General features: G+C 71.6%; 44 protein-coding genes, 1 pseudogene and 2 riboswitches. Of the genes and pseudogenes, 25 read left to right on the top strand and 20 right to left on the bottom strand.

From position 1 onward, the window contains the following. The 7 genes from Cco03nite_RS32830 to Cco03nite_RS32800 form a co-directional block, all read left to right on the top strand. Nucleotides 1-2079: ATP-binding cassette domain-containing protein (locus Cco03nite_RS32830; protein ID WP_203697420.1), on the top strand; the 2079-nt coding region annotated here is incomplete at its 5' end. Nucleotides 2080-2202: 123 nt separating this feature from the next. Further along, the gene (locus Cco03nite_RS32825; protein ID WP_203697412.1) at nt 2203-3096 is read left to right on the top strand and encodes an ABC transporter permease; all 894 of its coding nucleotides are present in this window, start codon (nt 2203-2205) and stop codon (nt 3094-3096) included. A 202-nt stretch (nt 3097-3298) separates the two neighbouring features. Beyond that, nucleotides 3299-3580: a hypothetical protein gene (locus Cco03nite_RS32820; protein ID WP_203697404.1), complete on the top strand. Its 282-nt coding sequence runs from the start codon at nt 3299-3301 to the stop codon at nt 3578-3580. Continuing rightward, nucleotides 3570-4319, top strand: a complete 750-nt coding sequence (locus Cco03nite_RS32815) for a hypothetical protein (protein ID WP_203697402.1) — start codon at nt 3570-3572, stop codon at nt 4317-4319. The genes Cco03nite_RS32820 and Cco03nite_RS32815 overlap by 11 nt, the downstream gene beginning before the upstream one ends. A 264-nt stretch (nt 4320-4583) precedes the next feature. Then, a riboswitch (SAM riboswitch) is annotated at nt 4584-4697 on the top strand. Between the two features lie 10 nt (nt 4698-4707). Further along, nucleotides 4708-5988, top strand: a complete 1281-nt coding sequence (gene thrC / locus Cco03nite_RS32810) for a threonine synthase (protein WP_203697399.1) — start codon at nt 4708-4710, stop codon at nt 5986-5988. Between the two features lie 260 nt (nt 5989-6248). Next, nucleotides 6249-7292 (top strand): GNAT family N-acetyltransferase, encoded by a 1044-nt coding sequence (locus Cco03nite_RS32805; protein WP_203697397.1) that lies wholly within the window; start codon nt 6249-6251, stop codon nt 7290-7292. A gap of 74 nt (nt 7293-7366) precedes the next feature. After that, nucleotides 7367-8158 carry a DUF8814 domain-containing protein gene (locus tag Cco03nite_RS32800; protein WP_203697395.1) on the top strand — a complete coding sequence of 264 codons (792 nt, stop codon included), beginning with the start codon at nt 7367-7369 and terminating at the stop codon, nt 8156-8158. Between the two features lie 4 nt (nt 8159-8162). Here the strand turns inward: Cco03nite_RS32800 and Cco03nite_RS32795 are convergent, their stop codons facing one another. Beyond that, complete coding sequence (locus Cco03nite_RS32795; RefSeq protein ID WP_239167850.1) at nt 8163-8891, bottom strand: TetR/AcrR family transcriptional regulator; 729 nt, start codon at nt 8889-8891, stop codon at nt 8163-8165. A 21-nt stretch (nt 8892-8912) separates the two neighbouring features. Next, nucleotides 8913-9362, bottom strand: coding sequence for a hypothetical protein (locus Cco03nite_RS32790; RefSeq protein WP_203697393.1), 450 nt, complete (start codon nt 9360-9362; stop codon nt 8913-8915). Between the two features lie 110 nt (nt 9363-9472). Between Cco03nite_RS32790 and paaN the strand changes: the two genes are divergently transcribed. Continuing rightward, on the top strand, nt 9473-11125 hold the full coding sequence (paaN, locus tag Cco03nite_RS32785) for a phenylacetic acid degradation protein PaaN (protein ID WP_373314381.1): 1653 nt from the start codon (nt 9473-9475) through the stop codon (nt 11123-11125). Nucleotides 11126-11214: 89 nt separating this feature from the next. Here the strand turns inward: paaN and Cco03nite_RS32780 are convergent, their stop codons facing one another. Next, nucleotides 11215-12042, bottom strand: coding sequence for a serine hydrolase (locus tag Cco03nite_RS32780; RefSeq protein ID WP_203697390.1), 828 nt, complete (start codon nt 12040-12042; stop codon nt 11215-11217). A 265-nt stretch (nt 12043-12307) separates the two neighbouring features. On the opposite strand from Cco03nite_RS32780, the gene Cco03nite_RS32775 reads away from it, so the two are divergent. The 4 genes from Cco03nite_RS32775 to groL all read left to right on the top strand — a co-directional run bounded on the left by Cco03nite_RS32775 (nt 12308) and on the right by groL (nt 16332). Continuing rightward, nucleotides 12308-12511 (top strand): cold-shock protein, encoded by a 204-nt coding sequence (locus Cco03nite_RS32775; RefSeq protein ID WP_033342363.1) that lies wholly within the window; start codon nt 12308-12310, stop codon nt 12509-12511. Nucleotides 12512-12671: 160 nt separating this feature from the next. Then, entirely contained in the window at nt 12672-13661 is a 990-nt protein-coding gene (locus tag Cco03nite_RS32770; RefSeq protein WP_203697388.1) for a hypothetical protein, read from the top strand. Then, on the top strand, nt 13658-14521 hold the full coding sequence (locus Cco03nite_RS32765; protein WP_203697386.1) for a hypothetical protein: 864 nt from the start codon (nt 13658-13660) through the stop codon (nt 14519-14521). Before Cco03nite_RS32770 ends, Cco03nite_RS32765 begins: the two co-directional genes overlap by 4 nt. Before the next feature lie 188 nt (nt 14522-14709). After that, on the top strand, nt 14710-16332 hold the full coding sequence (gene groL, locus Cco03nite_RS32760) for a chaperonin GroEL (protein WP_203697384.1): 1623 nt from the start codon (nt 14710-14712) through the stop codon (nt 16330-16332). Nucleotides 16333-16523: 191 nt separating this feature from the next. Here the strand turns inward: groL and Cco03nite_RS32755 are convergent, their stop codons facing one another. The 3 genes from Cco03nite_RS32755 to Cco03nite_RS32745 are packed head-to-tail and all read right to left on the bottom strand — an operon-like array spanning nt 16524 to nt 21526. Then, a complete protein-coding gene (locus Cco03nite_RS32755; RefSeq protein ID WP_239167849.1) occupies nt 16524-17945 on the bottom strand; it encodes a sugar porter family MFS transporter in 1422 nt (473 codons plus the stop codon). 57 nt (nt 17946-18002) lie between these two features. Then, nucleotides 18003-18896, bottom strand: a complete 894-nt coding sequence (locus tag Cco03nite_RS32750; protein ID WP_203697382.1) for a GNAT family N-acetyltransferase — start codon at nt 18894-18896, stop codon at nt 18003-18005. 11 nt (nt 18897-18907) lie between these two features. Then, nucleotides 18908-21526: a S8 family serine peptidase gene (locus Cco03nite_RS32745; RefSeq protein ID WP_239167848.1), complete on the bottom strand. Its 2619-nt coding sequence runs from the start codon at nt 21524-21526 to the stop codon at nt 18908-18910. Between the two features lie 70 nt (nt 21527-21596). Between Cco03nite_RS32745 and Cco03nite_RS32740 the strand changes: the two genes are divergently transcribed. Then, nucleotides 21597-23336: a glycerol-3-phosphate dehydrogenase/oxidase gene (locus Cco03nite_RS32740; RefSeq protein ID WP_203697380.1), complete on the top strand. Its 1740-nt coding sequence runs from the start codon at nt 21597-21599 to the stop codon at nt 23334-23336. Between the two features lie 97 nt (nt 23337-23433). On the opposite strand, the gene Cco03nite_RS32735 is transcribed toward Cco03nite_RS32740, so the two are convergent. Beyond that, on the bottom strand, nt 23434-24822 hold the full coding sequence (locus Cco03nite_RS32735; protein ID WP_203697379.1) for an FAD-binding oxidoreductase: 1389 nt from the start codon (nt 24820-24822) through the stop codon (nt 23434-23436). Nucleotides 24823-24844: 22 nt separating this feature from the next. Between Cco03nite_RS32735 and Cco03nite_RS32730 the strand changes: the two genes are divergently transcribed. After that, nucleotides 24845-25147 carry a DUF4031 domain-containing protein gene (locus tag Cco03nite_RS32730; RefSeq protein WP_203697377.1) on the top strand — a complete coding sequence of 101 codons (303 nt, stop codon included), beginning with the start codon at nt 24845-24847 and terminating at the stop codon, nt 25145-25147. Here Cco03nite_RS32730 and Cco03nite_RS32725 read toward each other — a convergent pair. Then, the gene (locus Cco03nite_RS32725; RefSeq protein WP_203697375.1) at nt 25116-25736 is read right to left on the bottom strand and encodes an HD domain-containing protein; all 621 of its coding nucleotides are present in this window, start codon (nt 25734-25736) and stop codon (nt 25116-25118) included. The two genes, Cco03nite_RS32730 and Cco03nite_RS32725, sit on opposite strands and share 32 nt — an antisense overlap. A gap of 57 nt (nt 25737-25793) precedes the next feature. On the opposite strand from Cco03nite_RS32725, the gene Cco03nite_RS32720 reads away from it, so the two are divergent. Beyond that, nucleotides 25794-26951, top strand: coding sequence for an FUSC family protein (locus tag Cco03nite_RS32720; RefSeq protein ID WP_203697373.1), 1158 nt, complete (start codon nt 25794-25796; stop codon nt 26949-26951). A gap of 44 nt (nt 26952-26995) precedes the next feature. After that, nucleotides 26996-28588, top strand: coding sequence for an LPXTG cell wall anchor domain-containing protein (locus tag Cco03nite_RS32715; RefSeq protein ID WP_203697371.1), 1593 nt, complete (start codon nt 26996-26998; stop codon nt 28586-28588). Nucleotides 28589-28670: 82 nt separating this feature from the next. On the opposite strand, the gene Cco03nite_RS32710 is transcribed toward Cco03nite_RS32715, so the two are convergent. After that, nucleotides 28671-29945 (bottom strand): aminotransferase class V-fold PLP-dependent enzyme, encoded by a 1275-nt coding sequence (locus Cco03nite_RS32710; protein WP_203697369.1) that lies wholly within the window; start codon nt 29943-29945, stop codon nt 28671-28673. Nucleotides 29946-29983: 38 nt separating this feature from the next. Then, nucleotides 29984-30100: riboswitch (SAM riboswitch) on the bottom strand. An 83-nt stretch (nt 30101-30183) separates the two neighbouring features. On the opposite strand from Cco03nite_RS32710, the gene Cco03nite_RS32705 reads away from it, so the two are divergent. Beyond that, a complete protein-coding gene (locus Cco03nite_RS32705; RefSeq protein ID WP_203697367.1) occupies nt 30184-31632 on the top strand; it encodes a PrsW family intramembrane metalloprotease in 1449 nt (482 codons plus the stop codon). A 64-nt stretch (nt 31633-31696) separates the two neighbouring features. On the opposite strand, the gene Cco03nite_RS32700 is transcribed toward Cco03nite_RS32705, so the two are convergent. After that, entirely contained in the window at nt 31697-32956 is a 1260-nt protein-coding gene (locus Cco03nite_RS32700; protein WP_239167847.1) for an AI-2E family transporter, read from the bottom strand. An 87-nt stretch (nt 32957-33043) separates the two neighbouring features. Here Cco03nite_RS32700 and Cco03nite_RS32695 point away from each other — a divergent pair, with 87 nt between their 5' ends. Next, the gene (locus Cco03nite_RS32695) at nt 33044-33379 is read left to right on the top strand and encodes a GroES family chaperonin (protein WP_203697428.1); all 336 of its coding nucleotides are present in this window, start codon (nt 33044-33046) and stop codon (nt 33377-33379) included. 75 nt (nt 33380-33454) lie between these two features. Continuing rightward, on the top strand, nt 33455-34636 hold the full coding sequence (locus tag Cco03nite_RS32690) for a DUF5685 family protein (protein WP_203697363.1): 1182 nt from the start codon (nt 33455-33457) through the stop codon (nt 34634-34636). Between the two features lie 131 nt (nt 34637-34767). Here the strand turns inward: Cco03nite_RS32690 and Cco03nite_RS32685 are convergent, their stop codons facing one another. After that, nucleotides 34768-36681: an ATP-dependent DNA helicase gene (locus Cco03nite_RS32685; protein ID WP_239167852.1), complete on the bottom strand. Its 1914-nt coding sequence runs from the start codon at nt 36679-36681 to the stop codon at nt 34768-34770. A 253-nt stretch (nt 36682-36934) separates the two neighbouring features. On the opposite strand from Cco03nite_RS32685, the gene Cco03nite_RS32680 reads away from it, so the two are divergent. The 4 genes from Cco03nite_RS32680 to Cco03nite_RS32665 all read left to right on the top strand — a co-directional run bounded on the left by Cco03nite_RS32680 (nt 36935) and on the right by Cco03nite_RS32665 (nt 40412). Next, complete coding sequence (locus Cco03nite_RS32680; RefSeq protein ID WP_203697361.1) at nt 36935-37426, top strand: DUF402 domain-containing protein; 492 nt, start codon at nt 36935-36937, stop codon at nt 37424-37426. Between the two features lie 186 nt (nt 37427-37612). Beyond that, nucleotides 37613-38581 (top strand): PPK2 family polyphosphate kinase, encoded by a 969-nt coding sequence (locus Cco03nite_RS32675; protein ID WP_203697359.1) that lies wholly within the window; start codon nt 37613-37615, stop codon nt 38579-38581. 118 nt (nt 38582-38699) lie between these two features. Continuing rightward, complete coding sequence (locus Cco03nite_RS32670; protein WP_203697357.1) at nt 38700-39326, top strand: DUF47 domain-containing protein; 627 nt, start codon at nt 38700-38702, stop codon at nt 39324-39326. A gap of 33 nt (nt 39327-39359) precedes the next feature. Continuing rightward, nucleotides 39360-40412, top strand: a complete 1053-nt coding sequence (locus Cco03nite_RS32665; protein WP_203697355.1) for an inorganic phosphate transporter — start codon at nt 39360-39362, stop codon at nt 40410-40412. 112 nt (nt 40413-40524) lie between these two features. Here the strand turns inward: Cco03nite_RS32665 and Cco03nite_RS32660 are convergent, their stop codons facing one another. From Cco03nite_RS32660 to mtfM, 3 genes are all read right to left on the bottom strand, one after another. Further along, nucleotides 40525-41490, bottom strand: a complete 966-nt coding sequence (locus tag Cco03nite_RS32660) for a Gfo/Idh/MocA family protein (RefSeq protein WP_239167846.1) — start codon at nt 41488-41490, stop codon at nt 40525-40527. 143 nt (nt 41491-41633) lie between these two features. Next, nucleotides 41634-42227, bottom strand: coding sequence for a heme-binding beta-barrel domain-containing protein (locus Cco03nite_RS32655; protein WP_203697353.1), 594 nt, complete (start codon nt 42225-42227; stop codon nt 41634-41636). Between the two features lie 73 nt (nt 42228-42300). Further along, complete coding sequence (gene mtfM / locus Cco03nite_RS42990) at nt 42301-42405, bottom strand: small membrane protein MtfM (protein ID WP_269059029.1); 105 nt, start codon at nt 42403-42405, stop codon at nt 42301-42303. Between the two features lie 40 nt (nt 42406-42445). Between mtfM and Cco03nite_RS32650 the strand changes: the two genes are divergently transcribed. Beyond that, nucleotides 42446-42817: a DsrE family protein gene (locus Cco03nite_RS32650; protein WP_239167851.1), complete on the top strand. Its 372-nt coding sequence runs from the start codon at nt 42446-42448 to the stop codon at nt 42815-42817. Nucleotides 42818-42909: 92 nt separating this feature from the next. Here the strand turns inward: Cco03nite_RS32650 and Cco03nite_RS32645 are convergent, their stop codons facing one another. From Cco03nite_RS32645 to Cco03nite_RS32625, 6 genes are all read right to left on the bottom strand, one after another. Further along, nucleotides 42910-43428 (bottom strand): hypothetical protein, encoded by a 519-nt coding sequence (locus Cco03nite_RS32645; protein WP_203697349.1) that lies wholly within the window; start codon nt 43426-43428, stop codon nt 42910-42912. A gap of 197 nt (nt 43429-43625) precedes the next feature. Then, a complete protein-coding gene (locus tag Cco03nite_RS32640; protein WP_203697347.1) occupies nt 43626-43958 on the bottom strand; it encodes a DUF1416 domain-containing protein in 333 nt (110 codons plus the stop codon). 5 nt (nt 43959-43963) lie between these two features. Beyond that, on the bottom strand, nt 43964-44812 hold the full coding sequence (locus tag Cco03nite_RS32635; RefSeq protein ID WP_203697345.1) for a sulfurtransferase: 849 nt from the start codon (nt 44810-44812) through the stop codon (nt 43964-43966). 248 nt (nt 44813-45060) lie between these two features. Next, nucleotides 45061-45138 carry an Ms5788A family Cys-rich leader peptide gene (locus tag Cco03nite_RS43200; RefSeq protein WP_330164811.1) on the bottom strand — a complete coding sequence of 26 codons (78 nt, stop codon included), beginning with the start codon at nt 45136-45138 and terminating at the stop codon, nt 45061-45063. Between the two features lie 104 nt (nt 45139-45242). Then, nucleotides 45243-45950 carry an LmeA family phospholipid-binding protein gene (locus tag Cco03nite_RS32630; RefSeq protein WP_203697343.1) on the bottom strand — a complete coding sequence of 236 codons (708 nt, stop codon included), beginning with the start codon at nt 45948-45950 and terminating at the stop codon, nt 45243-45245. After that, nucleotides 45947-46924: a hypothetical protein gene (locus Cco03nite_RS32625; protein ID WP_239167845.1), complete on the bottom strand. Its 978-nt coding sequence runs from the start codon at nt 46922-46924 to the stop codon at nt 45947-45949. The genes Cco03nite_RS32630 and Cco03nite_RS32625 overlap by 4 nt, the downstream gene beginning before the upstream one ends. Nucleotides 46925-47320: 396 nt before the next feature. On the opposite strand from Cco03nite_RS32625, the pseudogene Cco03nite_RS32620 reads away from it, so the two are divergent. Then, nucleotides 47321-47528: pseudogene (locus tag Cco03nite_RS32620) on the top strand (DNA-binding response regulator); the annotation flags it as partial.

Here is a 47528-nt window from a genome sequence, read left to right as displayed (position 1 = left end):
GGGCCGGCGAGCCGCAACCCGCAGTGCGGCCGCTGGGCCGCCGACATCTGCGCGACCTACCTGCGGGTGGCGGCCGCCGGGCGGCTCGACGCCGACTCGCGCGCCCAGCTCGCCCAGCGCAGCCCGGCTTCCGTGCTCAACCAGATCAAGGCCCCGACACTGCTGATCCAGGGCCTGGCCGACTCGCTGTTCCCGCTGAGCGAGGCCGACGCCAACGCGCGCGGCATCGCCGCGAACGGCACGCCGGTGCGGGTCGCCTGGTTCACCGGCGGCCACGACGGAGGCGACGGCCCGCAGTCCGACTCCGACCGGCTCAAGTACCTGACGGCCCAGTGGTTCGACCACTACCTCAAGGGCAACGGCGCGGCCCCCGCGGGCAGCTTCACGTACTCGCGGATCACCGGGCTCGACGCCGTGGACCGCGGCACCATGGCCACCGGGTACCAGGTCACGGACTACCCGGGACTGGCCGGTCAGGGCACCGTGCAGGTGCCGGTGAGCGGCGGGCCGCGTACCGTCGCGAACCCGCCCAACGGCACCCCGGCCGCCCTGTCCTCGCTGCCCGGCACAGGTTCGGGCGCGCTGTCCAGCTTCGTCAACGGCGCGGTCAGCGACCTACCCGGCCAGCACGCGCGCTTCGACTCCGCGCCGCTGGAGCAGGCGGTCAGCGTCGTCGGCACGCCGACCGTCACCATCCGGGCGGCGTCGCCGACGGGCGAGGCGGTGCTGTTCGTCAAGCTGTACGACGTCGACCCGAACGGGTCCGCCGCGCTGAGCATGGGCCTGATCGCACCGGTGCGGCTGACCGGGCTGCCCAAGAACATCGACCAGGCGCAGCCGGTGCGGGTGACCCTGCCGGGCATCGTCCGCGAGTTCGAGGCCGGGCACCGGGTGCGCGTCACCATCGCCACCGCCGACCAGTCCTACCTGGGCCTGGCCGCGCCGATGGACTACACCGTGGCCGTCGGCCCGGCGTCCGGCGGCGGCGCGGTCACCCTGCCCACGGTCCCCGGCACCCCGATCGCCACCGCCGACGCGCTCTGGCTGTACGTGCTGCTGGGCCTGCTCGCGCTGCTGGCCGTCGGGCTGACGATCGTGATCCTGGCGGCCCGGCGGCGGCACCGGCGGGTGGACCACTCGGTCTCCGCCGAGCACGCCGACACCCCGCTCTGGGTGCGCGGGCTGCGCAAGACGTACGGCGACTTCGTGGCCGTGGACAGCATCGACTTCACCGTCGAGCGCGGGCAGGTGGTCGGCCTGCTCGGCCCGAACGGCGCCGGCAAGACCACCAGCCTGCGCGTGCTGATGGGGCTCACCCAGGCCACCGCCGGCGAGGTGCTCATCTTCGGGCACCGGCTGGCCCCGGGCGCGCCGGTGCTGTCCCGGATCGGTGCGCTCGTCGAAGGTCCCGGCTTCCTGCCGCACCTGTCCGGCGAGCAGAACCTCACCGCGTACTGGCGGGCCACCGGGCGGCCGTGGGAGGAGGCCCGGTTCGACGAGGCGCTCGCCATCGCGGGCCTCGGCGACGCGGTCAAACGCAAGGTCAAGAACTACAGCCACGGTATGAAGCAGCGCCTCGCCGTCGCCCAGGCCATGCTCGGCCTGCCGGAGCTGCTGGTGCTCGACGAGCCGACGGACGGGCTCGACCCGCCGCAGATCGCCGAGATGCGCCGGGTGCTGCAGCGGTACGCCTCCGACGGCCGGGCCGTGCTGGTCTCCAGCCACCTGCTGGCCGAGGTGGAGCAGACCTGCACGCACGCGGTCGTGGTGCACAAGGGACGGGTCGTGGCCTCCGGCCGGGTCGACGAGATCGTCGGGGACAGCCCGACGACGCTGCTCGACGTGACCGACATCGACCTGGCCAGCAAGACCCTCGACCGCATCGACGGCGTCACCGGGTACGCCGTCGACGGCGAGCGCACGCTCGTCGTCGACCTCGGCGACGTCAGCCGCACCGAGGCGGTGTCCGCGCTGGTGCGGGCCGGCGTCGGCATCGACCGGGTCACGCCCCGGCGACGCCTGGAAGACGCGTTCCTGGCCCTGGTGGGCGACTCGACGGCGGGAAGTGGGGACCGGTGAGCGTGCGAACGACGAGGCTCGGTGATGCCGCCGACGAGCGCAGCGAGGAGAAGGTATGAGCGAGCTGTGCGAGCGAATCAGCAGGCTCGGTGATGCCGCCGACGAGCGCAGCGAGGAGAAGGCATGAACGGGCAAGTTTTGGAGCGGGGCGCGGCGCAGGCGGACGGGGCCGCGGCGGGATACCGCGCGGGTCGCACGCTGACCTATGCCACCGAGTTCGCGCGGCAGTGGCGGCGCAAGCGCACGCAGCTCGCGCTGGGTTTCATGGTGGTGCTGCCGATCATCCTGCTGCTCGCGTTCGAGCTGGGCGGCTCGGACGACGACGGCCGTTCGGGCCGGGGGCAGTTCTCCCAGCTGTCCGACGCGGCGATCTCCGGCGGCCTGAACTTCGCCATGTTCGCGCTGTTCGTCTCGGCCAGCTTCCTGCTGGTCGTGGTCGTGGCGCTGTTCCACGGCGACACCGTCGCGTCGGAGGCGAGCTGGGGCAGCCTGCGCTACCTGCTGGCAGTGCCCGTGCCGCGGGCCCGCCTGCTCGGGATCAAGCTGGCGGTCGCGCTGAGCTACTCGGCGCTGGCGATCCTGACCCTGCTCGGCACGGCGCTGCTGCTGGGCACGCTGCGCTACGGCTGGCACCCGCTCCAGTCGGGCATCGCCGCGGAGATCCCGCCCGGCGAGGGCATGCTGCGCCTGCTCGCCACCGCCGGCTTCCTCGGCATCAACATGCTGGTCGTGGCCGGCCTGGCGTTCCTGCTGTCGGTGCTCACCGACGCGCCCCTCGGCGCGGTCGGCGGCGCGGTCCTGCTCTACATCGTGTCGTCGATCCTCGACCAGATCACCGCGCTCGGCGAACTCCGCAACTTCCTGCCCACCCACTTCGCCCAGGCCTACCTGGGCCTGCTCACCACACCGATGCAGTTCGACGACATCATCAAGGGCACCATCTCCGCGGTCTGCTACTTCGCCGCCTTCTGCGCCCTCGCCTTCTACCGCTTCTCCCGCAAGGACGTCGTCTCCTGACATCCGCCGGTCCCGGCCCCGGTTTTTCATAGACGTTGGCCTATCTCATCGAAAATCCGTGCGCCGGATTCGATGTGATAGGCCAACGTCTATCAGTGGGTGGCCCGCGGGCAGGCTGCCGGAGCGTCGAGCGGGCCGATCCTGACGTGGCGCTTACACGGCGGGCGCGTCGGTCTGACGTGGCGTGGGCAGAGTGGCCCGCATGAGACGTGCCATCGCCATGACGGCCCTCGCGGTCGCCCTCGGGGTCGCGCTGACCGGGTGCCGTGGGGGCGGTAACCGTGACGCGCTGCCGCCGGGAGGCTCCGACACCGGGAGCCTCGCCGCCACCACCCCCGCGCCCGCGCCGAAGACCGCCGCCCCGGTGGACGCGGCCGCCGCGGTGAACCAGGCCGACAAGGACCTGGCGGAACTCGACAAGCTGCTGGCGGAACTGGACGGGCAGCTGAAGAAGGCAGAGGAGAGCCCGAACGATGAGGACTGACATGCTGATCCGCCGCGGCCTGCTGTTCGCCGCCACCACCCTGACCGCCGCCGCGCTCGCCGCCGCCGCCGGGGTGCCCGCGCAGGGCGCGCCTGCCGTCACCGGGGTCGCCGTGCAGGCGGCGGACCAGGCCGCGAACCTGGCCAACGCGAAGAAGCTGACCACCGTACGCATCGACGGCCGGCTCGCCATGCTGCGCGCCTCCGGGCTCGCGATCCGCAACGCCGCTCGCCTGACCGACGCCCACCAGGCGGCGCTGCAGAAGATCATCGACGCGGACGTCGCCGGCCTCACCGAGCTGCGCGCCAAGGTCGCCGCCGAGACGACGACCGAGGCCGTCCGCGCCGACGCGCGCAGCATGGTCGAGGACTACCGGGTGTACCTGCTGGTCCGCCCCCAGGTCCACCTGACCGTCGCGGCCGACGTGGAGTCCGCGGCGCTGACCCGCCTGCGCACCCTGCACGGCAAGCTCGCTCAGGCCGTCGCGACGGCCAAGTCCGCGGGCAAGGACGTCGGCGACGCCGAGGCGAAGCTGGCGCACCTGAAGGCCGAGCTCGACGCGATGGAGTCCGCCCTGTCCGGCCTCGCCGACGACCTGCTCGCCGTCCGGCCCGGCCCCGACGGAGCCGCCATCAAGGCCAAGACCGCCGCCGCCCGCGCCGACGTCCGTACGGCTCGTACCCACCTCCGCGCCGCCGCCACCGACGCCAAAGCCATCCGCGACCTCCTCAAGCCCTGACGCGCAGCACCGCCCCCGCAGCGCGAAAGCACCCCTGCCCAGGACGAAGGAAGGGCACCTTCCCATCGCTATGGGTAGAGGAAGGGCACCTTCTTAACATCACAAGCCGGTGACCTCGACATCCGCAGGCCCGTGACGGTCTCCCCGCCGTCACGGGCCTGCGGAACCTCGGGCGCGGTACGGGGAGTGAGGCGTGTATCTCATCCGCTGGGAACGCTGGAAACGGCGATCGCGGTTCTGATTAACTGCAAAGCACAACTGAATACCTCATCCAGAGGAGCTGAGGGACACGGCCCGACGACGCTCCGGCAACCACCATCGATGGCAGGTGCCAACTCCGTCCGGCGGGCCAGATCGGTGACGCCGGGAAGATGAGAGGAAACATCTCATGACGTCTGCCGTCATCGCGCCCCTCGGTGTCGATTCCCCCGCTCGCGGCCTGGAATGCCGCGGCTGTGGCGCCCGCTTCCCCCTCGCGGCACAGCACGCCTGTTACGAGTGTTTCGGCCCGCTCGAGGTCTGGTACGACGCGGACTCGCTGGCCAAGGTCACCCGCGCCCAGATCGAGGCGGGCCCGCAGAACATCTGGCGGTACGCCGGGCTGCTGCCCGTCGGCCAGCAGGCCGCCGACCGGGTGAGCCTGAACCCGGGCCTGACCCCGCTGGTACGCGCCGACGCGCTCGCCGCCGAGATCGGCCTGCGCGCGCCGCTGTGGATCAAGGACGACTCGGCCAACCCGACGCACTCGTTCAAGGACCGGGTGGTGTCGGTGGCGCTGACCGCCGCGAAGGCGCTCGGCTTCACCCGCTACGCCTGCGCCTCCACCGGCAACCTGGCCAACTCGGTCGCCGCGCACGCGGCCCGCGCGGGCGTGCCGTCGATCGTGTTCATCCCGCACGATCTGGAGCCGGGAAAGATCATCACCACTGCGGTGTACGGCGGCGACCTGGTCGCCATCGAGGGCTCCTATGACGACGTCAACCGGCTGTGCTCGGAACTCGTGGAGACCGACGAGTTCGAGGACACCGCGTTCGTCAACGTGAACGTGCGCCCGTTCTACGCCGAGGGCTCCAAGACGCTGGGGTACGAGGTCGCCGAGCAGCTCGGCTGGCGCATCCCGGCGCAGGTGGTCATCCCGATGGCCTCTGGCGAGCTGCTCACCAAGATTGACAAGGCGTTCGAGGAGCTGGTGTCGTCAGGCCTGGCCGTCGCCCCGGAGGGCGGCTGGAAGGTGTTCGGCGCGCAGTCGCTGGGGTGCAACCCGATCGCCACCGCGCTGCACGCGGGCACCGACGTGATCACCCCGGTGAAGCCGACCGGCATCGCGAAGTCGCTGAACATCGGCGACCCGGCCGCCGGCCTGTACGCGCTGGAGGCGGTGCGCCGCACCGGCGGCTGGATGGACTACGCCTCCGACGATGAGATCCGCGACGCGATCCGGCTGCTGGCGCGTACCACCGGCGTCTTCGCCGAGACCGCGGGCGGCGTGACCACCGCGGTGACCGCGAAGCTGGTCGCCTCCGGCAAGCTCGATCCCGACCTGGAGACGGTCGTCTTCAACACCGGTGAGGGCCTGAAGACGCTGGACGCGGTCGCCGAACTGGTCGGCCCGACGTACCGGGTGAAGCCGTCGCTGAAGGCCGCCCGCGAGGCCGGCCTGCTGGGCTGATCTCCCCGACTCACCGACAAGGCGCTCCGGCCGCTCACGCGGCTGGGGCGCCTTGTTCGTGTCGCCGGTCGGCGACCGTGCCGTGGTGCCGGAACGCGTCCGGGCTCGCGGCCGCGCGCTGTACGTGCCCACATCTTCGCAGCTCGCAGTGGGTGTCGCGTTAAGAAGGTGCCCTTCCTCTACCGATAACGATGTGAAGGTGCCCTTCCTTCGGAAAAAAGGGGGTGCGGTGGGGGGTGGGGGCGGGGGACGCTGGCGGGATGAGTCTGCGTATCGCGCCCGTCAGTGTTGACGATCCTGCTTCGGTCGAGGCGTGGGTGCAGGTGTTGGACGAGGTGCGGGTGCACGAGTTCCCGCATTTTCCGCGGGTCACGCGGCGGGCGGGGGAGGCGATGCTGCGGCATCTGTTCCCGGCGCGGGGGATCGAGCATCACGTGGCGTGGCTGGACGGGGAGCCGGTCGGGCGGCTGGAGACGTCGTGGATGACGGAGGAGAACCTCAGGGTGCTCTTCTTCACGCTGGAGGTCGTGCCGCGTTCTCGCAGGCGGGGTGTGGGGCGGGCGCTGTACGGCAGGGTGCTGGAGTGTGCGGGGGAGCAGGGGCGCACGGTGCTGCTGACCGGGAGCTCGCTGTCGATGGAGGGGCTGCCCGCGCCCGACGAGGCGCCGGTGGGGTTCGCGGCGGCGCTCGGGTTCGCGAGCACGTTGCCGGAGGTGCAGCGGCGGCTGGTGGTCGCGGACATCGATGAGAACGTGCTGGCGGGCATGGCGGCGGCGGCGCGGGACAGGTCGGCCGGATACCGGGTGGTGCAGTGGCGGGACGGGGCTCCGGCGGAGCTGGCGGAGCGGGTCGCCTATCTCGACTCGCGGCTGATCTCCGACGCGCCGATGGGTGACATGCAGGTCGAGCCGGAGAAGCCCGACGTGGCGCGGATGCGCCAGACCGAGGCGGTGCTCGCGGGGCGCGGGCGGCGGCTGTACCACACCGGGGCGGTGCACGAGGACACCGGCGACCTGGTCGCGTGGACCACCATCTCCACGGGGGCCGAGACGCCGGGGCACGCCTGGCAGCAGATCACCATCGTGGATCCGAAGCACCGGGGGCACCGGCTGGGCGCGCTGGTGAAGGTGGCGAACCTGCACTTCTTCCGGGCCGCGGAGCCCGAGGTGACCGTCATCGACACGTTCAACGCGGCGGAGAACAGTTTCATGATCTCCATCAACGAGCAGATGGGCTTCCGCAGGATCGCCGCCTTCCAGAACTGGCAGCGCGAGCTGGGAGACTCCACCGAACCGGCAGCATAAAACGGTCTATTTGCCTAAAACGGACTGACCGTATGCCCGGCACCCCGCGGGTGTCGTGATCGTTGATCAGGGACATGAGGCCCCGATTGCTCGTGTCCCTGATCGCAGCCCTCACCATCGTGCCGGCGGCCCTGGTCGCCACCCCCGCCGTGGCGCTCGCTCCGCCAGGCGGCGGCACCCTCACCGCGAAGGTCTTCGCGACCCGGGAGGGCCTGGTCGGCTGGAAGACCGCCAACGGCCACAAGATCACCAAGCGGGACTGGTTCGCGGCGCTGCCCTCGTGGCGCGGGCTGTCCGACCGCGGCGAGGGTGACAAGAGCGTACGGGTCTGCCACGACGGCAACGACCGGTGCGTGTTCCTGCCGGTGTGGGACGTCGGCCCGTGGAACACCAAGGACGACTACTGGGCCGACGACCGGCACATGTGGGAGAAGCTGCCGCGCGGCAAGCCCCAGGCGCAGGCCGCGTACCAGGACGATCACAACGACGGCGAGGACGAGTTCGGCCGGGAGGTGCTCAACCCGGCCGGCATCGACATCGCCGACGGCGCGTTCTGGGACGGCCTCGACCTCGACGACAACGACTGGGTGCACGTCACCTTCCTGTGGACGGGCGAGGGCGACCGGGGCGTCGTCGACACCGACGGCGGCGAGTGGCTGCGGGTGCGCTCGGCGCCGAAGACCAAGGCCGCCCTGCGCGGCGGCGCGGGCGAGTACGCCCAGGTGCCGATCCGGTGCCAGGTCAAGGGCGACAAGGTCAAGGGGACGGTACGCACCACCGACCTGTGGAACCGGGTCGGCGACGGCATTTACGTGTCCCACGCGTACGTCCGGCTGCTCGACGGGGCCAAGCCGCGCAAGTGCTGAAACCTCAGCGGGCGGCGTGCGGCCAGAGGGTCTCCAGCAGGGCCAGGCCGCGGGTGGTCAGCGGTTTGAAGATCTTCATGCGGGACGCGCCGACCAGGTACTCCAGGTAGGGCACGGCCAGGTCGACCACGGCCCGGGTGCGGCGCTGGCCCGGGGTGGTGTCGTGCACCCAGTACACGACCAGCCCGAGCTGGGCCAGCCAGAGCAGCTGCGGCAGCCGCGCCCGCAGCTGCGGGTCCATCTTGGTCTCGGTGCTGTCGACCAGCCGGTGGAAGATGCTGGTGGCCAGCTCGCGGGCCTGCGTCGACTCGGTGCTGAACGGGCTCACCGGTGAGCCGGGCACCGCCGCGATGCCGATGAACCGGCCGGCGAACGCGTGGTGCGGGGCCCAGACCTCGATGCCCTCGCGCAGGATGGCGGCCAGCCGATCGCCGAACGAGGTGCCGCTGCTCAGGATCGGTTCCACCCGAGCCAGGTGCTCGCGCTGGAGCTCCAGGTAGAACTCGGAGACCAGGGCCTCCTTGGCGGGAAAGTAGTAGTAGGCGTTGCCGACCGAGACCCCGGCGTCGGCGGCGATCGCCCGCATGGTCGTCTTCTCGTACCCGGCCTCGCCGAACAGGCGGATCGCGCTGGTCACGATGGCCTGGCGGGTCTGCTCGCCCCGGGACGTGTCAGCGGCCCGTCCCCGGGCCGCCGGAGCGGCGGGGGACGAGCCGTTGTCGGTGTGCGTCACGCTGCCCACGCTAGCGGCGGCTCAGGCGGCGGGGGTCAGGTGGCGCGGGTCGGCCTGCCGGTCCGCCGGGGTGTCGGCGGGCTGCCGGGTGAGCGCGGCAGCTGGTACGGCGTACACCCTGGTCGGTTGCCCCTGCATCTGCCGGCGCAGCCGGCCGAGCAGCAGCACGGTGCCGAGGTGCACCAGCACCAGGGCGAGGGTGATGATGCCGATCTTGGTGGCGAGCGTCTCGACCGCGTCGACGGGGCCGGTCACCTCGTCGTAGGTCTTCATGGCGATCGCCATGTAGCCGAGGTTGAGCAGGTAGAAGCCGACGACGAGGAACTTCGTGACGGCGGCGGCGAGCTCCCCGGTGGGCAGCACGTCGCGCAGGAACGCCTGCCCGTGCCGCTGCAGGGTGTGGCCGACCCAGAGGGTCAGCGCGAGGGTGACGACCGCGTAGGCCAGGTATACGGCCAGCTTCGGGTCCATGTTCCAGCTCCGATTTGAACGTGTTCAACTTTCGGACTTCTTCATGCTGACACAAGACTTGAACGTGTTCAACTGTGGCTCCGCTCACCTCGTCGGGCATGATGAGGGGCATGACTGTCACCACCACGGACCTCTTCGCCACCCATGAGGAGCTGCTGAACAGCGCGCTGCGGGCGATCACCGAGCGCGGCTACTGGTCGGCGTACCCGGAGTCGCCGAGCCCGAAGGTGTACGGCGAGACCGCCGCCGCCGACGGCAAGGCCGCGTTCACCGCCCTGCTGGGCAAGGACTTCCCGCTGGACCAGCCCGCCGACGAGTGGGTCAGCCCGGAGCGCTCGCCGTTCGGCATCCCGCTCGGCGTGCGATACCCCCGCACCAGCCCGGACGCCCTCATCGCCGCCGCCAAGGCCGCGCTGCCCTCGTGGCGCGACGCGGGGCCGCAGCAGCGTGCCGGGGTGTGCCTGGAGATTTTGTCGCGCCTGCACAGGCGGGTGTTCGAGCTGGCCAACGCGGTGCACGCGACCACCGGCCAGGCGTTCGTGATGGCCTTCCAGGCCGGCGGCCCGCACGCGCTCGACCGCGCGCTGGAGGCGGTGGCCTACGGCTACGCCGAGCAGACCCGGCAGGTCGGCTCCGTGGTGTGGACCAAGAAGGCCGACACCCTCGCCAAGACGTACCACCTGGTGCCGCGCGGCATCGGCCTGGTCATCGGCTGCAACACCTTCCCGACCTGGAACTCCTGGCCGGGCCTGTTCGCCTCGCTGATCACCGGCAACCCGGTGCTGGTCAAGCCGCACCCGGGCGCGGTGCTGCCGCTGGCCATCACCGTGCAGGTCGCCCGCGAGGTGCTCGCCGAGGCCGGGCTCGACCCGAACACGGTGCAGCTCGCCGTCGACACCCGCGAGGCGCCGGTCGCCAAGGACCTGGCGCTGCGGCCGGAAATCCGGCTCATCGACTTCACCGGCTCCACCGCCTTCGGCGACTGGCTGGAGGACAGCGCGCGGCAGGCGCAGGTGTACACCGAGAAGGCCGGCGTGAACACCGTCGTCGTCGACTCGACCGACGACTTCGCCGGCATGTGCCGCAACCTGGGCTTCTCGCTCACCCTGTACAGCGGCCAGATGTGCACCACCCCGCAGAACCTGCTCATCCCGGCCGGCGGCATCGAGACCGAGGCCGGGCACAAGAGCTTCGACGAGGTCGTCGACGGCATCGCCGGCGCGGTCCGGGCGATCACCGCCGACCCGGCCAAGGCCGTCGAGTTCACCGGCGCGATCGTCAACGACGACGTGGTGGAGCGCATCGCGGCCGCCCGCAAGATGGGCGACGTGGTGCTCGACTCGGCCGAGCTGGCCCACCCGGCGTACGCCGACGCGGTGGTCCGCACCCCGATGATCGTGAAGGTGACCGACGGCTACGGCAGCGAGTGCTTCGGCCCGGTGACCTTCGCGGTGCCGACGGAGTCGACCGCGCAGAGCATCGACATCTTCCGGGAGACGGTCGGCGAGAAGGGCGCGATCACCGCGGCGGTGTACAGCACCGACGAGGCCGTGCTCGACGCGGTCGAGCAGGCGGCGATGGAGGTGGGCGTGCACCTGTCGGCGAACCTGACCGGCGGCATCTTCGTCAACCAGTCGGCGGCCTTCTCCGACTTCCACGCCTCGGGTGCGAACCCGGCCGCCAATGCGGCGCTGACCGACGGCGCGTTCGTGGCGAGCCGCTTCCGCATCGTGCAGTCGCGCCGCCCGGCCGCCGCGGCCTAGCGCGACGGGCGCGCAGCTCAGCGCCCTGGAAAGTCAGGAAGGGCACCTTCTACAACGCATGGCGTTGTGAAGGTGCCCTTCCTTTCGTTTCAGGGGAGGGCGGGTTTGAGTTGTTCGGCGACGGAGGCGCAGAGGTCGCGGCCGTGGTCGAAGCCGTAGCGGGCCGGGTAGCGCAGCAGCACGCTCATGCTCCAGTGGTCGGTGACCGCCAGGCAGGCCATGTGCCACAGCTTGTCCTCGGTGCGCAGCAGCCAGCCGTTCTTGATGGCGATGGTGGCCGCGACCTCCGGCGGGAACGCGGCCCGCGGCCCGAAGTCGCCGACCCCGCGCACCAGGCGCATCTGGGTGAGCAGCCAGTCCGTCCAGTGCGGTCCCGCCGCCCTGCCGTCGGCCAGGCAGACCCCGAGCCGGGCCACGTCGCGCGCCGACACCTCGGTGTTCGACCAGTAGCCGTCGATCCGGTACGGCTTCGACTCGGTCAGGCCGCAGATCTGCACCATGCGCTCGATGCCCGCGCGGCCGCCGTTGCGCTCGTAGAACTCGTAGGCGGCCTTGTTGTCCGAGTCGCGGATCATGATGATCAACCGGTTCAGGCTGCGCTCGTCCGGGTAGTCGGTGCGGCGCAGGAAGTCGGCGGCCAGCCACACCTTCACCAGGGACATGGTGTCGCTCGGGGCGTCCAGGTTGGAGGAGCCGACGATCTGCCCGGTGCGCCGGTCCAGCATCGCCCAGCTGGCGAAGCCCTCGGTGTCCAGCCGTACGGGGGGAAGTTCCAGCCTGGCGGGTGACGCCGCCTCGTTGTCGCGGGACGCCCCCGGCCGCGGTGCCGCGTTCGATCGGTGGTGCAGCGCCCACTGCATGACCGCACCGGTGACCAGTAAGGCGACGGCGCACACCGAGGTCGCGATGACGGGCATGAAGGCGGCCGGAATGCGGCCCGAACGGAGGCGGCGGCGGTTGTCCACGTTCCACCCAACCCCCGGTCGGGCCAACCGGTCACGCCATAGAGCGCGCTCTGGGTCAGATTGCCGACTGTCGAACTGTAATGGGAGCATTACAGGTCCGTTTTGGGGCTGTGCGAGGGTACCGGTGCTCGTGTAGCGTGCGAGGACGGCTGACAACACCAGCCGGGGGTGGCCCGCTACAGGACCGCCCAGCTTTACAGAAGTGAGGAAGTGCACCGTGGCACAGGGCACCGTCAAGTGGTTCAACAGCGAGAAGGGCTACGGCTTCATCGCGGTCGACGGAGGGCAGGACGTATTCGTCCACTTCTCCGCGATCGAGATGGACGGCTACAAGGCGCTCGACGACGGTCAGCGCGTTGAGTTCGAAATCGCCCAGGGCCAGAAGGGCCCCCAGGCTGAGAAGGTCCGGGTCATCGCCTGACCGCTTGGCCATCAAAGCTTGAGTAATACGGAAAGGGCTCTGATCCCACAGGATCGGGGCCCTTCCGCCTGTCCCGGGACGGCCTCGGATCGCGGGGGACAGCGGCGTGGGCGAGGGCGTGCCAGACTGGGCGGCCCCTTCCTCCGACCAGGAGCAGCACATGTCCGAGCCGATCCCCAACCCCTACGACGCGGGTGAGCCGCTGCCGTCCGAGCAGGGTTTCCGGCCGCCCGACGAGGCATACCGCGCGGCCATGCCGGACTTCGGCCCGGAGCACGACCCGCTGGTCAATCCGGAGGCGCAGGGGTTCGGCGGCTGGTCCTACCGGGTGGGCGGCGTGCTGCGGCGCTCGTGGCGGCAGTTGCTCGTCATCTTCGCGCTCACCCACCTGCTGCCGACCGTCGTGTTCGGCGTGCTGCTGGTCGCCGGCGTGGTCGCGGGCACCAGCTTCGACCTGACCAGCCTCAGCCGCTCGGACATGGTCGACGAGCTGATCGCCACGCTGCTGGCCACCGTGCTCGTGTACGTGGTGGTCGTGCTGCTGCTCCAGATGCTCGGCTACGCCGCGGCCACGCACCTGGCCACCCGGCAGGCGGCCGGACTGCCGGTGACCGTCGGCGAGGCGATGCGCTACGGGCTGCGCCGCATGCTCGGCCTCGCCGCCTGGCACGTGCTGGCCTACCTGCTCGTGGCCATCGGCGTCATCGCCGTCGCCGCGTGCTGCGTGCAGATCGCCTCCCTGCTCGGGCTCATCCCGATGATCATCGTCGCGGTGTACCTGACCCTGGTGATCGCGCTGCTCGGCCCGGCGTTCCTGTTCGAACGCGGCGGCCCGCTGCGCCGCTCCGGCACGCTGCTGCACGCCGCGTTCTGGCCGACCACCGGACGGCTGCTGCTGCTCGGCCTCACCCTGATCGCCGGCTCCGTCATCGAGCAGATGCTCGGCGCGCTCGGCGCCGCGGCCGTCCCCCCGGGTGACACCGCCCTGGCCGTCGCGGTCACCGGCGGCACCACCCTGCTCGGCGCCGTCATCGAGATTCCGCTGACGATGGTGCTGTTCAGCGGCATCCTCATCACGTACGCCGAGCGCCGCGGCGCCGAGGACGCCGTCTCCACCCGCCGGCTCGTCGACGAGCTGGCCGCGCGGTGACCGAGCCGATCCCGACCAGGCCGTCCTGGCTCGGCGAGACCCTGACCCTGCTACGGACCTGCTGGTGGCGGGTGCTCGCGATCAGCGTCGGCACCGGGGCGGTCGATCTGCTCGCCGTCGGCGGGCTGCTGCTGTTCGCCACGTCGACACCCAGCCCGGGGCTCGGTGTGGACGAACCCGTCTTCATCGCCGCCGTCTACGTGCTGCCCACCGTGCTGTCCGGTGCGTGCACCGCCTGGGCCTGGGCTGCGGCGGTCGAGGTGCTGCGCGGTGCCGGCGAGGGCCGCCGGGTTCGGGTCGGCGCGGCGCTGGGACTGGGGGTACGGCGAGCGGGCCCGCTGACCCTGTGGCTGGTCGGGATCGGCCTGGTCCATGTCGCGGGCAGCGTCTACGTGCTCTACCGGTCGATGGACTACCCGTACTCGATCTCGTCGTTCCAGACCCTCTCCACCGTGGTGACCGTCGGCGGCTGGTACCTCACCTTCGCCACCGCCCTACTGCCGCTGGTGGTGCTGTTCGAGCGGCGTGGACCGGGGCGGGCGTGGCTGCTGGCGCACAGCCGCGCGGCGACGATCGGGCAGATCGTCGCGATGCTGGCGTTCGGCTTCGCCGTCGACCGGCTGGCCACCTTGGTGCTGGCCCAGGCGTTCCAGGCCGAGGTGTCGCACGCGCTGCCGTGGAGCCTGCAGCTGACGATGAATTCGATCATCGGTGTGCTGGTGTCGGCCGTGACGATGACCGCGCTCACGGCCGCCTACCTGCACCGGGTGGCCCTGTCGGCGACGCCCGGCGCGCCCTCCGCCGATCCCGTGCCGGGCGGCTCCGAACCGGCGGTCATCGAACTCGGCCGCACCTGGTGAACCACCTGTGATCATCCCGTGTTCGCTTGCACTCGGGGGGCGAGAGTGCTAAACAGGTGATTGGCACTCTCCTCGTGTGAGTGCCAATACGAGACCAGAAGTCGGAGTTGCGGGGCTGCCGAATGGTGGCAGCCGGTCGTCGCGGGCCAGCTCTCCGACCTCGGATTGTCCAGGAGGACAACGCCGTTATGGCCAAGATTATCGCGTTCGACGAGGAGGCTCGCCGCGGCCTCGAGCGGGGAATGAACGTCCTCGCTGACGCCGTAAAGGTGACGCTCGGCCCCAAGGGCCGCAACGTTGTGCTCGAGAAGAAGTGGGGCGCCCCCACCATCACCAACGATGGTGTGAGCATCGCCAAGGAGATCGAGCTCGAGGACCCGTACGAGAAGATCGGCGCTGAGCTGGTCAAGGAGGTCGCCAAGAAGACCGACGACGTCGCCGGTGACGGCACGACGACGGCGACCGTCCTGGCCCAGGCGCTGGTCCGCGAGGGCCTGCGCAACGTTGCCGCCGGTGCGAACCCGATGGCTCTGAAGCGGGGCATCGAGGCCGCCGTCGCGTCGGTGGCCGAGGAGCTGTCGAAGCTCGCCAAGGACGTCGAGACCAAGGAGCAGATCGCCTCCACCGCCTCGATCTCCGCGGCTGACCCGACCGTCGGCGAGATCATCGCCGAGGCGATGGACAAGGTCGGCAAGGAAGGCGTCATCACCGTCGAGGAGAGCAACACCTTCGGGCTGGAGCTGGAGCTCACCGAGGGTATGCGCTTCGACAAGGGCTTCAACTCGGCCTACTTCATCACCGACCCTGAGCGCATGGAGGCGGTTCTGGAGGACCCCTACCTGCTCATCGTCAACGGCAAGATCAGCAACGTCAAGGACATGCTGCCGATCCTCGAGAAGGTCATGCAGAGCGGCAAGCCGCTGCTGATCATCGCCGAGGACGTCGAGGGCGAGGCCCTGGCCACCCTGATCGTCAACAAGATCCGTGGCACCTTCAAGTCCGTCGCCGTCAAGGCCCCGGGCTTCGGCGACCGCCGCAAGGCCATGCTGCAGGACATCGCGATCCTGACCGGTGGCCAGGTCGTGTCCGAGGAGGTCGGCCTCAAGCTCGACAGCACCGGTCTCGACATGCTGGGTCGCGCCCGCAAGGTCGTCGTGACCAAGGACGAGACCACGATCGTCGACGGCTCCGGTGACGCCGACCAGATCAACGGCCGGGTGAACCAGATCCGCGCCGAGATCGAGAAGTCGGACTCCGACTACGACCGTGAGAAGCTGCAAGAGCGCCTGGCCAAGCTGGCCGGCGGTGTCGCGGTGATCAAGGTCGGCGCGGCCACCGAGGTCGAGCTCAAGGAGCGCAAGCACCGCATCGAGGACGCCGTTCGCAACGCGAAGGCGGCCGTCGAGGAGGGCATCGTCGCCGGTGGCGGCGTCGCGCTCGTGCAGGCCGGCAAGACCGCGTTCGAGAAGCTGGACCTCTCGGGCGACGAGGCCACCGGTGCCAACATCGTCAAGGTCGCGCTCGACGCCCCGCTGCGGCAGATCGCCGTCAACGCGGGCCTCGAGGGTGGCGTCGTGGTGGAGAAGGTGCGCAACCTGGAGCCCGGCTGGGGCCTCAACGCCGCCTCGGGCGAGTACGTCGACCTGCTCAAGGCCGGCATCCTCGACCCCGCCAAGGTGACCCGCTCGGCGCTGCAGAACGCGGCCTCGATCGCGGCCCTGTTCCTCACCACCGAGGCCGTCGTGGCCGACAAGCCGGAGAAGGCGGCCGCCGCGCCCGCCGGCCCCGGCGGTGGCGAGATGGACTTCTGATCCGTCAGAAGCCCTGAACACCTGAACACGACGAAGGCCCCCGAGCTCCGCTCGGGGGCCTTCCCGTTTCCCCAGGGCCCGCCGCGTTGACGTGGCGCAACTCTTAACGACTTGCGGCCTCCGGGTCGCGATGAGGCCGCAAGTCTTTAAGAGTTGCGGCAGGTGGGGGCGGGCGGCGAGGGCGGTGGGGGTCACATGGCTTCGAGTTCGCGGCCCTTGGTTTCGCGGACGGCCTTCCAGACGAAGAGGAAGGCGAGCAGGGCGAACAGGGCGTACAGGCCGTAGGCGAAGGTCAGGCCGATGTTCGACAGGGCCGGGAACGTGGTGCTGATCAGCCAGTTCGCGATCCACTGCGCGGCGGCGGCGACGGCCAGCGCGGTGGCGCGGATCTTGTTGTTGAACATCTCGCCCAGCAGCACCCAGACCACCGGGCCCCAGCTCATGCCGAAGGCGACCACGTACAGGTTGGCGGCGACGAGGGCGACCTTGCCGATCGCGGGGCTGAGCGTGGTCAGCGTCTCGCCGTTGGGCCCGATCGTCTGGGCGGCGGTGGAGAAGCACCAGGCCATGACGCCTAGCGTGAGCACCATGCCGGCCGCGCCGACGAGCAGCAGCGGCTTGCGGCCGACCTTGTCGACCAGGGCGATGGCGATGAGCGTGGTGATGATGTTGGTGACGCTGGTGATGACCGTGATCAGCAGCGCGTCGGACTCGCTGAAGCCCACCGACGCCCACAGCGCCGACGAGTAGTAGAAGATCACGTTGATGCCGACGAACTGCTGGAACACCGAGAGCAGGATGCCCACCCAGACGATGGGCAGCAGACCGAGTCGGGGCCCCTTGAGCACGCTGAGGTGGACCTTCTCGGTGGCGCCGGCCACGGTCTGCTTGATGTCGGAGATGCGTTTGTCGACGTCGCCGCCGATCAGCCGCTTGATCACGTCGCGGGCCTCGGCGAGGCGGCCCCGGCGCACCAGGTATCGGGGTGATTCCGGGATCTGCAGCGCCAGCACCGCGTAGATGATCGCGGGGATGGCGGCGGAGGCGAACATCCAGCGCCAGGCCGCGCCGCCCCACGGCACCGCCTCCATCGCGCCGCCCGCCACGTCGGCCAGCAGGTAGTCGACCAGCAGCGCGACGAAGATGCCGCTGACGATGGCGAGCTGCTGCAGCGAGCCGAGCCGGCCGCGGATGTGCGCGGGTGACACCTCGGCGATGTACGCCGGTGCGATGACGCTCGCCGCGCCCACGCCGAGACCGCCGATGAGCCGCCAGAACGTCAGGTCGACGGGGCTGAAGGCGAGGCCGGAGCCGATCGCGCTGGCGATGAAGAGCCCGGCGGCGATCAGCATGACGCGTACCCGGCCGAGCCGGTCGGCCAGCGGGCCGGCGAACCAGGCGCCGACGGCGCAGCCGAGCAGGGCCGACGACACGACGAAGCCGAGCGCCACCGAGCCCAGCGAGAAGGTGTTGCGCAGGGCGTCGACGGTGCCGTTGATGACCGCGGTGTCGTACCCGAAGAGGAAGCCACCCACCGCCGCCGCGGCGGCGACCATGATCGCCGCGCCCTTGGTCTCGTGGGGTTCGGCTATGGGGCTGGTCGGGGCTGCCACATCCTCATGGTGCCCCCAAACCCACAGTTCTAATCTGAAATGCGAAAAAAGCCCGACTCATAGCGGTTTGTGGAAGAGGAAGAAGACCCGCTCGATCACCGCACCGGCCGCTCCCGAGTAGAACGGGACCGGTCCGACCCAGCCGATCTGCGCCCGGGTGATGCCGCGGTCGGCCTGGTCGCGCAGGCACCGTCGCAGCAGGACCCCACCGATGCCCAGGCCCGCTGCGGCGGGCAGGGTGCCCATCGGGCCGAACCAGCTCGGGCGGCAGCCGCCCCACGCGGCGAACGCGATCGGCTGCCCGTCGCGGATGGCGACGTGGCAGCCACCGGCCCCGCCGACGGCCCGCTCCACCTCGGCCACCCAGGCCGGGCCCCACTCGGCGGCGATCAGCGGCCGCAGCTCCCGCAGGTCGTCGGGCGTCGCCGCGCGCACGACGACGTGCGCGGCGGCCAGCCGTTCCTGCGCGGTCCGGGTCTCCCGCAGCGCGGGCGAGCCCTCGGTCAGGTCCGCGGTCATGTTCCAGGCCGTACGGTCGTGGGCGTATCCGAGCGCGGTCAGCGCGCACACGGCCGGGGTGTAGCGCACGTCCACCCCGGGCCACGCGTGCGTGGGCGGGTTGCCGGCGACCCGCACCGCGGTAAGCCCGCGCGCCCGCAACTGCCCCTCGACGGCGGCGACCAGCTCGCGGGCCAGGCCCTGCCGCCGGAACGCGGGGTCCACCACCAGCAGGTCCAGGTGGCCGACCGTCGGGTCCTTGCGGCCCGTGGACGCCAGCGCGACCCCCACGACGTCGCCGTCGATCGCGTCGCCGTCGATCGCGACGAAGCCCGCCGAGCCGTGCAGCAGCTCGACGATGTCGGCCGCCTCGGCCGCGTCCTCGGGCAGCAGCGACCGGTCGAGCAGATCGATCACGGCGGCCCGGTGCAGCGGCTCGTAAGGGGTGATCATGGAGGGGAAGCCTACCTGGCGGAGGCGACGACCGCCTCCGCCGCGTTGACGATGCCCGCCCCCGCCTGGGCGGCCTCGGTGGCGCAGGCGGGCGGGGCGTTGGCCAGCAGCGCGGGCTGCGCGGTGCCGCGCAGCAGCTGCTGGGTGCGGGCCAGGTCGCCGACCAGCTCGGGCCGGGCCGACCACAGCAGCGCGATCACCCCGGCGACGTGCGGTGTCGCCATCGACGTGCCGCTGAGCTCGGCGTACGTGTCGCCGGGCATCGCCGACAGCACCGCCTCACCCGGCCCGGCCAGGTCCGGTTTCGGGCCGGCCGGTCCCCGGCTGGAGAACGACGTGATCCGGCGGGTCTGGTCCACCGCCGCGATGGTGATCGCCGCCGGGTCGGTGGCCGGCGGAACATCCAGCGAGCCGCATTGCGGGCCGGTGTTGCCGGCCGCCGCGACGAACGCGATCCCGGCCGCGGCCAGGGCCGACGTGGCAGGCTGCAGCACGGTGTCGTCGCAGCCCTCCAGCGGCGGGCAGCTCCACGAGTTGTTGAGCACGTGCGGGGCGCGGGCCGGGCGGCCGTCCGTGAACGGGTTGCCGCCGTGCGGGTACGGCGCGAGCATGAACTGCATGCAGTCCAGGTAGAGGGATGGGCTGCTCATGTTGCGTTCCAGGTTGACGCAGCCGATCCACTGGGCGTCCGGGGCGACGCCGACCAGGTTGCGCCCCACGGCGGTAGCCGTGGTGTGCGTGCCGTGGCCGTTGTGGTCGATCGGGGTACGGCTGTCCGACCAGGGGTCCAGCCAGGAGTCGTCGCCGCCGCGGAAGTTCGCCGCCAGCGCGGGATGCGAACCGTCCACCCCGGAGTCCGAGGAGCCGACGACGATGCCCTTGCCGGTCACCCCGCGCAGCCACAGGTCGGGCGCGCCGACCATCTTCAGGTTCCACTGCGCGGTGGTCGGCGCCTGCCGCACCCCGCCGTGCTGGATCGGGATCTCGGCGGGCAGCGGGCGCAGCCGCTGGTCGGTCAGCACCCGGTCCACGTCGGAGCGGGACTCCAGCCACACCCGCGCCTCCGGGCCGCCGTTCACCAGGATCGCGTTGACCAGGTAGTACGGCTGGTAGGGCAGGTTCCAGCGGTCCAGCTCGGTGCGCAGCGCGGCCTGGGTGCGGTCGGCGTGCTCGACGAGCCGCCGGTAGACGGCGTCCACCCGCTGGTCACGGCCGGCGCCGAGGCCGGTCGTGGTGGGCAGCCCGGCCAGCGGGGCCTGCTCCTTCATCACCACGAAGAGCCGGTCGCCGAAGAAGCCGGGCTGGCCGGCGGTCAGGTAGTACGCCCCCGCGCCGAGCGCGACCGCGGCGGCCAGCCCGGCCGCCAGCGCCCGCCCGCCGGTACGCGGCATGACCTGCGCCCGCTCGCGCACGACCGGCGCGGGCGCGCCCGGCCACGGTGCCTGCGTGTCGGGCCACGCGGTCGCGGTCGGCCGCGCGCCGGGCCACTGACTGGCCGGGCCGAGCTGCCCCGTTTCCGGCGCGGCGGCCGGTTCGCGCACGGTGCGCAGCAGGCCGACGCCGTACGCGACGCCGAGCGCCAGCGCCACCAGCCAGGCGATCAGGGCGGCCAGCACGGCGTAGTACGGCACGTCGCGGCCGATCAGGCCGAGGTTCATCTCGTCGGGGTCGACGTAGCCCAGCGGCCCGAACGCGGCCAGCGCCACCAGGATCAGCGTGGTCCAGCCGCGGGGCGAGCCCGGCACGAGAGCGGCGACCGCGAAGCCCAGCGGCGGCAGGACCAGCAGGAGCAGCACCTGTGTCCCGGCCGCGCCGGTGCCGCCCGCGAGCAGCGCCAGCACCACCCCGGCCACCAGGCCGCCGGACAGCACCAGGGTAGGCCGTCCACGGTCGGTGAAGTGCCGCCACAGGCCCGGTCCCAGGATCACCATGGCCAGCGCGCCCGCGGCGAGCGCGGCCAGGGCGGCGGCGATGGACTCGGTGAACCCGCCCAACGCGCCCGCCCACAGATACGGCACCAGCACCAGCACTCCTGCGAGCACGGCCCAACCCAGGGCCCCGGGCGTCACCGCCACCGGCGCGACCGCCGTGGTGGGCTCCACCGCGGCCGGTGCGGGAGTCTCGCCGCCCGTGCCGCCCGTGCCGCCCGTGCCGCCCGTGCCGCCCGTGCCGCCCGTGCCGCCCGTGCCGGGCGGGACGGCGGCCGCGGCCGTGGGCTGGTTCGTGGCGCGGCGGTAGAGGAGGAACGCGGCCGCGCCGGCCAGCACCGCGTACACCAGCAGGTAGAGCTCGTTGGCGGTGGCCGGGATCAGCCGCAGCGCGCTGCCCCCGCCCAGCGCCAGCGCGCCCAGGAAGAAGGCGCGGCCGGCCGCGCGTACCGGCTCGTGTTTGGGTAGCAGGGCCAGCACCAGCGCCGGGACGCCGGCCAGCAGCGCGACGATGAGACCCGCCAGCGGCCAGAGGAGCCCGGGCAGCTGCATACCGAGCTGGAGCAGCACCTGCGCGGTGAGCACGAGGCCGTACTGGGAGAGCACGGCGACCACGACCGCCCACACTCCGACCAGGACGGCGGCGACGATCGCGCCGACCGGCGACCGTGGTGCGACATCCGCGTGCGCGGATGGGGGCACGGTCGGAACATGAGGCGGAACACCCTGGCTGTCACCGTGTGGGAGCACAGCCGCACGGTACCTTGGTGGAATGCGTGACCGCAGCGTGTCCCGCTTCGCCGCAGGTGCTCTGTCCCCGGAGCGCCGCGCAGCCGACCTGCGCAGGCTTCGCGACGAAGAGTTCGATGTCCTGGTCGTCGGGGGTGGGGTGACCGGCGTCGGCGCGGCGCTGGACGCCGCCTCGCGCGGCCTGCGCGTGGCCCTGATCGAGGCGAGCGACCTCGCCGCGGGCACGTCCTCGCGCTCGTCCAAGCTGATCCACGGCGGCCTGCGCTACCTGGAGCAGTTGGAGTTCCCGCTGGTGCACGAGGCGTTGCGGGAACGCGGCCTGCTGGCCACCCGGCTGGCCCCGCACCTGGTGCGGCCGGTGCCGTTCCTGGTGCCGCTGCCCGCCGAGACGCCGGGCGTCGCCGGGGTCGCCAAGCGGGCCTGGCACCGGCTCTACTACGGGGCCGGCGTGGCGCTGTACGACGCCTTCGCGGGCCTGGTCGGGGGCGGGCGCGGCATGCCGCTGCACCGGCACCTGACCCAGTCCGGCGCGCGTCGGCTGTTCCCGTCGCTGCGCGAGGAGGGCCTGGCCGGGGCGATCCGCTACTACGACGGGCAGGTCGACGACGCCCGGTTCGTGGTGACGGTGGCCCGCACCGCGGCCAGCCTCGGCGCGGCCGTGGTGACCGGGGTCGAGGCCGTCGGCCTGCTGCGGCAGGCGCGCCAGGTGACCGGCGTACGGGTCAGCGCGGACGGCGCGGAGTTCGACGTGCGGGCGAAGACCGTGGTCGCGGCGACGGGGGTGTGGAGCGACGACGTGTCGTCGTGGCTGCCCGACGCGCGGGTCGGCTTCCGGGTGCGGGCCTCCAAGGGGGTGCACCTGGTGGTGCCCCGTTCGGCGATCACCGGCGAGGTCGGCCTGATCCTGCGTACCGCGTCCAGCGTGCTGTTCGTCATCCCGTGGGGCGGGCACTGGATCATCGGCACCACCGACACCGACTGGGAGCTGGACCGCGCCCACCCCGCCGCGTCGGCAAAGGACATCGACTACCTGCTGTCGCACGTCAACGAGGTGCTCGACCGGCCGCTGACCCGCGGCGACATCGAGGGCGTGTACGCGGGGCTGCGGCCGCTGCTGCGGGGCGAGTCCGACTCGACGTCGGCGCTGTCACGCGAGCACGCCGTGGTCGAACCGCTGCTCGGGCTGCTGCTCGTCGCGGGCGGCAAGTTCACCACGTACCGGGTGATGGCCCAGGACGTGATCGACAAGGCGGTTCGCCGGCTCGGCGACGTACGGCACAGCGGCACCGCCGACCTGCCGCTGCTCGGCGCGGACGGCTACGAGGCGATGTGGCGCGACCGCGCTGACCTGGCCCGCCGCCACGAGCTGAGCGTCGGCGCGGTGGAACACCTGCTGGAGCGCTACGGCACGCTCACCACCGAGCTGCTCGCCCTGATCGACGCGGACCGCTCGCTGGCCGAGCCGCTGCCCGGCGCACCCGAGCACCTGTCGGCCGAGGTCGTCTACGCGGCCCGCCACGAGGGCGCCCGCCACGTCGTCGACGTGCTCGCCCGGCGTACCCGCATCTCCATCGAGACGGCCCACCGCGGCGTCCAGACCGCCCGCCGCACCGCCGAACTCATGGCCCCCGTCCTCGACTGGTCCCCGGCCACCACCGAATCCGAGATCACCACCTACCTCGCCCGCGTGGACGCCGAACGCGAATCCCAGCGCATGCCCGACGACGCCGCCGCCAACACCACCCGCCTCACCGCCGTCTAAGGCCAAAGGAAGGGCACCTTCCCATCGCCATACGTAGAGGAAGGGCACCTTCTTAACGCGGCACGCCTGTGACCTGCGGGTTCGCCGCGAACCTCGGTCAGCGCAGGACCTTGCCGGGGTTCAGGAGGCTGGTGGGGTCGAGGGCGGACTTGATGGCGCGTTGCACGTCGACGCCGACCTCGCCGAGTTCCGTCGCGAGCCAGTCACGTTTGAGCAGGCCGACGCCGTGCTCGCCGGTGCAGGTGCCGCCGAGCGCCAGGCCGCGTTCCATGATCTCGTCGAAGACGCGCTGGCCGGCGGCGACACTGGCCGGGTCGGCGCGGTCCACCACGATGTTCGGGTGCAGGTTGCCGTCGCCCGCGTGGCCGACGACGCCGACCGGCACGTCGTGCTTGGCGGCGATCTCCACGATGTCGTCGAGCAGCTCCGCCAGCCGGGTGCGGGGCACCGCGATGTCGTCGATGATCAGCCCGCCGTGCTCGTACAGCGAAAGGGCCAGGTGTTCCATCGCCGGGTGCGCGAGCCGCCGCGCCTGCAGCAGCTCGGCGGCCTCCATAGCGTCGGTGGCCTGCCACACCTCGCCCGCGCCCGCCTGCCGCGCCAGCTCGGCGATCGCCTCCAGATCGGCGGCGGCCCGCGAACCGGTGTCCACCGCGGCCAGCAGCAGCGCGGCGGCCGAGGTGTCCAGCCCCATCGGCCGGTACGCCTCCAGCGCCTCCAGGTGCACCCGGTCCAGCAGCTCCAGCAGGCTCGGGGCGAGCCCCGCCGCGAAGATCCGGTTCACCGCGTCACCGGCCGCGGCCGTGGTCGGGAACACCGCGACCATGGTCAGCGACTCCTCGGCGGCCGGCCGCAGCGCCACGGTGATCTCGGTGATGATGCCGAGGGTGCCTTCCGAACCGACGAAAAGCCTGGTCAGGTCGTATCCGGCGACCCCCTTCGGGGTGCGGCGGCCGGTGCGCAGCACGCGCCCGTCGGCGAGCACGACCTCCAGGCCGAGCACGTACTCGGTGGTGACGCCGTATTTCACGCAGCACATGCCGCCCGCGTTCGTGGCCACGTTGCCGCCGATGGTGCTCGACTCCCACGAGCCCGGGTCGGGCGGGTAGCGCAGCCCCTCGGCGAGCGCGGCCCGCGCCAGCACCGCGTTGACGACTCCCGGTTGGACGGTGGCGATCCGGTTGGCGGTGTCGAGGTCGACGATGCGGTTCATGGCCAGCATCGACACGACCAGGCAGCCGTCGATCGCGTTCGCACCGCCGGCGAGCCCGGTCCGGGCGCCCTGCGGCACCACCGGCACCCCGTGCCGCGCGGCGATCGCGACCGCGGCGGCCACGTGCGCGGTCTCCTCCGGGCGTACGACCGCCAGCGGCGTACCCGCCTCGCAGAGATCCGCCTCGTCACGCCGGTACGAGATCAGCAGGTCGTGATCGGTGATCACTCGGTCGGGGCCCAGAGCAGCCGTCAGCTCGTCGAGGAAGGTCACGTTCGCACGCTAGCGTGGACGCGTGATCCATGTCGACAGCCCGGTCTGGCCCGCGCACGGCCGGCTGTGGGCGCATCTGGTCAGCGACGTGTCCCTGGCGGAGCTGCACGCGTTCGCCGAACTGCTCGGCGCGCCCCGCCGCGGCTTCGACCGCGACCACTACGACATCCCCGCCGAGCGTGTCCCGGTCGCCCGCTGGCTCGGCGCCCAGTACGCCACCTCCCGCGACATAGCCCGCATGCTCCGCGCCGCCGGCCTCCGCATCCCCAAACACCTCACCCGCGCCACCCCGGCTACGGGGTCAGGGAGGAGAGTTCGCGGGTGAGGTTGCTGCGGGCGGGGGTCTCCAGGGCAGGGGTGTGGTGGTAGAGGGTGGGGAGGGCCAGGAGGGACTGGAGGACGGTGCTGCGGCCGATGCGCCAGAGCTCGTCGGGGACGTGGGCGTACTCGGCTCGGACGGCGGCGACGTAGCGCACGTAATCGGGCCAGGGGGCGGCGAGGACGGCCAGGTCGGCGTCGGCGAGCAGGGCGCCGTTGCGGTCGCCGGGGGCGACGGCGTGGCCGGCGGTGAGGCGGATCAGGCGGGTGACCTCCTCGATCACCGCGGGCGGCACCTGGCATTCGGTCAGCAGGTCGGCGGTGAGCACGGCGCTGCGTTCCTCGTTGTCGGCGGCCGTCGGGTCGTAGATCGCGTCGTGGCCCCACACCGCCAGCGCGACCGCCGGCTCGTCGCCGACCAGGTTCAGGCAGGCGGCCAGGTGTTCCCCGGTGTGGTAGTAGCGGTGCGGCTCCGACCAGCGGTTGATCAGCTCGGTGCCGACCTCGGCCAGCACGCTGTCCGGGGCGGTGGCCCCGGCGGTCCGGGCGGTGGCCGCGAACCGGTCGGCGGTGAGCGGGTTCGCGTCGGTGGTCATGGCCAAATCTTGGCGCATGTGCGGGGCGGGTGGTGCCGGGTGCGCCACAGTTAGGTGGTGGACGCCGCCGAGCTGGGCCGACGCACGCGGATCACGCTGCGCGACCGGGTGCGGCGGGTGCGCGGCAGCCTCATCCTGTCGGTGCAGGCCGCGGTCGCGGCGGGGCTGGCCTGGTACGTGGCGCACAACCTGCTCGGCCACTACCAGCCGTTCTTCGCGCCGATCGCGGCGGTGGTCACGCTAGCCATCTCGGTGGGGCAGCGGATGCGGCGCGCGGCCGAGATCGTGGCCGGCAACGCGGTCGGCATCCTGCTCGGCGAGCTGCTCATCCTGGTCATCGGCCGGGGCGCCTGGCAGGTGTCGCTGGTGGTGCTGCTCGCCATCAACCTGGCCATCTTCATCGGCGGCTCGGCTTCGCTGGTGACCCAGGCGGCCTCGTCCGGCATCCTGGTCGCCACGTTGCTGCCGATCACCAGCGACTACTACCTGAGCCGCTTCGTCGACGCGGTCGTCGGCGGCGGCATCGCGCTGCTGGTGATGGCGCTGCTGCTGCCGCTGAACCCGCTGACGGAGGTGAAGCGGGCGGTTGGGCCGCTGATGGACTCGCTCGCCGACGGGCTGCACCACGCGGCCGACGCGCTGGCGCACGGTGACGCGGCCGCGGCCCAGGACGCGCTGGACCGTATGCGGGAGGCGGAGTCGCACCTGCGGGCGTTCGGCGAGTCGCTGAAGGCGAGCAAGGAGCTGGCGACCATCGCCCCGCTGCACTGGGGCAAGCACGGCCTGCTGCAGGCCTACATCGAGGCCGCGGACCATCTGGCGCGCTCGCTGCGCAACAGCCGGGTGCTGGTACGCCGGATCGTGTCGATGATCCGCGACCGCGAGACGGTGCCCGCCGCCCTGGTCGAGGCCGTGCACGCGCTGGCGCAGTCGGTGTCGTCGCTGCGCCGGGAGCTGGCCGACGCGGTGGAGCCGGAGCAGGCGGCGCAGGCCGCGGTGCGGGCGGTGCGCGAGGCGCGAGAGGCCCATCAGGCGGGTCTGGAGTTCTCCGGCGAGGTGGTGTTCGCCCAGGTGCGGTCGACCGCGACGGACCTGCTGCGGGCCGCCGGAATGTCCCGGGAGGACGCAGAACGGCAGGTCAGACGGGCTGTTGGCCGGATCGACCACCCCGGAACCAGCCGTTCGGCTGGTGGAAGCCCGGAGAAATCTGGGTAGCGTCCCTCGCTGATCAACTCCTCAACATCCCGACGGGGGAACAAATGAAGATCCGCACCGCCCTGGCGGCGGGTGCCTCGATGCTGCTCGCCGGCGGGCTCTCCGCCGTGCTGGGCACACCGGCCCACGCGGCCGGCGGGGTCGACCTCGCCGTAAAGGTGCCCGGTTCGAAGATCGCGGTTGACGCCGAGGACAAGGCCTTCCGCGTGGACCTCTCGAACGTGGGCACGGCCGCCTCGGGCGACACCCTGGTCACGTACGACTTCAGCGGCCTGACCAGCTCCCTGGTCACCGCCGACCTGACCCTCCTGGAGGCGATCGGCTGCGACATCGCGGGCAAGGTCGCGAAGTGCGGCATGGTCGGCTTCGCGCCCGGCGAGTCCTACGTCGATGCCGTCTTCCTGAGCAACGTCGGCAAGAAGGCGGGCGCCGCGGGATCGTTCTCGGTGTCGTTCACCACGAGCGGGGACGTCAACCCGGCCAACAACAGCGTCACCGTGCCGGTGCAGGTCGTCGACAACGGCGCGGACCTCATGTCCTACGCGTTCGACCTGGTCGCCGGCTACACCGACGCCGGCAAGGTCATCCCGGTGAAGCCCGGCAACGTCGCACCGCTCGCCTGGGGCATCTGGAACAACGGTGACCGGTACGTGCACGGCGTGGACTTCACCATCACGGTGCCGCCTTTCGTCGGCTTCGACAACCAGTACGGCATCTGCGAGCTGGACGAGTCCATGACCGTCCTCACCTGCTCGGACCCCGACGCGGTGATCCCGCCCGGCGGCGCCTACAACCCCGAGTCGCTGCTGTCGCTCTACGTGCACCAGAACTACGTGGGCGGCCCGGCGGTGCTGCCCGGTGGTCTGGTCAGCGCCAAGGCCATCAAGACGTCCGTCGAGGAGCCCACCACGGGTGAGATGAAGCCGGCCGACGGCTTCGAGGTCGCCGAAGGCGTGACCGAGGCCCAGTTCGAGCAGCTCGTCGAGGACCTGCTGCAGGGTGCCGTGCCGAACGCCGAGGAGGCCGGCGACGTCGACCCGGCCGACGACGACGCGTCGTTCGCGGTGCACGCGGCCGCCCCGGTCGCGGTCGACCAGGCCATCAGCGTGACCCCCGGCTACGGCAAGGTCGGCGACGTGGTCAAGATCAACGTCAAGGTCAGCAACGTCGGCAAGGTCAGCACCGGGCCGAGCTTCAAGATCAAGGCTCCGGCGGGCACCTCTTTCGTCGCGCCTGACCAGGCTCCGGAGGTCGGCACCTGCAGCGCGGACGGGCAGGAGGAGCCCTGGCAGTACACCGGTGCCACCGAGCTCGGCTGCGGCTTCGAGTCCGAGCTGCAGGCGGGCCGCTCGCTGACCCGCGAGCTGCTGGTGCGCATCGACGCCGAGCCCATCGGCAACGACGGCCTGGCGACCGTGCTCACCTCGGTCGGCAAGGACAGCAACGCGAAGAACGACACCGCCAAGGTCGTCATCAAGATCGGCACTCCGCCGGCCGGCGGCAACAACGGCGGCAACGGCGGCGGACTGCCGGTGACCGGCGACAACACCGCTCTGATCGCCGGTGTCGGCGGCGCGGTCGCGCTCGCGGGCGTCGTGCTGTTCCTGCTGGCGCGCCGCCGCAAGGTCGTCGCCTAGCACCCGGAGCCCTGATCCGTCAGGGACGATGATCGGCCGGTGACCCGTCAGGGGTCACCGGCCGCTGTCGTCGGTCGCGGGCTCAGACGACGGCGCGCAGGGCGCCGAGGAACGTGTCCACATCGGCGTCGGTGGTGCCGATGCCGATGCTGGCGCGCAGGGCGGTGGCGGGCACGCCGTCCCAGCCCGCCCGCACCGACGCCTCGCCGAGCAGGCGGCGGGCCAGCGGGTGAGCGCAGAACAGGCCGTCGCGTACGCCGATGTGGTGCTCCCGGGCCAGCCGCTGGGCGATCTCGGCGGAGTCGCGGCCGCGCACCGCGAAGGACACCACGCCGATCCGGGCCGCGTCCGCGTCGAAGGTGCGCAGCTCGGCGACGTCGGGCAGCTCCGCCAGCCCCGCCCGCAGCTTCGCCAGCAGGCGCTGCTCCTCGGCGTGCAGCGCGTACCGGTCGGCGGCCTCCAGGGTGGCGCACACCGCCGCCAGCGCCACCGCGCCGAGCAGGTTGGGGGTGCCCGCCTCGTGCCGGGCCGGGCCGGTGGTCCACCGCACGTCGTGGGTGGCGTCGCCGACCCCGCTGGTCGCCCCGCCGCCCGCCAGGTATGGCTGAGCGGCGTCGAGCCAGTCGCCCCGGCCGACGAGCACGCCCGCGCCGAACGGGGCGTACAGCTTGTGCCCGGACAGTGCCACGTAGTCGACGTCGAGGGCCGACACGTCGACCGGCACATGCGGGGCGAGCTGCGCGGCGTCGAGCACGACCCGCGCGTTGAACCGGTGCGCGATCAGGGCGAGCTGCGCGACCGGCCACAGCTCGCCGGTGACGTTGCTCGCGCCGGTGACGGCGACCAGGACCTCGCCGTCGGTGTTGCCCCGGCGCACCTCGGCCAGCGCTGCGGCCAGGTAGCGCACCGCGGCGTCGGGCGAGCCCGGCACCGGCAGGCGCACCGCGTTGGGCCAGGGCAGCAGGTTGGCGTGGTGCTCCCCGGCGTACGTGATGACCGTGGTGCTCGCGGGCAGCGCGTGCGCGAGCAGGTTGAGCGCGTCGGTGGTGTTGCGGGTGAACACCACGTGGTCGCCCTCGCGTGCGCCGACGAAGTCGCCGACGGTCTGCCGGGCGCGCTCGTACTCCAGCGTGCAGCGCTGCGACAGCGCGCCCGCGCCCCGGTGCACCGAGCCGTACCAGGGCAGCAGCGCGTTGACCGCGTCGGCGGCCGCCCGCAGGCAGGGCGCGGTGGCCGCGTAGTCGAGATTGATCTGACCGGGCACGCCGAGCACGGACAGCTCCGCCTCGGCCACGCGCACGGGCGTCACGTCGGCGGTCTCGACGGCACTACAGGGTCGTTGGGCGATCGCGGTCATGGGGCACCTCCGGGGTCAGGGACCCCTGGCAGGGCAAAGGTCCGCGCTTGCCCAGCACGACAACGGGCTGGGCCCGGTCATCACCCGGGGCACCCCACCGCGAACTACAGAGGGTTGCCGGTCAGCAAGCCGGGGCTTTGCTCCATCTTTCGACACTTTCGCCCGCTTGCGCAGGTGAATGTGAGAGCGGCTGACACTCGTGACCTTTCGCCGAGCATAGCGGAGGTAGGCTGCGCCCATGTCCGACCTCCCGACTCCTGGGACCGAACCCGGCAGGGCCGACGTCGGCCTCCACAGTGCGCCGTGGCCGCCGCCCGCGCTGCCGGAGCCGTCGCTGCCGCTCAAGCGCCCCCGGCGCTGGCTGCCGCTGCTGCTCGCGATCGTCGTCGTCGGCGGCTCGGCCCTGGCCATGCTCGGCTATCTGGGCTGGAAGATCGGGCCGTTGGCGTTCGCGGTCGGGCTGTCCGCGGCCCTGCTGCCGGTGCCGGTGCTCGTCGCCGCGTTCCTCTGGCTCGACCGGTACGAGCCGGAGCCGCCGAAACTGCTGGTGATCAGCTTCCTGTGGGGCGCGTTCCCGGCGACGCTGCTGGCGCTGGGCGTCAACTCGTTCTTCTCCGGCTGGCTGAACGTGGTCACCCTGCCCGACGCGGTGGTCGCCACGGTGGTCGCGCCGTTCATCGAGGAACTGGGCAAGGCGGCGTTCCCGCTGTGGATCCTCTGGCGGCGCCGCCGCGAGCTGTCCGGCATCACCGACGGCATCGTCTACTGCGGCCTGTCCGGGGTCGGCTTCGCGATGGTGGAGAACATCCTCTACCTGGGCGGGCACGGCTTCTACGCGGGCAACGAGCAGTGGGGGCCGTACTCCGGGGCGCAGCTGGTCTTCGGCATGTTCCTGGGCCGCATCCTGATCTCCGGGTTCGCCCACCCGCTGTTCACCTCGATGACCGGCATCGGCATCGGCATCGCCGCCCGCTCGGCCAGCAGCTGGGTGCGCTGGTGCGCGCCGGTCGGCGGGCTGCTGCTGGCGATGATCCTGCACGGCTCGTGGAACCTGATGGCCACGCTGTCCGCCTCGATCAGCCCCTACTTCTTCCTGTACGGCTACATCGCGGTCATGGTGCCGGTGTTCCTGTCGATGATCGGCGTCGCGCTGTGGGTACGTGCCCGCGAGGGCCGGCTGGCGTTGCAGGTGCTGCCCGCGTACGCCACGGCCGGCTGGCTCACCCCGCCCGAGGTGGCGGCGATGGGCACGCTTGCCCGCCGGCACGCCGCCCGGGTCTGGGCGAAGCGGGTCGCCGGGGAACCGGGCCGCCGGGCCATGAAGGAGTTCCAGTTCGCCGCCACCCGGCTGGCGCTGGTGCGCGACGGCATGAACCGCGGCCTCGACGAATACGATGCCGACCGGGTTCGCAGCGTCACCGAGGAGCGTGACCTGCTGCAGGTCGTCAGCACCACCAGAGCGGTGTTCGTCGGCCGTGACCCGCAGGTGCCGCCGGCCTTCTTCGACGGGGCGGTGTACCGGATGACGTTCCCGGACGGCGTGGCCCGCACGGTGCCCATGCCCGCCGAGCCGGTGGTGCCGGTGCCGGTGCTGCTGCCCCCGCCCGCACCCGCGTACCCGGCGTACCCCGCGCAGCCGGGGTACCCGTACCCGCCGCAGCCGTACTACCCGCCGCAGGCGTCCTGACGCCGCTGCCGCAACGAAAGGGCTCCGCCGGTGCGACCGGCGGAGCCCTTTTCAGATCTGAAAGTCAGGCGGCGGGGGCCGGCGGCGCTTTGACGATCACCGAGTCCGGCTCCGGTTGCGGTCGTCCGGCCAGCTGCCGGATCGCCGTGTTGAGCACCGCGATCAGCGGTACGGCGATCAGCGCGCCCACGATCCCGGCCAGCACCACGCCCGCGGCGATGCCGAGGATCACGGCGAGCGGGTGGATGGCCACCGCCCGGCCCATGATCAGCGGCTGGAGCAGGTGGCCCTCGATCTGCTGAATGGCGATGACCGCGGCCAGCACCAGCAGCGCCGTCAGCGGGCCGTTGGTGACCAGGGCGACCAGCACCGCGACCGCGCCGGACAGGGTGGCGCCGACGATCGGGATGAACGCGCCGAGGAACACCAGCGCTGCCAGCGGCAGGGCGAACGGCACCCGCAGCAGCGCCAGCGCGATGCCGATGCCGACCGCGTCGATGAACGCGACCAGCACGGTGGCCCGCACGTACGCGCCCAGCGAGGCCCACGCGGCGACCCCGGCCCGGTCCAGCGGCTCGCGGGCCTGGTTGGGGACCAGGCGCAGCAGGAAGCGCCAGATCACGCGGCCGTCCCGCAGGAAGAAGAACAGCGTGAAGATCACCAGGAACAGGCCGCTGAGCACCTCGAACACCGTCGTCGCGGTGGTGATGGCACCCGTGGTCAGGGCTTCCTTGTTCGTGGTGATGGATTTCGTGACCGAGTCGATCGCACTGCCCATCTGCGCGTCGGTCAGGTGCAGCGGGCCGTTCTTGAGCCACGTCTGGATCTGCTGCACGCCCTCGGCGGCGTTCTTGGTCAGGTCGGGCAGCCCGTTGACGAACTGGTTGATCACCAGGGTCAGCGTTCCGGCGACCGCGGCCAGGCCCGTCACCACGACGATCGCGGTGGCCAGCGAGCGGTGCACGTGGATGCGGTTCAGCCAGCGCACCGCGGGTGCCAGCAGCGCGGCCAGCAGCATGGCGATCAGCACCGGCACGATGACGATGCTGATCTTCCCGAGGAACTGCAGCAGGTAGATGAGCGCGATGCCCAGCACGATGATGCGCCAGGCCCACGCCCCGCCGATGCGCAGCGCGTACGGCACGTCGACGTCGTCGCGGCTGGCCGTGGAGTGGTGCAGCAGTTCGGGCTCGGCCGGCTCGGGCAACGGCTGCTCGGCCTCGCGCCGGTCGCGCTCCTCCTGGTCGCGCCTGGCGCGGGCACTGGCGCGGCTGGCCTCGTAGGCCCGCCGCACATTCGCCTTGAAGTTGTCCAAACGACCCACTGGTGTCCTCCCGTGGACAGGCAACGCCACCACGTTAGTCGCCTGCGGCCACCGCACCATCGGGGAAGTACCCTGACCGGCGTGACACTGAACCCAGACACCGCCGAGACCGGCCTGCCGATCCGTCTGCTGCACGACCGGGTGCTGGTCAAGCAGGAGGCGTCCGAGGGGGAGCGGCGCTCGTCCGCGGGCCTGGTGATCCCGGCCACCGCCTCGGTCGGGACGCGGCTGTCCTGGGCCACCGCGGTCGGCGTCGGCCCGCACGTGCGCGCGATCCAGGTCGGCGACCGGGTGCTGTTCGACCCGGACGAGCGCTCCGAGGTCGAACTGCACGGCGAGGCGTACGTGCTGCTGCGCGAACGCGACGTGCACGCGGTCGCGGCCTCCCGCGTCGAGCCGGACGCCACGGGCCTCTACCTGTGACCCGCTGACGTCCGGACGGTCGGCTCGGCGACAGCGGCCGGGCGCGGGGTGACGGCGTCGCCTAGGCTGCCGCCCGTGTTCGGCATCATCAGACCCTGCGCGCACAGCCTGTCCGAGCGGCTGCACGGCGAGTGGCTCGGCCACCTGTGCGGCCTGTGCCTGGCCCTGCGGGACGAGCACGGCCAGGCGGCCCGCATCGTCACCAACTACGACGGCCTGATCATCTCCGTGCTGACCCAGGCGCAGCAGGCGACCGTGCACCGGCGTACCGCCGGGCCGTGCCCGCTGCGCGGCATGCGCACCGCGCCGGTGGCGCAGGGCGTGGGCGCGCGGCTGGCCGCGACGGTCTCCCTGGTGCTGGCCTCGGCCAAGCTCTCCGACCACGCCGCCGACGGCGACGGTGCGTACGCCCGCCGCCCGGTCGCCGCGGGCGCCCGCCTGCTCGCCCGTCGCTGGGCCACCCGGGCGCACCGGTCCGGTCTGGACCTCGGCCTGGACACCGGCGTCCTGCTGACCGCCGTGCACGGCCAGCGCGAGGTCGAGCGGGCGGTCACCCTGGGCGGGTCGCTGCTCACCGTCACCGAGCCGACGGAGCTCGCCACCGCCGCCGCGTTCGCGCACACCGCGGTGCTGGCGGGCCGGCCGGGTAACGCGGATCCGCTGGCCGAGGCGGGCCGCTTCTTCGGCCGGATCGCGCACCTGCTCGACGCGGTCGAGGACCTCGCCGCCGACCGGGCCGCCGGGGCGTGGAACCCGCTGCTCGCCACCGGGGCGTCGTTCGCGCAGGCCGGGGCCCTGGCCAGGGACGCGGCAGCGGGCATCCGGCTGGCCCTGGACGAGGTGGCCTTCGACGACAAGAGGCTGGTGCACCGGCTGCTGGTGCACGAGGTCGAGCATGCCATCGAGCGCGCCTTCGCCGGCTCCGACCCGGACTACTACCCGCCGGTCGTCCAGCCGGGCAAGAAGGGCCGGCAGCCGAAGCCGCCGGGCAGCGGGTCGTGCTGGTGGCCGCAGGTCGAACTGCCGCCGGTCACCCGCGGGCCGATCTTCGGCTGCGCCGTGGCCAGCTGGATGTGCTGCACCTGTCAGGTCTGCTGCCGCGAGCCGTACCCCGGCCCGTGGAGCGGCCTGCCCCGCGAGGCCTGGTGCAACAACTGCGACTGCGGCCACTGCGACTGCGGCAACTGCTGCGACGCCTGCAACTGCTGCAAGGTCTGCAAACACTGCGACTGCTGCGACTGCAGCTGCGACTGCTGACCCGCTCTGCCCACCCGGCGCGTGCCCGCCCCTCGATCATCGGACTTGCCTGGCACCTGTGCGTATCTTGAGCAGTGATTCGCACAGGTGCCGGGCAAGTCGAGCGATCTTGACGGGCGCGCGGCGTGGGGTCAGCTCTCGCTGAGGCGTTTCAGGGACTTGAGGACGACTTCCTGCTTGGTGGTGTACCAGAAGGGCGGGAGGCTGGCGCGGAGGAACGAGCCGTAGCCGCGGGCGGTCTCCAGTCGGGAGTCGAGGACGGCGACCACGCCCTTGTCCGAGGTGGACCGGATCAGCCGGCCCACGCCCTGGGCCAGCCGGATGGCCGCGATCGGCACGCTCACCGCCGCGAAGCCCGAGCCGCCCCCGGCGTCGACCGCCGCCGAGCGGGCCGAGGCCAGCGGCTCGTCCGGGCGCGGGAACGGCAGCCGGTCGATGACGACCAGCTGGCACGCGTCACCGGGCACGTCCACGCCCTGCCACAGCGACATGACGCCGAGCAGGCAGCTGTTGCGGTCCTCGCGGAACTTCCGGACCAGCAGCGGCAGCGCCTCGTCGCCCTGCAGCAGCACGGTCAGGTTCGTCTTCGCGCGCAGCAGCTCCGCCGCCTGCTGCGCGGCCTTGCGGGAGGAGAAGAGCCCGAGGGTACGCCCGCCGAGCGCCTCGACCAGCGCCAGCAGCTCCGCCCCGGCGACGTCCGGCAGGCCCGACGCGGCAGGCCGGGGCAGGTGCGCCGCGACGTAGAGGATGCCCTGCTTGGGGTAGTCGAACGGGGAGCCGACGTCGAGCGACTTCCAGCCGGGCCCGGACGCCGTGGTCCCGGCCGGGTCGGGTTTCGTGCCGGCCGGCCGGGTGGCGACGGGCAGGCCCAGCGAGCGGGCGAGGGTGTCGAAGTTGCCGCCGAGGGTGAGCGTGGCCGAGGTGGCGACGACGGTGCGGTCCTCGTACAGCTTCTCGCCGAGCAGCCCGGCGACCGACAACGGCGCGACCACCAGGGCCCGGCGCGGCTCGTGCTCCACCCAGACGACGTCGTGCTCGTTGTCCTCCAGCAGCCGCTGCGCGGTCTTGGACACCTCGTCGAGCAGCGCCTTGGCCTGCTGCTTGCGCACCGGATCCGGGTCCTCGGCCTTGATCTCGCCGATCCGGCTCAGACCGCGGCGGGTCGCGCCGTCGAGCAGCGTGCACGCCTCGACGATGCCCGCCGGCAGCTTGCCGGTGATGCGCCCGGCCTGGGTCTCGGCCAGCCCGACGGTCAGCGCGTCGGCCGCCTCGACGAGGGACTGGTACTCCTCGCCCTCCACGAACGGGCGGGCGGCGCGGGCGGTGCGGTCCACCGCGTCCGGGGTCAGCTCGGCCTGGGCGGCGCTGGAGACCCGGTCGGCCAGCTCGTGCGCCTCGTCGATGATCAGCAGCTTGTGCTCGGGCACGATGTGCCGCCCGGCCATCATGTCGACCGAGAGCAGCGAGTGGTTGGTGACCACCACGTCGGCCTCGCGGGCGCGGGCGCGCGACAGCTCCGCGAAGCAGTCCGGCCCGTACGGGCAGCGGGCCGCGCCGACGCACTCGCGCGCCGGGGTCGACACCAAACGCCAAGCGGTGTCGTCGACGCCTGGGTCGAGCTCGTCGCGGTCGCCGGTGTCGCTCTCCATCGCCCAGTCGCGGATGCGCTCGATCTGCTTGCCCAGCCGGCCCGACTCGCCGAGCCACTTCACGCCGCTGCCGCTGGTGCCCGCGTCGAAGAGCGAATCCTGCGGGTCCTGCTCGTCGGAGTGCTCCAGCTTCGCCAGGCACACGTAGTGGTGACGGCCCTTGAGCAGGGCGAACGTCGGCTCGCGGCCGAGCAGCGGGGAGATCGCCTTGCCGATGCGCGGCAGGTCCTTCTCCACCAGCTGCGACTGCAGGGCGAGCGTGGCCGTCGAGATGACGACAGGCCCGTCGACGGTCAGCGCCGGGGCGAGGTAGGCCAGCGATTTGCCGGTGCCGGTGCCGGCCTGCACGAGCAGGTGGTCGCCGGACTCGATGGCCGTGCTGATGGCCGCGGTCATGGCCTGCTGGCCGGGCCGCGCCGAGCCGCCGGGCACCGCGCCGACAGCGGCCTCTAGCAGGTCGAGGGCGCTGTGGTCACGTGTTCGCTTCTTCTTCGGCGGCACCGAATGACCGTACCGGCTGGCACCGACGGTCTTCCACCTCGCCGCCGGATTTGGGACTATGGCGCATTGTGGGCGCGACCCGCGTCACCCCCGCATCGTTGCGCGGTGGTGCGAGGGTATACGCCACCGCCGTGAAACGAGGTAGTCGATGGGCGTCGTACGGGTCGAGATCCGCAAGTTCGACGGCAGCGCGCACCGGGCCTTCCCGGCCACCCTGCTCGGCCGCGACGAGCACGGCACCTGGCTGGGCATCCCCAGCGGCACGGTGAGCGACACCGGCAAGGTGTACGAGATCCCCGGCGTCGTCCTGGTCCCGCACACCGGCTGGTGGACCGCCATGTTCAACGCCGCCCCCCGCAACACGTCGGTCTACTGCGACATCACCACACCCGCCACCTGGAACGACGACACCGTCATCGTCACCGACCTCGACCTCGACGTACGCAAGATCCGCCTGACCGGCGAGGTCCAGCTCGTAGACGAGGACGAGTTCGCCGCCCACCAGACCAAATTCGGCTATCCCGAAGAGGTCGTCCAGCAGGCTCGCGCCGCCGCCCAATGGCTCCTCAACGCCGTCCGCACCAACCAGGAACCCTTCACCACCCACTTCCACCGCTGGCTAGCCCACGTCTCCCCCTGACCACCCCCATCCCCTCTCCCCGCGTTGATCATGAACTTATGGCACGGCTCGACGGCGTGTCGTGCGCCTAACTTCATGATCGATTAAGCCGCCGTGCCGCCGTGCCGCCGAGGGTCGCCCGTCCGCGTTTGCTAGATGATCATGAACTTGTGGCCAGGACTTGCCGTCGAGCCGTGCCATAAGTTCATGATCAACGGGGTAGGCGGGGTGGAAGTTGGGGGATGGGCGGCGTGGGGGTGGGTTGTGCGCAATGATCGGGATGTGGGGGACGTGTCCGGATTGCTGCAGGTCGGGTCGGGGGTGGACCTTGCGGCGATCGATCCGGCGGGGACGCCTGGGCTGCCTGGCCGCAAGGAGGTTCGGCGGGACCCGAAGGGGTGGGCGCGGGCGGAGCTGGTGACGCTGGGGCAGGAGCTGGCGCGGCAGCAGGAGATGCTGTTCGCGAACGCCAAGGTCAACCCGGCCGACCAGCGGCGGGTGCTGCTGGTGCTGCAGGCGATGGACTGCGGGGGCAAGGACGGCACCGTGAAGAAGGTGGCCGGCACGATGAACCCGGAGGGTCTGCGGATCACCGCTTTCGGGCCGCCGACCGCGGAGGAGCGGCAGCACGATTTCCTGTGGCGGATCCGCCGGGCGCTGCCGATGCCCGGATACCTGGGCATCTTCAACCGCTCGCACTACGAGGACGTGCTGGTGGCGCGGGTACGCGAGCTGGCTCCGGCGCGGGTGTGGAAACCGCGGTACGAGAAGATCAACAGCTTCGAACGTGAGCTTGTCGACAGTGGGTTTTCCCCGGTCAAGGTGATGCTGCACATCTCGTACGAGGAGCAGCGCCGCCGGCTGCTGGAACGCCTGCGCGACCCCACCAAGTACTGGAAGTACGACCCGGACGACGTCGACAACCGTGCCTACTGGCCCGCGTACCAGCAGGCTTATCAGGACGCGATCCAGCGGTGTGGGACTGATCACGCCCCCTGGCATGTGGTCCCGGCGGACCGGAAGTGGTACCGCGATTGGGCCGTGGCGCACCTCATCCTCGATGCCCTGAAACGCCTGGATCTGAGCTATCCGCCGGCCGGCTTCGACCCGCAAGCCGAGACGAAGCGGCTGGAACGTGAGGAAACGGGCAGCGTGGCGAAGGTGAACGGCAGGTGAACGGGCCATGAAGGGAAGAAGGCGCTGGGTGACCGGGTCACGAACGCCGGGTAACAGTGCTTAGCATTCCCCCCGACTAGACCGTCCGGATGACACCACCAAACCAAAGGTGCTTGCGGTGAAGTTTTCACTCCGCCCCCAAGAGGGCGCCTTCTACGAGATGTTCTCCCGTGCTGCCCAGAACCTGGTGCGCGGCACGGAGCTGCTCTCCGAGCTGGCGCTGCCCGGCGCCGACGTGCAGTCGGTCAGCGAGCGGCTGGCCGAGGTCGAGCACGACAGCGACAAGATCACGCACGAGCTGTACAACAAGATCAACTCCACCTTCATCACCCCGTTCGACCGCGAGGACATCTACCGCCTCGGCTCCGGTCTCGACGACGTCATGGACCACCTGGAGGCCGTGGGCAACCTGGTCTACCTGTACGGCCTGACCAAGCTCCCGGCGCTGCCGCGCGAGATGATCGAGATGATCGACGTGCTGGACCAGCAGGCCAAGGTCACCGCCCTGGCCATGCCGCGGCTCAAGCAGATGAAGGGCCTCAAGGACTACTGGGTCGAGTGCAACCGCCTGGAGAACGACGGCGACCGCACCTACCGCATGCTGCTGGTCCGGCTGTTCAGCGGCGAGTACGACGCGCTGACCGTCCTCAAGATGAAGGAGGTCGCCGACGAGCTGGAGGCCGCCTGCGACGCCTTCGAGCACGTGGCGAACACCGTCGAGACCATCGCCGTCAAGGAGTCCTGATGCGCGGCCTCATCGCCGGCCGGGGAGCCTGACGTGAACGAACTCCTCATCCCGGTGCTCGCGGTCATCATCGCGGCCATGGTGTTCGACTACACCAACGGCTTCCACGATGCCGCGAACGCCATCGCCACCAGCGTCTCCACCCGGGCGCTGACCCCGCGGATCGCGCTGGGCATCGCCGCGCTGGGCAACTTCGTCGGCGCGCACTTCGGCGCCCAGGTCGCCAAGACCGTGGGCAGCGGCATCATCACCCCGCCCGAGGGTGAGGCGGGCCTGGGCATCGTGTTCGCCGGCGTGGTCGGGGCCATCGCCTGGAACCTGTTGACCTGGTACTTCGGCATCCCCTCGTCGTCCTCGCACGCCCTGATCGGCGGCCTGGTCGGCGCGATGCTCGCCGCGATCGCGTTCGGCGTGCAGGGCGAGGTGCTCTGGGGCGGCATCGTGGAGAAGGTCGTCATCCCGATGATCGCGTCGCCCGCCACCGGCTTCATCCTCGGCGCGCTCGTCATGCTGGCCCTGCTCTGGGCCGTGTACCTGCTGGCCAAGGCGACCGCGAAGAAGAAGCAGGAGCGGTTCTTCCACCCCACCCCGCTCAACCGGTTCTTCCGCATCATGCAGTCGGCGTCGGCGGTCGCCATGTCCGTCGGCCACGGCATGCAGGACGCCGCGAAGACCATGGGCATCATCGTGCTGGCGCTGTACACGGGCGGCTTCCAGAGCTCGAACGAGCACATCCCGGAGTGGGTGTTCTGGACCTCGGCCACCGTGCTGGCGCTCGGCACGTACGCGGGCGGCTGGCGCATCATCCGCACCCTGGGCCGCCGGGTCATCCACCTGGACCCGATGGCCGGTTTCGCGGCGGAGAGCGTCGCCAGCGGCGTGCTGTTCACCGCTGCGGCCTACGGCCTGCCGATCTCCACCACCCACACGATCACCTCGGCGATCATGGGCGTCGGCGCCACCAAGAAGTTCTCGGCCGTCCGCTGGGGCGTCGCCGGCAACATCGTGATGGCCTGGGTCCTCACCTTCCCCGGTGCCGCCCTGGCCGCCATCATCGCCTACGTCCTGGTCCGCCCCATCTTCTGAATTCCCTCATATGCCGCCAAGATCGCGACGATCTTGCGCGAACGGTTGGTGATATGCCCGGAAAGGGCGTGCCGTACCCACCGTACGCGCAAGATCGTCGCTTTTCTGGGGGTCAGTAGGTGACGCCGATCTGGGCGCGGACGGCGTCGAGGGTGTGCATGACGGAGAGGGTTGAGGCGAGGGGGATCAGGTCGGATTCGAGCTTGCCCTCGCGGAGGCAGCGGGTGGCCTCGGCTGCTTCGAAGTGCAGGCCGGAGGGGGCGGTCTCGAATTCCTCCGGGTCCGCGGCGTGGCGGTGGAGGACGAAGCGTTCGGCGGCGTGGAAGCCCCAGGGGAGTTCGATGCGGCCGTGGGTGCCGACGATCGTCGCGTTGCGCACGTCGCCGTTGACGCCGCAGTACAGCGACGCGACCGCGCCCGACGGGAAGCCCAGCGAGATGCTGGTGCGCTCGTCGGTGCCCTCGGGGAACAGGTGGGCCCAGGCGCGGACCTGGTTCGGTTCGCCGAGCAGGAGCTGGGCGAAGCCGATCGGGTATACGCCCAGGTCGAGCAGTGCGCCGCCGCCCAGCTCGGGGTTGCGCAGGCGGTGCGAGGGCTCGGGGTCCAGGCCGATGCCGAACGCGGCCTGGACCGCGACCAGCTCGCCGATCGCGCCGTCCGCGATCAGCTCCTGGATCTTCAGCGTGGACGGCAGGGTACGCGTCCAGAACGCCTCCATCAGGAACAGCTCGCGTTCCCGGGCAAGGGTGACGAGGTCCTGGGCCGACGCGAGGTCGAGCGTGAAGGCCTTCTCCACCAGCAGCGGCTTGCCGGCCCGCAGGCACAGCGAAGCCGCCGCGTGGTGGTGGGAGTGCGGGGTCGCGATGTAGATGATGTCCACGTCCGGGTCGGCGGCCAGCGCCTCCCACGAGCCGTGGAACCGCGCCGCGCCGTGCTCGGCGGCGAAGGCCTGCGCGGACGACGCCGTCCGCGAGCCCACCGCCGCCAGTTCCGTGCCCGGCACCTGGCCCAGCTCGCGCGCGAAGCGTGCGGCGATCCCGCCCGTGGCGAGAACGCCCCAACGAATCTGATCAGTCACGACCTGAAACTACACCGGTTCAGTAAGGAGCCCGTCGCAGCGGCCGCTCGGTGTCCAGCCGGAGCGCAGCGCAGGCTGGACACCGATCAAGGCCGCGGAGCGGGCTCCGCATGACCCGGCAGCAGGCTCCGCATGATGCGGCTTCAGCCGCCGACGCGGATCAGGCGGGCGCTGAGGTGCGGCGTCAGGCCCTCTCCGACCGCGGCCATGTCCTGGGCGTACAGCAGTGCGCCCTCGACGATGCCGTAGAGCCGGTGCCCCGCGGTGACCTCCTTGGCGGTGGACGTACGCGCCACGAAGTCGGTGACCATCTCGATCCGGGGCGGGTTCGCCTCGACCTTGCCGAGGTACAGCTCCATGATGCCGGTCGGGTTGGTCATGATGGCTTCCAGCTCGTCGCCGTCCTTGCCCGCCGGACGCCACCAGCCGGCCTCACGCCCGCCCGGCCGCACCGGCTTGGACTCCGCGTCGAGGATCCACGCCTTCGACTCGTAGAACAGGAACGGCCGGCCGTCGTGGCTGATCCGGATCTCCTGCGCGTAGTCGAAGTCCTCGATCGACGGGTAGCCGCCCCGGCCGCGGCCCCGCCACACCCCGACGAAGGGCAGCAGGTCCAGCAGGTCCGGGTGCAGGTCCGGCCCGGTGCGCAGGTCGTGGGTCTCCTCGTAGGGGTACGGGTCGACCGGCGGCGCGTTCAGCCACGGCGGCGGCTGCAGCGGATTCTCTTCAGTACTCACCGTTTCAACCCTCTTCGTTCACGACTGCGGAACTCGCCGGCGACCTCGCCCACCCGTTGGCGGGCAGGCACTCTCACCAGCGGCCGCGGGAGATTTTGACGGCCACATAGGCCAGGCCGCCGGCGAGCGCGCCGAACCCGGCTACCAGCAGGCTGACGAACCCGATCTCGGTGACCACGGGTAGATCCTATGAGGCGTGCCGGGCGCGCGTGCATAAGCTGTCGGACGTGGCACGCAAACTCATCGTGAAGACGACCGCCGGAGCCGACGCGCCGGAGCGCTGCGCGCAGGCGTTCACCGTGGCCGCGACCGCCGTGGCGGCCGGCGCGCAGGTGTCGCTGTGGCTGACCGGCGAGGCAAGCTGGTTCGCGCTGCCCGGCCGGGCGGCCGAGTTCGACCTGCCGCACTCCGCGCCGCTGCCCGATCTGCTCGACGCGATCCTGGCCGCCGGAACCGTGACCCTGTGCACCCAGTGCGCCGCTCGCCGCGAGATCACCCCGGCCGACGTCCTCCCGGGCATCCGCATAGCCGGCGCCGCCGTCTTCGTCGAGGAAGCCCTCTCCGAAGACACCCAGGCCCTCGTCTACTAGCGAAGCGAACGAAAGAGGGAAGGGCGCCTTGCAACGCTTCGCGTTGTAGAAGGCGCCCTTCCTGACACTGTGGTGCCGGTGAGCGGGACGGGTCAGGGGACGCGGCAGCCCGAGCTGAGGTCGACGGTGACCAGGCCTTCGCCGCTCACCTTGCCGCGGGCCGCGACGTAGTTGCCCGCGTCGTAGTAGAAGCCCTCCTTGGGGCCGTCGGCGGGCCGGGTGACGGCGTCGGGCAGCGCCGCCGCCAGCGCCTCGATCATGGCGGACTCGCCGCCGACCGGGCCGGAGACGATCAGCGTGCGGACCAGCGAGACGCCGTCGCGGGCGGCGGACAGGCTGCAGCCCTTCTCGGCGTACCCCTTGTCCTGGATCGTCGCGCCGGCCGGGGCCTGTGCCGTGACCTGGCCGACGACCTCGTCGATCGTCGCCTTGGCCGAGGCGGCGGTGGTCTGGTCACGCAGCGACGGCGGGTCGTTGCGGGCGGACCAGACGGCGAGCACCACCAGCAGCAGAGCCCAGCCGATGACGAGGGCTGTCCACAGGTGGCGGCGGGCAGGCGGCGTCGGCTGGGGCTGCGGGGCGGCCTCGGGTGCGGGCGGGTCGATGGTCACGCCGTTCATGCTGCCACGTGCCCGCCCGTGGGCGTGTCGCGGTGGCCGCCGATCCCCGTCCCACGGCTGAGGCGGAGGCCCTCCCGGGCACTCCCTCCCGCGCCCCGCCCCCGCCTGCGCCGCCAGGCAGCAGGCGTTAAGAAGGGCACCTTCTATAACGCGGAGCGTTAAGAAGGTGCCCTTCCTTTGGGCGAAAGCTAGGCGACGGCGAGGGAGACCTCGTTGACGCCGCGGGCGGCGTCGACGGTGGCGTCGCCGTTGCCGAAGCGCGACAGGGCGCGCAGCTGCCAGGTGCCCGGCGCGGCGAAGAAGCGGAACTGGCCCGCCGGCGAGGTCACGACCTCGGCGGTGAACTCGCCGCTGCGGTCGAGCAGGCGAACGTACGCCCCGGCGACCGGGTCACCCGACGCCTGCACGACGCCGGTGATGACGGTCTCCTTCTCCAGGTCGACGCTGAGCGGCAGCGGGGCGGCCTGGTCGGGGGCGGCGCAACCGGCCGCGACAGTGGAAGCAGCAGTCTGTGCGGTCATGGTGATCACGCCTTCCCGGGCTCGTCGCCCAGTGCCACCGGCACGCCGACCAGCGAGCCGTACTCGGTCCAGGATCCGTCGTAGTTCTTCACGTTCGCCTTGCCGAGGATCTCCTGCAGCACGAACCAGGTGTGCGAGGAGCGCTCGCCGATGCGGCAGTACGCGATGGTGTCCTTGCTGTCGTCGATGCCGGCGGCCGCGTACAGCTCGGTCAGCTCGGCGTCGGACTTGAAGGTGCCGTCCTCGTTCGCGGCCTTGGACCACGGCACGCTGAGCGCCGTGGGGATGTGGCCGGCCCGCTGCGCCTGCTCCTGCGGCAGGTGGGCGGGGGCGAGCAGGCGGCCCGCGTACTCGTCGGGCGAGCGCACGTCGATCAGGTTCTGCACGCCGATCGCCTTGACGACGTCGTCGCGGAAGGCACGGATGCTCAGGTCCTGGTCCTGGGCGACGTACTGGGTGGCCGGGCGCTCGACCGCGTCCTTGGACAGCGGGCGGGCGTCGAGCTCCCACTTCTTGCGGCCGCCGTCGAGCAGCTTCACGTCGCCGTGGCCGTAGAGCTTGAAGTACCAGTAGGCGTACGCGGCGAACCAGTTGTTGTTGCCGCCGTACAGCACGACGGTGTCGTCGTTGGCGACGCCGCGCGAGGACAGCAGCGCCTCGAACTGCTCCTTGTTGACGAAGTCACGGCGCACCGGGTCCTGCAGGTCCTGGCGCCAGTCCAGCTTGATCGCGCCGGCGATGTGGCCACCGTCGTAGGCGGTGGTGTCCTCGTCGACCTCGACGAACACGACGCCGGGTGCGGCGATGTTCTTCTCGGCCCAGTCGGCCGAGACGAGGGCGGATTCGCGACTCATGGAGTTCTCCCTTGAGATGTGGCTGGTGGATGAACGTCTGGTGCGGGTGACGCCACCGGGAGCGCGAGCGGGAGAAAGAAAAACGTCGCCGCGTACGGGTCCACAGGGGGTTCACCGGGTACAGGGCGACGGCGGCTGGCTGACTTGCGGGGGCGGCCGGCTCTGCGATGAGCGGGCGATGCGAGTCAGTTGACAGAGCTGCTAAACGATCACGGAAGCGCGATCGAGGTGCGCAAACTGTGCCGCCGTCAGAGGACGGGGCAACACAGGCACGTGGCCACGCGGCACAGGTCGACCGCGCGCCGCTTGGTAAGCAGCGGACTCATAGTTGGTGACCCTACCAGCAGGGCTCTGATTTCGGGAATGTGTCGTCCACCATCCGGGACCGGTGGATCACCCTGCGAGATCGCGAAGGTGATCCACCCGGCCGTCAGGCCAGCTCGACGTCCTTGGCGGTGAAGGACACGACGAGGCCGGTCGACTCGGTCTGGACGTCGGTCAGTTCCAGGTTGAAGGGCAGCTTCGGCAGGGTCAGGGTCACCGCGAGCCGGTCCTTGTAGGTGTTGAGGATCGTCTGGCTGATCGAGCCGGCGGCGCCCTTGAGCGAGGTGACGCGCAGCCGGACGTGGCTGCCGTCCACGACGGTGACCTCGGCGGTGCCGGTGACCTCGCCGATGAGCGGCACCTTGCCGCTGACCCGGACGTCGTTGGGGCCGGCCGAGGTCAGCGTGATCCCGGCCAGGCCGCTGGCCTCGACCAGGCTGGCGTACGACACCGTGGCGTCACCGTCGACCCGGGCCGCCACCGGCCGCGCGGTGCCGTCCATGAGCTGCGACAGTTCGGCCTCGACGTCGTGCGCCGCCACGTTGAGCAGCGGCAGGGGCAGCGTGCCGCCCTTGAGGTCACGCATGGTGATGTCGATCTGGGTGTACCGTCCGGCCGCGACCTGGGTCAGGAACGGAAAGCCCTGGATCTCGACCTCGGGCGGGGTCGAGGTGATGCCCTGGTCCTGCATCCGCGCGGAGACCCGGGTGGCGATCTCACGTTCCGCGAAGTGCGCGCCGGCCCGGTCGGCGACCGCGACCAGCACCCCCAGGACGACGAGCAGGACCGCGGTGACCGTGAGGAACTTCTTCATGCGGGCACCAGGAAGAACACGCTGATCACGTACGCGACCGGCGCGGCCAGCGCGAACCCGGCCAGCGGGCCCTGCATGTGCCGGGCCAGCCACATGGTCGGCGCCTCGCCGGACTGCTCCCGGCCCGCCTCGGCGAAGCCGATGGTGAGGTCGGCCAGCACGGCGGCCCCGGCCGCGGCCATGCCGATCATCGCGGCCTGGCTGGGCGTGAACGGCACCAGGTAGCGGCCGATCACGGCGGCCACGCCGGTGCCCAGCATCGCGCCGACGACGATGCCCGCGGAGCCGCGCGGGACCTGGTCGGCCAGGCGCGGGTACGGCGCGAACACGTCGGTCAGCCGGGCGACGCCCAGGGCGATGCCGCTGGCGATGAGACAGACCACAATGGCCTGTGTGCCCGCGGGCAGGCGGGTCAAAACAATGAGCGTGGCGAACGAGACCACGCCGAGCACGATGACCACCGTCGAGCCGAGCGACTCGGAGACGTGCATCCGCCCCTCGGGCCGCACCATCTGGCCCACCACACCGGCGACCAGGCCGCCTGCCGCGATCAGGCCGAGCGGAGCCACCGAGGCCACGTCGGTCACGATCGCGGCGACGTCGGCGGCGAGCGCCGCGAGCACGCCGACCGCGGCGACCACCTTCACGCCGGGCGGGCGGATCGCCATGGTGGTGGCGAAGACGTAGAGCAGCTGCGCACCGAAGATCACGACGGCGTACGGGATGCGGCCCGTGCCGACGCCCGCGGTCTGCGCGCCCATCACCAGGCCCACGCCGAGCAGCAGCGCGAAGCCGGCGACGGCCGCCGACAGCAGCCGCCGCACCGGGACGACCTCAGGCTCGGGCCCGTCCTGGACGTCGGCCTCGGGCTCGTCGCCGCGGGATGCGCGCCGGTCCTTCGCCTTCACCGCCTCGTCCCGGCGCGAACGCGGGCCGGGCTCGGCGCCCCGCTCGGCGCCGCGGCTCGCGGGCACGGGAACGGGCGCAGGGCCACGGCCGGCCTGGCCAGGGCCGGGCCGGTGCGGCCCGTCGAACTGGGGGCCGGATGACCTGCGATTACGGACGCTGTCGTCGGGAGGGGAACCGAGCACGCAACGATCGTGCCACCTCACCCCCCAAGAGCGCACCTCACCGGGGTGGGAACCTGCGCGGCACGGGCGCGGCGCGCGGAACACGCGCGAAAGATGACCGAAACATCGCCCCGCGATCACGTGCGGTGAGTGACAAAGCCGTGGGGTGCTGGTATTTCTATTGGTCTCGACTATGCTCATGCTTTACCCGCCCGTCAGCGACGCCGGGACCGACGTGAGGCCAGCCACGCCCCCCATGTGCTGCTCGCGCGGCCCTTGCCGCGAGGACGGAGGCGATCCGTGGAAATCCTGCTCCTGGTGACCGCACGCGCCGGCGAACCATCCGTTGTGCTTCCCGCGCTCGACCTGCTCCCGCACACCGTGCGCACCGCCCCCCGCGACGTGCGCACCCTGGTGTCGACCCCCAGCCCGGACGCCGTCCTGGTCGACGCGCGCACGGAGCTGTCCGAGGCCCGCGCCACCTGCCGCATGCTGCACGCGACCGGCC

Origin of the sequence: Catellatospora coxensis (assembly GCF_016862635.1) — a bacterium.
Classification (GTDB): Bacteria; Actinomycetota; Actinomycetes; order Mycobacteriales; family Micromonosporaceae; genus Catellatospora; species Catellatospora coxensis.
This window is presented reverse-complemented; position numbering and strand designations above follow the sequence as displayed.

Excerpts from the sequence above, each read along its gene's own strand:
- Cco03nite_RS32825 (WP_203697412.1), top strand. The coding sequence starts at position 2,203 with ATGAACGGGCAAGTTTTGGAGCGGGGCGCGGCGCAGGCGGACGGGGCC.
- Cco03nite_RS32725 (WP_203697375.1), bottom strand. The coding sequence starts at position 25,736 with ATGACCACCGACGCGAACCCGCTCACCGCCGACCGGTTCGCGGCCACC.
- Cco03nite_RS32815 (WP_203697402.1), top strand. The coding sequence starts at position 3,570 with ATGAGGACTGACATGCTGATCCGCCGCGGCCTGCTGTTCGCCGCCACC.
- Cco03nite_RS32705 (WP_203697367.1), top strand. The coding sequence starts at position 30,184 with ATGTCCGACCTCCCGACTCCTGGGACCGAACCCGGCAGGGCCGACGTC.
- Cco03nite_RS32710 (WP_203697369.1), bottom strand. The coding sequence starts at position 29,945 with ATGACCGCGATCGCCCAACGACCCTGTAGTGCCGTCGAGACCGCCGAC.
- Cco03nite_RS32790 (WP_203697393.1), bottom strand. The coding sequence starts at position 9,362 with ATGGACCCGAAGCTGGCCGTATACCTGGCCTACGCGGTCGTCACCCTC.
- Cco03nite_RS32680 (WP_203697361.1), top strand. The coding sequence starts at position 36,935 with ATGGGCGTCGTACGGGTCGAGATCCGCAAGTTCGACGGCAGCGCGCAC.
- Cco03nite_RS32740 (WP_203697380.1), top strand. The coding sequence starts at position 21,597 with ATGCGTGACCGCAGCGTGTCCCGCTTCGCCGCAGGTGCTCTGTCCCCG.
- groL (WP_203697384.1), top strand. The coding sequence starts at position 14,710 with ATGGCCAAGATTATCGCGTTCGACGAGGAGGCTCGCCGCGGCCTCGAG.
- Cco03nite_RS43200 (WP_330164811.1), bottom strand. The coding sequence starts at position 45,138 with ATGAGTCCGCTGCTTACCAAGCGGCGCGCGGTCGACCTGTGCCGCGTG.
- paaN (WP_373314381.1), top strand. The coding sequence starts at position 9,473 with ATGACTGTCACCACCACGGACCTCTTCGCCACCCATGAGGAGCTGCTG.
- Cco03nite_RS32805 (WP_203697397.1), top strand. The coding sequence starts at position 6,249 with ATGAGTCTGCGTATCGCGCCCGTCAGTGTTGACGATCCTGCTTCGGTC.
- Cco03nite_RS32675 (WP_203697359.1), top strand. The coding sequence starts at position 37,613 with ATGATCAACGGGGTAGGCGGGGTGGAAGTTGGGGGATGGGCGGCGTGG.
- Cco03nite_RS32820 (WP_203697404.1), top strand. The coding sequence starts at position 3,299 with ATGAGACGTGCCATCGCCATGACGGCCCTCGCGGTCGCCCTCGGGGTC.
- Cco03nite_RS32635 (WP_203697345.1), bottom strand. The coding sequence starts at position 44,812 with ATGAGTCGCGAATCCGCCCTCGTCTCGGCCGACTGGGCCGAGAAGAAC.
- Cco03nite_RS32770 (WP_203697388.1), top strand. The coding sequence starts at position 12,672 with ATGTCCGAGCCGATCCCCAACCCCTACGACGCGGGTGAGCCGCTGCCG.
- Cco03nite_RS32640 (WP_203697347.1), bottom strand. The coding sequence starts at position 43,958 with ATGACCGCACAGACTGCTGCTTCCACTGTCGCGGCCGGTTGCGCCGCC.
- Cco03nite_RS32800 (WP_203697395.1), top strand. The coding sequence starts at position 7,367 with ATGAGGCCCCGATTGCTCGTGTCCCTGATCGCAGCCCTCACCATCGTG.
- Cco03nite_RS32750 (WP_203697382.1), bottom strand. The coding sequence starts at position 18,896 with ATGATCACCCCTTACGAGCCGCTGCACCGGGCCGCCGTGATCGATCTG.
- Cco03nite_RS32630 (WP_203697343.1), bottom strand. The coding sequence starts at position 45,950 with ATGAAGAAGTTCCTCACGGTCACCGCGGTCCTGCTCGTCGTCCTGGGG.
- Cco03nite_RS32715 (WP_203697371.1), top strand. The coding sequence starts at position 26,996 with ATGAAGATCCGCACCGCCCTGGCGGCGGGTGCCTCGATGCTGCTCGCC.
- thrC (WP_203697399.1), top strand. The coding sequence starts at position 4,708 with ATGACGTCTGCCGTCATCGCGCCCCTCGGTGTCGATTCCCCCGCTCGC.
- Cco03nite_RS32780 (WP_203697390.1), bottom strand. The coding sequence starts at position 12,042 with ATGCCCGTCATCGCGACCTCGGTGTGCGCCGTCGCCTTACTGGTCACC.
- Cco03nite_RS32685 (WP_239167852.1), bottom strand. The coding sequence starts at position 36,681 with ATGACCGCGGCCATCAGCACGGCCATCGAGTCCGGCGACCACCTGCTC.